The 55,549-nt window shown below is 71.4% G+C and carries 54 protein-coding genes and 2 riboswitches (2 of these 56 only partly in view); of the genes, 25 read left to right on the forward strand and 29 right to left on the reverse strand.

The genetic code is table 11. The annotated features are described in order from the left end of the window. On the reverse strand, positions 1-20 hold the start of the coding sequence (gene prcB / locus ABD978_RS08480) for a proteasome subunit beta (protein ID WP_345351107.1). Its footprint begins 814 nt before the window's first position; the window shows 20 of its 834 coding nt (coding positions 1-20); its start codon is at positions 18-20; the stop codon falls past the left edge of the window. 78 nt (positions 21-98) lie between these two features. Between prcB and ABD978_RS08485 the strand changes: the two genes are divergently transcribed. Continuing rightward, positions 99-611: a MaoC family dehydratase gene (locus ABD978_RS08485; RefSeq protein WP_345351110.1), complete on the forward strand. Its 513-nt coding sequence runs from the start codon at positions 99-101 to the stop codon at positions 609-611. A 5-nt stretch (positions 612-616) separates the two neighbouring features. Further along, entirely contained in the window at positions 617-1,762 is a 1,146-nt protein-coding gene (locus tag ABD978_RS08490) for a CaiB/BaiF CoA transferase family protein (protein WP_345351113.1), read from the forward strand. A 31-nt stretch (positions 1,763-1,793) separates the two neighbouring features. Here the strand turns inward: ABD978_RS08490 and ABD978_RS08495 are convergent, their stop codons facing one another. Further along, the gene (locus ABD978_RS08495; RefSeq protein ID WP_345351116.1) at positions 1,794-2,444 is read right to left on the reverse strand and encodes a hypothetical protein; all 651 of its coding nucleotides are present in this window, start codon (positions 2,442-2,444) and stop codon (positions 1,794-1,796) included. A 129-nt stretch (positions 2,445-2,573) separates the two neighbouring features. Between ABD978_RS08495 and ABD978_RS08500 the strand changes: the two genes are divergently transcribed. Beyond that, positions 2,574-4,445 (forward strand): cellulase family glycosylhydrolase, encoded by a 1,872-nt coding sequence (locus tag ABD978_RS08500; RefSeq protein ID WP_345351119.1) that lies wholly within the window; start codon positions 2,574-2,576, stop codon positions 4,443-4,445. Between the two features lie 74 nt (positions 4,446-4,519). On the opposite strand, the gene ABD978_RS08505 is transcribed toward ABD978_RS08500, so the two are convergent. Continuing rightward, positions 4,520-5,092, reverse strand: a complete 573-nt coding sequence (locus ABD978_RS08505) for a TetR/AcrR family transcriptional regulator (RefSeq protein WP_345351122.1) — start codon at positions 5,090-5,092, stop codon at positions 4,520-4,522. Positions 5,093-5,180: 88 nt separating this feature from the next. Here ABD978_RS08505 and ABD978_RS08510 point away from each other — a divergent pair, with 88 nt between their 5' ends. The 3 genes from ABD978_RS08510 to ABD978_RS08520 are packed head-to-tail and all read left to right on the forward strand — an operon-like array spanning position 5,181 to position 6,569. Beyond that, the gene (locus tag ABD978_RS08510) at positions 5,181-5,552 is read left to right on the forward strand and encodes a DUF4267 domain-containing protein (protein WP_345351125.1); all 372 of its coding nucleotides are present in this window, start codon (positions 5,181-5,183) and stop codon (positions 5,550-5,552) included. 34 nt (positions 5,553-5,586) lie between these two features. Then, positions 5,587-6,081, forward strand: coding sequence for a cupin domain-containing protein (locus ABD978_RS08515; protein WP_345351128.1), 495 nt, complete (start codon positions 5,587-5,589; stop codon positions 6,079-6,081). Positions 6,082-6,116: 35 nt separating this feature from the next. Continuing rightward, positions 6,117-6,569 (forward strand): DUF2871 domain-containing protein, encoded by a 453-nt coding sequence (locus tag ABD978_RS08520; RefSeq protein WP_345351131.1) that lies wholly within the window; start codon positions 6,117-6,119, stop codon positions 6,567-6,569. Positions 6,570-6,583: 14 nt separating this feature from the next. On the opposite strand, the gene ABD978_RS08525 is transcribed toward ABD978_RS08520, so the two are convergent. After that, positions 6,584-8,602, reverse strand: a complete 2,019-nt coding sequence (locus ABD978_RS08525) for an AfsR/SARP family transcriptional regulator (protein ID WP_345351134.1) — start codon at positions 8,600-8,602, stop codon at positions 6,584-6,586. A gap of 122 nt (positions 8,603-8,724) precedes the next feature. Here ABD978_RS08525 and ABD978_RS08530 point away from each other — a divergent pair, with 122 nt between their 5' ends. Next, positions 8,725-9,603: an alpha/beta fold hydrolase gene (locus ABD978_RS08530; protein ID WP_345351137.1), complete on the forward strand. Its 879-nt coding sequence runs from the start codon at positions 8,725-8,727 to the stop codon at positions 9,601-9,603. Positions 9,604-9,616: 13 nt separating this feature from the next. Here ABD978_RS08530 and ABD978_RS08535 read toward each other — a convergent pair whose 3' ends face one another. The 4 genes from ABD978_RS08535 to ABD978_RS08550 all read right to left on the reverse strand — a co-directional run bounded on the left by ABD978_RS08535 (position 9,617) and on the right by ABD978_RS08550 (position 14,319). Continuing rightward, positions 9,617-10,486, reverse strand: coding sequence for a geranyl diphosphate 2-C-methyltransferase (locus tag ABD978_RS08535; protein WP_345351140.1), 870 nt, complete (start codon positions 10,484-10,486; stop codon positions 9,617-9,619). A 113-nt stretch (positions 10,487-10,599) separates the two neighbouring features. Continuing rightward, positions 10,600-11,781: a family 2 encapsulin nanocompartment cargo protein terpene cyclase gene (locus ABD978_RS08540; RefSeq protein WP_345351143.1), complete on the reverse strand. Its 1,182-nt coding sequence runs from the start codon at positions 11,779-11,781 to the stop codon at positions 10,600-10,602. Positions 11,782-11,834: 53 nt separating this feature from the next. Continuing rightward, on the reverse strand, positions 11,835-13,262 hold the full coding sequence (locus ABD978_RS08545; protein WP_345351146.1) for a family 2B encapsulin nanocompartment shell protein: 1,428 nt from the start codon (positions 13,260-13,262) through the stop codon (positions 11,835-11,837). 199 nt (positions 13,263-13,461) lie between these two features. Next, positions 13,462-14,319, reverse strand: coding sequence for an AraC family transcriptional regulator (locus ABD978_RS08550; protein ID WP_345351148.1), 858 nt, complete (start codon positions 14,317-14,319; stop codon positions 13,462-13,464). Between the two features lie 71 nt (positions 14,320-14,390). On the opposite strand from ABD978_RS08550, the gene ABD978_RS08555 reads away from it, so the two are divergent. Both ABD978_RS08555 and ABD978_RS08560 read left to right on the forward strand, forming a co-directional pair. Continuing rightward, positions 14,391-14,801, forward strand: a complete 411-nt coding sequence (locus ABD978_RS08555) for a DUF2000 family protein (protein ID WP_345351150.1) — start codon at positions 14,391-14,393, stop codon at positions 14,799-14,801. A gap of 146 nt (positions 14,802-14,947) precedes the next feature. Next, positions 14,948-15,520 (forward strand): NUDIX domain-containing protein, encoded by a 573-nt coding sequence (locus ABD978_RS08560; protein ID WP_345351153.1) that lies wholly within the window; start codon positions 14,948-14,950, stop codon positions 15,518-15,520. Here the strand turns inward: ABD978_RS08560 and ABD978_RS08565 are convergent. Next, positions 15,462-16,853, reverse strand: coding sequence for an NsdA family TPR-like regulatory protein (locus ABD978_RS08565; RefSeq protein WP_345351156.1), 1,392 nt, complete (start codon positions 16,851-16,853; stop codon positions 15,462-15,464). The genes ABD978_RS08560 and ABD978_RS08565 overlap by 59 nt on opposite strands. Before the next feature lie 149 nt (positions 16,854-17,002). Here ABD978_RS08565 and ABD978_RS08570 point away from each other — a divergent pair, with 149 nt between their 5' ends. The 4 genes from ABD978_RS08570 to ABD978_RS08585 all read left to right on the forward strand — a co-directional run bounded on the left by ABD978_RS08570 (position 17,003) and on the right by ABD978_RS08585 (position 20,031). Beyond that, positions 17,003-17,233: a hypothetical protein gene (locus tag ABD978_RS08570; protein ID WP_345351159.1), complete on the forward strand. Its 231-nt coding sequence runs from the start codon at positions 17,003-17,005 to the stop codon at positions 17,231-17,233. 710 nt (positions 17,234-17,943) lie between these two features. Further along, positions 17,944-18,267, forward strand: coding sequence for a hypothetical protein (locus tag ABD978_RS08575; protein ID WP_345351162.1), 324 nt, complete (start codon positions 17,944-17,946; stop codon positions 18,265-18,267). Between the two features lie 82 nt (positions 18,268-18,349). Next, a complete protein-coding gene (locus ABD978_RS08580) occupies positions 18,350-19,258 on the forward strand; it encodes a radical SAM/SPASM domain-containing protein (protein WP_345353655.1) in 909 nt (302 codons plus the stop codon). Positions 19,259-19,293: 35 nt separating this feature from the next. Continuing rightward, the gene (locus ABD978_RS08585; protein WP_345351165.1) at positions 19,294-20,031 is read left to right on the forward strand and encodes an AAA family ATPase; all 738 of its coding nucleotides are present in this window, start codon (positions 19,294-19,296) and stop codon (positions 20,029-20,031) included. 129 nt (positions 20,032-20,160) lie between these two features. Here the strand turns inward: ABD978_RS08585 and gap are convergent, their stop codons facing one another. From gap to ABD978_RS08600, 3 genes are all read right to left on the reverse strand, one after another. Then, positions 20,161-21,159: a type I glyceraldehyde-3-phosphate dehydrogenase gene (gene gap, locus ABD978_RS08590; RefSeq protein ID WP_345351168.1), complete on the reverse strand. Its 999-nt coding sequence runs from the start codon at positions 21,157-21,159 to the stop codon at positions 20,161-20,163. A gap of 175 nt (positions 21,160-21,334) precedes the next feature. Further along, entirely contained in the window at positions 21,335-22,282 is a 948-nt protein-coding gene (locus ABD978_RS08595; protein WP_345351171.1) for a GlxA family transcriptional regulator, read from the reverse strand. Between the two features lie 151 nt (positions 22,283-22,433). Next, positions 22,434-23,177: an SDR family oxidoreductase gene (locus ABD978_RS08600; protein WP_345351174.1), complete on the reverse strand. Its 744-nt coding sequence runs from the start codon at positions 23,175-23,177 to the stop codon at positions 22,434-22,436. Positions 23,178-23,276: 99 nt separating this feature from the next. Between ABD978_RS08600 and ABD978_RS08605 the strand changes: the two genes are divergently transcribed. Continuing rightward, positions 23,277-24,152: a LysR family transcriptional regulator gene (locus tag ABD978_RS08605; protein WP_345351177.1), complete on the forward strand. Its 876-nt coding sequence runs from the start codon at positions 23,277-23,279 to the stop codon at positions 24,150-24,152. On the opposite strand, the gene ABD978_RS08610 is transcribed toward ABD978_RS08605, so the two are convergent. From ABD978_RS08610 to ABD978_RS08655, 10 genes are all read right to left on the reverse strand, one after another. Continuing rightward, positions 24,149-24,793 (reverse strand): D-sedoheptulose-7-phosphate isomerase, encoded by a 645-nt coding sequence (locus ABD978_RS08610; protein ID WP_345351180.1) that lies wholly within the window; start codon positions 24,791-24,793, stop codon positions 24,149-24,151. The two genes, ABD978_RS08605 and ABD978_RS08610, sit on opposite strands and share 4 nt — an antisense overlap. Continuing rightward, complete coding sequence (locus ABD978_RS08615; protein WP_345351183.1) at positions 24,790-25,593, reverse strand: cupin domain-containing protein; 804 nt, start codon at positions 25,591-25,593, stop codon at positions 24,790-24,792. The genes ABD978_RS08610 and ABD978_RS08615 overlap by 4 nt, the downstream gene beginning before the upstream one ends. Further along, on the reverse strand, positions 25,590-26,987 hold the full coding sequence (locus ABD978_RS08620; protein ID WP_345351186.1) for a trehalose-6-phosphate synthase: 1,398 nt from the start codon (positions 26,985-26,987) through the stop codon (positions 25,590-25,592). Before ABD978_RS08620 ends, ABD978_RS08615 begins: the two co-directional genes overlap by 4 nt. 41 nt (positions 26,988-27,028) lie before the next feature. Then, the gene (locus tag ABD978_RS08625; RefSeq protein WP_345351189.1) at positions 27,029-27,958 is read right to left on the reverse strand and encodes a transketolase family protein; all 930 of its coding nucleotides are present in this window, start codon (positions 27,956-27,958) and stop codon (positions 27,029-27,031) included. Further along, positions 27,955-28,848 (reverse strand): transketolase, encoded by an 894-nt coding sequence (locus ABD978_RS08630; protein WP_345351192.1) that lies wholly within the window; start codon positions 28,846-28,848, stop codon positions 27,955-27,957. Before ABD978_RS08630 ends, ABD978_RS08625 begins: the two co-directional genes overlap by 4 nt. After that, positions 28,838-32,662, reverse strand: coding sequence for a type I polyketide synthase (locus tag ABD978_RS08635; RefSeq protein ID WP_345351195.1), 3,825 nt, complete (start codon positions 32,660-32,662; stop codon positions 28,838-28,840). The genes ABD978_RS08630 and ABD978_RS08635 overlap by 11 nt, the downstream gene beginning before the upstream one ends. Next, positions 32,662-33,723: a ketoacyl-ACP synthase III family protein gene (locus tag ABD978_RS08640; protein ID WP_345351198.1), complete on the reverse strand. Its 1,062-nt coding sequence runs from the start codon at positions 33,721-33,723 to the stop codon at positions 32,662-32,664. The genes ABD978_RS08635 and ABD978_RS08640 overlap by 1 nt, the downstream gene beginning before the upstream one ends. 79 nt (positions 33,724-33,802) lie before the next feature. Beyond that, positions 33,803-34,855 carry a ketoacyl-ACP synthase III family protein gene (locus ABD978_RS08645; protein WP_345351202.1) on the reverse strand — a complete coding sequence of 351 codons (1,053 nt, stop codon included), beginning with the start codon at positions 34,853-34,855 and terminating at the stop codon, positions 33,803-33,805. 67 nt (positions 34,856-34,922) lie between these two features. Further along, positions 34,923-35,795, reverse strand: coding sequence for a phytanoyl-CoA dioxygenase family protein (locus ABD978_RS08650; protein WP_345351205.1), 873 nt, complete (start codon positions 35,793-35,795; stop codon positions 34,923-34,925). A 38-nt stretch (positions 35,796-35,833) separates the two neighbouring features. Further along, the gene (locus ABD978_RS08655) at positions 35,834-37,384 is read right to left on the reverse strand and encodes an FAD-dependent monooxygenase (RefSeq protein WP_345351208.1); all 1,551 of its coding nucleotides are present in this window, start codon (positions 37,382-37,384) and stop codon (positions 35,834-35,836) included. Between the two features lie 252 nt (positions 37,385-37,636). Between ABD978_RS08655 and ABD978_RS08660 the strand changes: the two genes are divergently transcribed. Both ABD978_RS08660 and ABD978_RS08665 read left to right on the forward strand, forming a co-directional pair. Further along, the gene (locus ABD978_RS08660) at positions 37,637-38,890 is read left to right on the forward strand and encodes a cytochrome P450 (RefSeq protein WP_345351211.1); all 1,254 of its coding nucleotides are present in this window, start codon (positions 37,637-37,639) and stop codon (positions 38,888-38,890) included. Between the two features lie 332 nt (positions 38,891-39,222). Next, the gene (locus tag ABD978_RS08665; RefSeq protein WP_345351214.1) at positions 39,223-39,975 is read left to right on the forward strand and encodes a DUF4118 domain-containing protein; all 753 of its coding nucleotides are present in this window, start codon (positions 39,223-39,225) and stop codon (positions 39,973-39,975) included. A gap of 57 nt (positions 39,976-40,032) precedes the next feature. On the opposite strand, the gene ABD978_RS08670 is transcribed toward ABD978_RS08665, so the two are convergent. Together ABD978_RS08670 and ABD978_RS08675 are read right to left on the reverse strand one after the other, a co-directional pair. Beyond that, the gene (locus tag ABD978_RS08670) at positions 40,033-40,767 is read right to left on the reverse strand and encodes a dienelactone hydrolase family protein (RefSeq protein ID WP_345351217.1); all 735 of its coding nucleotides are present in this window, start codon (positions 40,765-40,767) and stop codon (positions 40,033-40,035) included. A gap of 65 nt (positions 40,768-40,832) precedes the next feature. Further along, positions 40,833-41,711 (reverse strand): serine hydrolase domain-containing protein, encoded by an 879-nt coding sequence (locus tag ABD978_RS08675; RefSeq protein ID WP_345351220.1) that lies wholly within the window; start codon positions 41,709-41,711, stop codon positions 40,833-40,835. A 924-nt stretch (positions 41,712-42,635) separates the two neighbouring features. Here ABD978_RS08675 and ABD978_RS08680 point away from each other — a divergent pair. Continuing rightward, entirely contained in the window at positions 42,636-43,025 is a 390-nt protein-coding gene (locus ABD978_RS08680; RefSeq protein WP_345351223.1) for a hypothetical protein, read from the forward strand. 36 nt (positions 43,026-43,061) lie between these two features. Here the strand turns inward: ABD978_RS08680 and ABD978_RS08685 are convergent, their stop codons facing one another. Beyond that, complete coding sequence (locus ABD978_RS08685; protein ID WP_345351226.1) at positions 43,062-43,754, reverse strand: dienelactone hydrolase family protein; 693 nt, start codon at positions 43,752-43,754, stop codon at positions 43,062-43,064. A 393-nt stretch (positions 43,755-44,147) separates the two neighbouring features. Next, a riboswitch (cyclic di-AMP (ydaO/yuaA leader) is annotated at positions 44,148-44,290 on the forward strand. An 89-nt stretch (positions 44,291-44,379) separates the two neighbouring features. Then, positions 44,380-44,523: riboswitch (cyclic di-AMP (ydaO/yuaA leader) on the forward strand. A gap of 8 nt (positions 44,524-44,531) precedes the next feature. Between ABD978_RS08685 and ABD978_RS08690 the strand changes: the two genes are divergently transcribed. The 3 genes from ABD978_RS08690 to ABD978_RS08700 all read left to right on the forward strand — a co-directional run bounded on the left by ABD978_RS08690 (position 44,532) and on the right by ABD978_RS08700 (position 49,047). After that, entirely contained in the window at positions 44,532-45,260 is a 729-nt protein-coding gene (locus ABD978_RS08690; RefSeq protein WP_345351229.1) for a CHAP domain-containing protein, read from the forward strand. 118 nt (positions 45,261-45,378) lie between these two features. Next, positions 45,379-47,865 carry a penicillin acylase family protein gene (locus ABD978_RS08695; RefSeq protein ID WP_345351232.1) on the forward strand — a complete coding sequence of 829 codons (2,487 nt, stop codon included), beginning with the start codon at positions 45,379-45,381 and terminating at the stop codon, positions 47,863-47,865. 345 nt (positions 47,866-48,210) lie between these two features. Continuing rightward, on the forward strand, positions 48,211-49,047 hold the full coding sequence (locus ABD978_RS08700) for a peptidoglycan-binding domain-containing protein (protein WP_345351235.1): 837 nt from the start codon (positions 48,211-48,213) through the stop codon (positions 49,045-49,047). 41 nt (positions 49,048-49,088) lie between these two features. Here the strand turns inward: ABD978_RS08700 and ABD978_RS08705 are convergent, their stop codons facing one another. Next, a complete protein-coding gene (locus tag ABD978_RS08705; protein WP_345351238.1) occupies positions 49,089-49,829 on the reverse strand; it encodes a GbsR/MarR family transcriptional regulator in 741 nt (246 codons plus the stop codon). A 223-nt stretch (positions 49,830-50,052) separates the two neighbouring features. Between ABD978_RS08705 and ABD978_RS08710 the strand changes: the two genes are divergently transcribed. The 4 genes from ABD978_RS08710 (at position 50,053) to ABD978_RS08725 (ending at position 53,098) form a co-directional block, all read left to right on the forward strand. Next, positions 50,053-50,715 (forward strand): DUF4097 family beta strand repeat-containing protein, encoded by a 663-nt coding sequence (locus ABD978_RS08710; protein ID WP_345351241.1) that lies wholly within the window; start codon positions 50,053-50,055, stop codon positions 50,713-50,715. A gap of 26 nt (positions 50,716-50,741) precedes the next feature. Beyond that, positions 50,742-51,692 carry an ATP-binding cassette domain-containing protein gene (locus ABD978_RS08715; RefSeq protein WP_345351244.1) on the forward strand — a complete coding sequence of 317 codons (951 nt, stop codon included), beginning with the start codon at positions 50,742-50,744 and terminating at the stop codon, positions 51,690-51,692. Beyond that, on the forward strand, positions 51,689-52,462 hold the full coding sequence (locus ABD978_RS08720; RefSeq protein ID WP_345351247.1) for an ABC transporter permease: 774 nt from the start codon (positions 51,689-51,691) through the stop codon (positions 52,460-52,462). The genes ABD978_RS08715 and ABD978_RS08720 overlap by 4 nt, the downstream gene beginning before the upstream one ends. 186 nt (positions 52,463-52,648) lie before the next feature. Next, positions 52,649-53,098 (forward strand): TetR/AcrR family transcriptional regulator C-terminal domain-containing protein, encoded by a 450-nt coding sequence (locus ABD978_RS08725; RefSeq protein WP_345351250.1) that lies wholly within the window; start codon positions 52,649-52,651, stop codon positions 53,096-53,098. Between the two features lie 6 nt (positions 53,099-53,104). Here ABD978_RS08725 and ABD978_RS08730 read toward each other — a convergent pair whose 3' ends face one another. Both ABD978_RS08730 and ABD978_RS08735 read right to left on the reverse strand, forming a co-directional pair. After that, a complete protein-coding gene (locus ABD978_RS08730; protein WP_345351253.1) occupies positions 53,105-53,656 on the reverse strand; it encodes an alpha/beta hydrolase in 552 nt (183 codons plus the stop codon). 86 nt (positions 53,657-53,742) lie between these two features. Continuing rightward, on the reverse strand, positions 53,743-54,309 hold the full coding sequence (locus ABD978_RS08735) for a TetR/AcrR family transcriptional regulator (protein ID WP_345351256.1): 567 nt from the start codon (positions 54,307-54,309) through the stop codon (positions 53,743-53,745). Between the two features lie 114 nt (positions 54,310-54,423). On the opposite strand from ABD978_RS08735, the gene ABD978_RS08740 reads away from it, so the two are divergent. Further along, complete coding sequence (locus ABD978_RS08740; RefSeq protein WP_345351259.1) at positions 54,424-55,404, forward strand: NADP-dependent oxidoreductase; 981 nt, start codon at positions 54,424-54,426, stop codon at positions 55,402-55,404. A gap of 16 nt (positions 55,405-55,420) precedes the next feature. Here the strand turns inward: ABD978_RS08740 and ABD978_RS08745 are convergent, their stop codons facing one another. Further along, a protein-coding gene (locus ABD978_RS08745) for a SpoIIE family protein phosphatase (RefSeq protein ID WP_345351262.1) crosses the window boundary here: on the reverse strand, positions 55,421-55,549 show its final stretch. Its footprint extends 2,508 nt past the window's final position; 129 of the gene's 2,637 nt are visible here — the last part of the coding sequence; its start codon lies beyond the right edge, outside the window; its stop codon occupies positions 55,421-55,423.

The following is a 55,549-nucleotide window of genomic DNA, read 5'->3' on the forward strand; positions in this document are numbered from 1 at the left end:
CCCTGCGAGAAATCGACCATCTGCGCCCGCTTCCGATCAAGGACAGTGCCTCGCTTATCGTACGATCTTCGCCTTCGCCCGCCACCTAGACTTGGCGTATGACGTGGCGTGGCCGCTACTACGAGGACTTCACGCTCGGCGACGTGTACTACCACCCGCTCGGCCGGACGGTGACGACGACCGACAACATGTGGTTCACCCTGCTCACGCAGAACACCGCGATGGTGCACGTCGACCACCACTACGCCGCGCGGACCGAGTTCGGGCGGCCGCTCGTCGACTCGACGTTCACCCTCGCCCTCATCACCGGCCAGTCCGTCACCGACGTCTCGCAGAACGTCATGGCGAACCTCGGCTGGGACGACGTACGGCTCCCGGCTCCCGTCTTCGAGGGCGACACGCTCTACTCGCGGTCGAAGGTCATCGCGCTCCGCGAGTCCCGCTCCCGGCCGAACGTCGGCGTCGTCACCGTGGCCACCGAGGGTTTCAACCAGAACGGCGTCGTCGTCTGCTCGTTCAAGCGCACGCTGCTGGTCTACAAGCGCGACCACGCGCCGCACCCGCCGGTTCCGCGTCCTCCCGAGGACTCCCTCCCGCCGGTGCAGGAGTAACCGGGATGGAGGCGCTGCCGTTGCGCGGGGTCACCGTGGTCGCGCTCGAGCAGGCCGTCGCCGCGCCCTTCGCCACGCGGCAGCTCGCCGACCTCGGAGCGCGCGTCATCAAGATCGAACGCCCCGGCGCCGGGGACTTCGCCCGCGGATACGACGAGACCGTACGCGGGATGTCGAGCCACTTCGTCTGGCTGAACCGCGGCAAGGAGTCGGTGGTCCTCGACGTCAAGGACCCGGCGGGACGGGCGGCCCTGCACCGGATCGTCGACCGGGCGGACGTCCTCGTCCAGAACCTCGCCCCCGGCGCCGCCGAGCGCCTCGGCCTGATCCCCGGCGAGCTGCGCAGCCGCAACCCCCGACTGATCACCTGCGGCATCTCCGGCTACGGCGACGCCGGCCCGTACCGCGCGAAGAAGGCGTACGACCTGCTCGTCCAGTGCGAGGCCGGCGTCCTGTCCGTGACGGGAACGCCCGAGGAGCCGGCGAAGGTCGGGATCTCCGTCGCCGACATCGCCGCCGGGATGTACGCCTACAGCGGCATCCTCACCGCCCTGTACGAGCGGGAGCGCACCGGGCGGGGCACGGACCTGTCGGTCGCCATGCTCGAGGCGCTGGGCGAGTGGATGGGATACCCGTACTACTACGCGGCGTACGGCGGTACGCCGCCCGGCCGTACGGGCGCGGAGCACGCGACGATCGCGCCGTACGGACCGCACCGGACGGGGGACGGCCACCAGGTCTTCATCGGGCTGCAGAACGAACGCGAGTGGGCCGCGCTGTGCGAGCACGTCCTGCGCCGGCCCGAACTCGCGCGGGACGAGCGCTTCGCCCGCAACTCGCTCCGCGTCGAGCACCGCGCGGAGCTGACCGCCCTCATCGAGGACGCGTTCGCCGACGCGACCACCGACGAGGCGGTCCGCCGTCTCGACGAGGCCGGCATCGCCAACGCCCGGCTGCGGTCGATGGAGGAGTTCGCCGGGCATCCGCAGCTCGCCGCGCGGGACCGGTGGCGGCAGGTCGGGTCTCCCGTGGGACCCCTGAACGCACTCCTCCCGCCGGTGACCGTGGCCGGGCGCGAGCCGCGCATGGGGGCGGTCCCGGCCCTCGGCGAGCACACCGCCGCCGTCCTCGCCGAGTTCGGCGAGCCCTGACGAGCGCTCGCCGGGCGGCGAACGCGCTCGGTCAGAGGGCGTGAATGGTCGCGCCGATGGCGTTGAACGGTACCTTCGTCCCCCTCTTGGCGGTCAGCGTGATGAAGCAGACCTTCCCGCTGTCGCCGGTGACCTGGTACTGCACGCCCACCGTCGAGGCGGCGCCCACCTTCCGGTCGTACGTCGTCCTGAGCCCGGACTGGCCGCCGACGGTGACCTTCTTTGAGGCGATGTTCTGCCCGCCGACCTGCTGCAGCTGTGCCTTCACCTGCGCCGCGGAGGGGGCGGCCGCGGACTGGCAGAAGCCGTTGAGGTTGGCGGCGAATCCGGCGGTCTGCGCCGACTTCGGGTCGATCACGAGGACGGCGTTGTTCGCCTTCAGGGTCTTGATCATCTGCTGGGCGGCGGCCGGGGAGGTGCCGCTCTTCTCGAGAGCCGCGCGGGCCTTGGCCAGCGCGTTCAGGTTCAGCGGTTTCCAGCTCTTCGGCACACCGGCGGTGAAGCCGTTGTCCGGGCCGCCGATCTTCCGGAAGCCGGCCGGCAGTTTCGGCGCCGCGGCGGCCTTGGTCGTGGTCTTGGTGGGCGGTGCCGATGTGGACTTCTTGTCGTCGGACCCGCCCGAGCATCCTGCCAGCGCGATGCCGGTGCACAGCACGGCGATCGCGAAGTTACGAGTCCTCATTGTCTTTATCCCATTCATGCGACTGTGGGGCTGTCTGAGCGATTCGAGCGAGAGAAGGTACCAAGAACCATTGCCGGAGCGCGACATCTGATGGACAGTGAAAGGCCCGCCTGCCAGGGAGGCCGCGCCATGCCGAGGCTGTCCTTCGCGTCCGTTCGTACCGGGAGAGCCCTGGCCGTGGCGCTCGCCGTGGCCGCCGCCGTCGCCGTTCCCGGAGCCCCGCGGGCCAGGGCGGCCGGGAGCCCGGCCGTCGTGGTCGCGCCCGCGGGACAGAATTGGGTGTTCCGCGACGGCGACGGGCGCCAGGTGACACTGCGCGGCTTCAACGTCTCCGGCGGCGCCAAGCTGCAAGAGAACGGCCTGCTGCCGTTCCGCGGCACGGCCGACGCGGCCCGGTCGGCGCAGGCGATGCGGGACCTGACCGGTGCGAACGCCGTCCGGTTCCTGATCAGCTGGGAGGGCGTGCAGCCCGCCTCCGACCGGATCGACTACTCCTACCTCGACCGGGCGATCCAGCAGATCACGGCCTTCACCGACCGCGGGTTCCGTGTCCTGCTCGACTACCACCAGGACCTGTACTCCTCCCACCTGTTCAACAGCGGCAGCTGGTACACCGGCGACGGCGCGCCCGACTGGGTGATCAAGGCGGGGAACTACCCGAAGGAATCGTGCGGGATCTGCCTGCTGTGGGGGCAGAACATGCAGACCAACGCCGCCGTACGCCAGGCCGCCCACGACTTCTGGCACGACCGGACGCTGACCACGGCGAGCGGGCAGGTCGGCGTGCAGGACGCCTTCCTCGGCCAGGCCGCCGCGACCATGACGTACCTGCGGCAGAAACTGCCGGCGCAGGCGTTCCAGAGCATCGTCGGGTTCGACCCGTTCAACGAGCCCTTCGACGGCGGTCTGGACGGACAGACCGGCCTGGACTGGGAGAAGACCTATCTGCTGCCCTTCTACCAGCGGTTCCGTACGGCGATGGACGACGCGGGATGGACCGCCAAGACCGCCTTCGTCGAACCGCTGGTCTTCTGGAACACCGGGTTCTTCGAGGAGGGCGGCCTGTCGTCGGCCGGCCCTCTCGGCACCCGGCTGGCGTTCAACAGTCATTACTACGACGGTGCCCGGATCACCGTGGACCCGACCCCGGCAGGTGACGGGACGTACGACGCCGCGATGAACGAGATCCGGCAGCGGGCGACGGACCTGCGGACCGCGCCGCTCGTGTCGGAGTTCGGCAACAAGCTGTCCGGGACGGGCAGTGACCGCACGCCGTGGATGGTCCGCGCGATGTACCAGGCCATGGACTACGGCGTGGCCGGCAAGAACTGGTGGGACTCCGCCGCGAGCGGTGGCCCCGTCCTGTCGGGAACCCAGTGGCACTGGGACGTCTACAGCGGGAACCACCACGAGCTCATGAACGGCAACCCCGACAAGGTGCAGACCGCCGGCGACGGGTGGAACGGCGAGGACTTCTCCGTCGTCACCACCGACACGGCCGGGAACGTCGGTCTCCGGCTCGACGCACGTCTCCTGGACCGCCTGTACCCCTCCGCCGTGGCCGGTGACGCACTCGCCTTCGCGTACGAGGACCTGGCCCCGGACGGCACCGGGCGGCAGCAGGCCTGGCTGACCGTTCCCTCGTCGCTGCCGAACGTCGCCGCCCTGGTGAAGGACCGCCAGTACGGCGTGCTGGTCTGGCGCGGCGCGGCCGGTGGCGCCGCCACCGAGCTGCACCTGCCCCGGTCGTTCGCCCCGGCGAGCACCACCGTCGTGAGCGACCTCGGCACCCTCACCGGCGTCCCCTCCTCCGGGGCGGTCAAGGCGGGCGACGAGACCGGCTCGACCACCGCCCACCGGCTGGTCCTCACCGCGCCCGCCGGGCTGCACTTCGCCCTGGTCGTGAACACGGCGAGCGGTACGGCGGTGACGGCGGCCCAGCGCGCCGCCGCCGCCACCGAACTGGCGTCCTGGCGCACCCGCCTGTTCCCCGCCGGCTGACGACGGCAGGGGATGTCAGGTGGCCGACGGCCGCAACGCGCCGGCGGTCGGCGGGTAGGCGGGGTCCGCCCGGATCAGTGGGCGAAGCGGTCGATGAGGAGGGCCAGCCGCTTCTCGTGGTCCTCGCGGCGCATGCGGCCGCCATGCATGAGGGTCATGAGGCCGTGCAGGCCGCTCCAGAAGGTCTCGGTGAGTGTTCCGAGGTCGTCGTCGTGGGCGAAGGGCCGGACGGCCTCGCGGAGTTCGCCGAACGCCTCCTGGAGGGCGGCCGGTGCTTCGGGGGTGGCGAACGGCAGGTCGACGGCGTGCACGAACATGGCGTCGAACAGCGCGGGATGCCGGTCGGCGAAGGCGGCGAAGGCCGCTCCGACGGCGGCGAGTGCCTGTCGCGGGTCGGCGGCCGACGTACGGGCCGCGCGGAGTTCGGCGGCCAGGTCGGCGCAGCCTTCGATGGCGACGGCGGCCATGATGGCGTCCTTGCCCTTGAAGTGGCTGTAGAGGACCGGCTGGCTGTACTCGATCTCGGCGGCCAGCCGGCGCGTGGTCACCGCGTCCCAGCCTTCGGATTCGGCCAGCTCCCGAGCCGCCGTGACGATCAACCGTTCCCGCTCCGCCCGCTCGCGCTCCCGGCGCGCCTGTATCGACATGACCCTGATTCTAGCACCGCTAGCGCAACTGTCATCGCTCTGCTAGTGTCGACCTCGTTCCTAGCGCTGCTAGCCATCGGAGGCTGTCATGCTCACGCCCATCGCCTACGGGCTCGCCATCGTCCTCGTCGTCCTGGTGCTGTTCATCGGCCTGCGGTTCCTGCTGGCGCCCCAGGCCTCCGCCACCGGGTACGGCGTACCGGCCAAGGAGAACGGTGACTCCGCGTACCTGACCATCAAGGGACTGCGCGACTTCACCTACGGCGTCCTCGGCGCGGTCCTGCTCGCGTTCGCCAGCGCGCACGCCGTCGGCTGGTACATGCTGGTCGTCGCGATCTTGCCGCTCGGCGACACCCTCATCGTCCTGCGCCACGGCGGCTCCAAGGCGGTCGCGTTCGGCGTCCACTTCGCCACCGCCGTGGCCGTGCTCATCAGCGCCGCCCTGATGTTCGCCGTCTGAGATCCCCGAACTCACACCTCAGAGGAGTCGATCCATGTCTCTGATCACGCCGGACTTCAACGACGCCGTCATCGTCCGTTCCGCCGAGGCCGAGGTGATCGGCCGGGCCCCCACCACAGTCCGGCTGCTGGCCGACAGCAGCTCGACCGGCGGCGCGCTGTCGACCCAACGGGTCACCCTCGCGGACGGCGCGGACGGCGCCAAGCCGCACCGCCACGACAACTCCGCCGAGCTGTTCTACATGCTGGACGGCACCGCACAACTGCTGTCCGGCGAGCAGGTCGTGACCGCCGAACGGGGCGACCTGGTGATCGTGCCGCCCGGCGCGCCGCACGCCTTCGCCGCCGCCTCCGGCGAGAACGCCGACATCCTCATCGTCATCACGCCCGGCGTCGAACGGTTCGAGTACTTCCGCCACCTGGAGCGCATCGCCTACGGGAAGGTGCCGCCCGAGAGCCTCCTGGACGTGCAGGAGCTCTACGACACCTACTTCCTGTCCAGCCAGGCCTGGGACACTGCCAGGTTCTGAACGCAGCGACCACTTGAACGAGATTGAGAAGTGCAATGAGGAAGATCTACAACGCCGCCCACGTGTACATGATCATCGGCTTGGTGAGCGGCTTCTACTACCGTGAGATCACCAAGGCCGAGCACTTCACCGGGGACACGCAGCTCGGTCTCGTGCACACCCACGTGCTCGCGCTCGGCATGCTGTTCTTCCTCATCGTCCTGATGCTGGAGAAGCAGTTCGCCCTGAGCGCCGTCAGGCTGTTCGACTGGTCCTTCTGGGTGTACAACGCCGGTCTCGCGGTGACCGTGGCCATGATGACGCTCCACGGGACCCTCACCGTCCTGGGCCACGAGAGCGGTGACGCCATAGCCCTCGTCGCCGGCGCGGGGCACATCCTGCTGACCGTAGGCCTGATCCTGTTCTTCATCACCCTCGGCAAGCGCATCCCCGCCCGGCGCGAGGTCGCCGACCAGAAGGCGGCGACCGGCGCATCCGCCGCCGACTGAGCAGTGGCGCGCGATCAGGGCCGGCGGAGGGCGTCGGCGAGGTCGGCCAGGTGGCGGGCGACCGGGCCGACCGTGAGCACGCCGCTGCCCGCCCCGGCCAGTTCCGCCGCCGCCGGAGACAGCGCGGCGTACGCCCGCTCCATCGCCGGCCGGTCGCCCAGGGCGACGGCCGCCCGGGCGGTCAGGCACCACAGGGCCTCCAGCAGCAGGTCGCGTGGCGGGTCCGGGACCTCGCGCAGCGCGGCGGCGGCCGCCTCGCGACGGCCCTCGGCCAGGAGCAGCAAGGGCCGTGCCCACGGCTCGTACGGCCCCCAGTCGGCCGCCCCGCCGAGGCGGGCGGGCAGGCCGTGCCGTACGCGCAGGCACAGCAGCGCGAGCGGCAGCAGGCCCCGCTCCAGCCCCGGCATGCCCGAGTCGGGCAGGCAGGTCGCGGCGTCCCGGTACGCCGCCTCGGCCTCGGCCGCCGCCCCGGTCTCGGCCGCAGAACGCGTCTCGGCCGCCGCCCCGGTCTCGGCCGCCGAACAGGTCTCGGTCAGCCGCAGCGCGGCGTACCACCGGGTGAAGACGTCCACGAGCGGCCGCTCGTGGCGTTCGGCCAGGCGGCCGGCCGCCGCCGCGTGCTCGTCCGCGCCGGCGAAGTCCGCGAGGGCGCTCCGGGCCTGGACGCGGATGAGATGACCGAGGATCTCGAACGTCGGCAGGCCGTGCCGGGCGGACAACGCCACCAGTTCGGCGCCGATCGCGTCGCGGCGCGGCGCCAGACCGGCCCGCTCGAAGCTCTGCATGAACACGGCGTTCAGGGCGAACGCCAGCAGCGTCGGGTCGTCCAAGCCCCGGGCCAGCTGCTCCGCCTGCCGGGCGGCCTCGGGACCGCGCTCCGCGCGGGTGCCGCGCGACTCGAGGGCGACGGTGGCCAGCAGCCGGGCGCGTGCCGCGTCCTGACCGGTGCGCGGCAGGGCGGCCAGGGTCCGCTCGGCCGCCGCGACCACCCGGGCGGCCTGCCCGGGGTCGTCGACCCGCGTCCAGATCGCGGGGACGTCGTACGCGCCGATCACCCGCGCGGTCAGCTCCGCGTCGCCCAGCTCCTCGGCCGCCTCGATCGCCGCCACGCGGTGCCGGCGTGCCTCCGCCAGCCCGCTTCCCCCGGTCATCGCCAGGTCACGCAGCAGGCCGACCGTCGACTCCAGCCGGGCCCGCGCCCCGGACGGCACGGCGCGGTCGTACGCGGCGGCCGTCTCCGCCCAGACCCGCCCCGCCGTACCGCCCGGCGCCGGATCGAGGCGGGCGGCGTGGGCGAGGATGTCCGCCTCCAGGTCGCGCAGGGCCGGACCGGGGTCCAGCCCCAGGTCCTCGACGAGCAGCGTGCGCGCCCGGCGCAGCACCGCGAGCGCGTCACCCTGCCGGCCGGTGCGGTACAGCGCCAGGGCCAGCAGCCGCCAGGCGTGCTCCCGCCACGGGTGTTCGGCCACGTGCGCGTCCAGATCCGGTACCGCCTCGGCGGCCCGCCCCAGGTCCAGCCGCGCCTCCGCCCGGCGCTCCAGCGCGTGCAGGCGCAACTCCGCGAGGCGGGAACGCTCCGCGTGGGCCCACGGCTCGTCGGCGAACTCCGCGTAGGCGGGGCCGCGCCACCACCCCAGTGCCTCGTCCAGCCGGGGGAGCGCGTCCCCGGGCGGCAGCGTCGCGGCGGCGGTGACCGCCCGCTCGAACCGCCAGGCGTCCACCGCGTCCGGGTCGGCGCGCAGCGCGTAGCCCGGGCCCTCGGTGACGAGCAGCCGGGCCGGGGCGCGCGGCGGCCGGTCCGGCTCCACCGCACGGCGCAGGGCGGCCACGAATGTACGGACCGCGCCGACGGCGCCGGCGGGCGGGTCATCCGCCCACAGGTCGTCGGCCAGCCGGGTGACGGGGACGACGCGGCCGCGGGCCGTGATCAGCCGGGCCAGCACCGCTCGGTGCCGTGGCCCCTTCAGGTCGATCGCGTCCCCGGCGGAACCCCAGGCCGTGACCGGCCCCAGCACCCCGAACACGACGCGCAACCCCCGGCCTCCTTCCTCCTCGCCACGTTAGCGCGCTCATCCCTCCTCGCCACGTTAGCGCGCTCATCGGATGCTCATCCGTGCCCGGCAGGCTGGACGCATCCGACCCTGAGGAGAAGACCATGGCGTCTGCCATTCCCGGATTCGAGTACGAGCGCGTGCCCGTCGCCGACGGCGTGTCCCTGAACACGGCCGTCGGCGGGTCGGGACCCGCGATCGTGCTGCTGCACGGTTTCCCGCAGACCCACCTGATGTGGCGGCACGTCGCCGCCGACCTCGCCGCCGACCACACGGTCATCTGCCCCGACCTGCGCGGCTACGGCGCCAGCGACAAGCCCGCCGAGACCGACGGCGACACGTACTCCAAGCGGACGATGGCCGCCGACACCGTCGCCCTGGCCCGCGCGCTGGGGCACGAGCGGTTCGCGCTGGCCGGGCACGACCGCGGCGCGCTGGTCGCCTTCCGTGCCGGCCTGGACCATCCCGAGACGATCACCCACATGGCGTGCCTGGACGTGCTGCCGACCCTGGACATGTGGGACGTGATGCACGGCGTCACCGCCGCCGTCGGCTTCCACCTGTACCTGATGGCCCAGCCGCCCGGTCTGCCCGAGCAACTGATCGCGGGGAGCCCGGACGCGTTCTTCGGCCACTTCCTCGACCTCTGGGCCAATGACCCGGAGGCGATCCCCACCGAGGTCCGCGCCGCGTACCTGGCGGCCTGCCGGGACGCGGTGCCCTCCATCGTGGCCGACTACCGCGCCTCCGCCGGCATCGACGTCGAACACGACCAGGCCGACCGCGCCGCCGGCCGCCGCCTGACGATGCCGGTGGCCGTGCTGCAGCAGGACTGGGGCGCCGCCCTCGGCTACGACGCCGCCGCGGTGTGGCGCGCCTGGGCCTCCGACCTGCACCACGCGACGGTGACCTGCGGCCACTTCATGGCCGAGGAGGCCCCGGCGGACATCGCCAAGGCCCTCCGCGACCTCCTCATCCGATGACCGGGGAGTCGCCTCAGACGCGGTCGGCGGCGATCAGCAAGTACTGGAAACTGCCGCCGGTGTAGGCGTCGAGGAACGCGTTCTCGATGCCGGTGACCAGGCTGGACCGGGCGCGCAGCCGCCAGTACGGGACGGTCGCGGCGGTGAGGTCGACCACGCTGACCGGGACGAGGCGGTTCGCGGCCATCTCCTTGAAATAGGTGCTGCGCGGGTGGATGTCGCAGATGTAGTGCGCGTTGATCTGGCTGACGGCCCGGGACGGCAGCCCGTACGCGTCGTTGTAGCAGCCGGTGATGGTGACGTACCGGCCGCCGCGCCGGAGCAGCCGGGAGTGCTCGGCGAACAGCGAGCCGAGCTCGACGTACATCGTGGACTCGTTGTTCCAGATCGCCTGGAACGCGCCGGTGGGGAAGCCGGTGTCGAGCATGTTGCGCAGGTGGAAGCGCACCGAGCCGTCGACTCCGCGCCGCTTCGCCTGCTCGTTCGCGAAGTCGACCTGTGCCTGGGAGATCGAGATGCCGTCGACCCGGCACCCGAACCGTGCCGCGGCCACCAGGCTGGACCCGCCTCGCCCGCAGCCGGCGTCCAGCACCCGGTCCTCGGGCCCGACGGTGCCGAGGTGGTCGAGGAGGAAGTCGGCCTGGGCGGACTCCAGGCGGTGCAGTTCCTCGACGACCCGCTCCTCACGGACCTCCGGTGGGCTCTGCAGCACCGACCAGTCCACGTCGCCGATCCCGTAGTGGTGGTGGTAGATGCCGTCCACCTCGCCCAGCCGCAGGTTGACCGGGTTGCGTTCGGCGTTCCAGTACTCGGCGACCGCGCGCTGGTAGGGGCTGGCGACGACTGCGGAGTCGTCGAGGGCGGGGTCGTGGACGGACGTCATGCCGGCCTCCTCATTACTCATGGTCGGGGGGCGCCGGGCCGGCGCGCCGGTGGCTCGTCGGCCCGGAGTCGCCGCGTGATCCGGGGCAGCGGTTCCCGGATCACGCGGCGGGATCAGCGGTAGCGGCTACTCGTGCTGTGCCATTCGAAGCCGCCACCCATCCATGCCTGCGCGCCGCGCAGGAACCGTTGCAGCTCGACCGACGGGACGGCGGCGAGTCTCTCCTGCGCGGACTGGAAGTCCCGGACGAATCCGTTGTGCAGGCGGACGCAGGTCTCGATCGCCTCGCGCAGTGAGCAGTTCTCCTCGGCGGCGACCCGCAGGACGAGATTGTCCGCCTGGTCGTCCGCCGCCTCCCTGGCGACCGAGTGCAGGTCGTTGACGATGACGGACGCCGTACCCGCCTGCATCACGGCACGGTGCACCTCCGGCGCGTAGAACAGCTCGGCCGGAAGCCGGTAACCACCGACGACGTCGATCAACGTCATGGACGTGTAGAAACTGTCGTGCTGCCGGGCGGCGAGGTACCGCCAGGCGGGTGGGAGCTCGCCGCTGTAGCGCCACGCCGCGTACGCCGTCCAGCTCACGTACATCTGGAAGGTCGTGTTGCAGACCCGCATGACCTGGTCCGGAGTGGCGTGCCGGCGCAGGTGGGCGGTGGCCGAGGCGAACGCCACCAGCACCGGATCGGCCTGGACCGCCTCCTCCAGCGGACCGGTGAACTCGCCCGCGGGCGGCGGCGGGTCCATGGCCGACATCACCAGGGCCAGACGCGGGGGCAGCTCGATCGGAGTGGCCCCCAGCTCGCTCTCGTCGGAGTAGTAGTCGTCGGACGCCCACCAGGCGGCGTTCACCTGGGCGGCGAGCAGCAGCCGGTCGGGGTCGTCGGTGTCGGGGTGGGCGAGCATGGCGAGCCGGCCGAACCCGGTGCTGCGGAACGCCTCGAGCCGATCGGCGTAGATGCCCGTCTCCTCGGCCCAGGCGACGAGGGCCTCGTTCACCAGGTGACCGAGGGCCTCGTCGACGCGGACCGTCTCCGGGCAGTACAGCGGCGGGTACGAGCCGTCGCCCCACTGCCGTTCGGCGTATCCCGGTACGACGTTCGGGAGACCCTCGCCCGGGCAGGGGAGCGCGGACCGCTCCGGCGGATCGGCGGGCGGAGCGGCTCCCCCCGCGCTGCTCGGCGGGGCCACGAGGAGAGATGGCACCTCGCGGACCGCCGACCGAAGCGCGCCCGCCAGCTGGGCCGCGGACGTGCCCAGCCCGGTCGGGCGGATCGGCAGGTCGTGTGACACGTGCGCTCCTGGGAGATCTCGGACGTACGGGCCGGCGGCGGTGACCGTCCGGATCACGAGCCGGGCGCCGCGACCTCGACGTTCTCTAGCACGCCGAGCGCGTCCGGGACCAGCACCGCAGCCGAGAAGTAGGCGCTGACCAGGTACGACGTGATGGCCTTCTCGTCGATGCCCATGAAGCGGACGTTCAGCCCCGGCTCGTACTCGTCCGGGATCCCCGTCTGGCGCAGGCCGACCACGCCCTGGTCGTCCTCTCCGGTGCGCATGGCCAGGATGGAGGAGGTGTGCCCGTCGACGACCGGGATCTTGTTGCACGGGAAGATCGGAATGCCCCGCCAGCCCGGGATCCGGCCGCCCTCCCAGTCGACGGGGTCCGGGTAGAGCCCGCGTCGGCTGCACTCGCGCAGGAACGCCGCGATCGCCTTCGGATGGGCCAGGAAGAACCGGGTGCTGCGGCGGCGGGACAGCAGCTCGTCCAGGTCGTCGGGGGTGGGGGGACCCGACCGGGTCTGCATCCGCTGGGAGTAGTCGACGTTGTGCAGCAGCCCGAAGTCCCGGTTGTTGACCAGCTCGTGTTCCTGCCGCTCGCGCAGCGCCTCGACGGTCAGCCGGAGCTGCTGCTCCAACTGGTTCATCGGCTCGTTGAACAGGTCGGTGACCCGGGTGTGCACCTTCAGCACGGTCTGGGCGACACCCAGCTCGTACTCGCGCGGGGCGAGCTCGTAGTCGGCGTACGTCGTCGGAACGTCCTGCTCGCCCGCATGGCCGGAGAGCAGCGCGATCTCCGCCTCGCCCTTACGGTTCTGCGGCGCCCGCAGCGCCGCCTGGTACCGCTCGACGTGCGCGGCCAGGGCCTCGGACCGGTCGAGCATGGCCTGGAAGTCCTGGCGGGAGAGCACCAGCAGCGAGCACGTCGTCATGGCGACGACCGTGTGGTCCCACGTGAAGTCCGGGTCCGTCAGTGCTCCGGGGAAGAGGTAGCCGCCGTCACCGACCGGGGCATGCGACGCCGGCGCGTCGAACGGCCCCGTGGCCAGCCGGTCCACCTTTCCGTGCGCGACCACGAAGAGCCGGTCGCCGGGCTGGCCGCGCTCGACGAGCGTCTCACCGGCCGCCGCCTCCCGCAGCATGAACCGGCCGGCCAGCTCCGCCAGCACCTCCTCGTCCGCGAACCCGCCCAGCAGCGGGATCTCCCGCAGGCTGGGCGGGAGGATCTGGGCGCGGTTCTCGCTGCCCGTGACGGCGACCCGGCCGCCGCCCACCTTGTAGGTCAGCCGACGGTTGACCCGGTAGTGACCGCCGGACACCTCGACCCACGGCAGGACCCGCAGCAGCCAGCGCGAGCTGATCGCCTGCATCTGCGGCGGGGTCTTGGTCGTCGTCGTAAGGTTCCGTGCCGCCGCGGTGCTGAGGCTCCGCTGGTACTGCTCTTCCGCAGTCTCGTCGGTGGACACCGGCTCCTGCCACGAGGATGACGTCAAACCGAGACCTCCCTTTTTCCGCGCGCGACAGTGCGCTGGGACGGAGAATTGACCTCGCTCGGACCTTCACTTTAGGTGATCGATCCGATACGGATCGTATGGTCGGCCTTTCCGGCGGGACACCCCCCATGTGCGGCAGCCTTCCCTTACCGCCGCCGTACGCGAATGTCGCCGACCGTTATCGGCCAGGCACTTATGGTCACCCGTCCAGTGGCGGCCGCGGCCGGGGCTCGGTCAGGCGGGCGGCTCGGCGGTAGCGGGCGGGGGTGATGCCGTAGCAGCGGACGAACCAGCGGGTCAGGTGGCTCTGGTCGGCGAAGCCGGTGTGCGTCGCGACGTCGGCGAGCGGCCGGCCGAGCGCGATCAGCCGCCGCGCCTCCCGGAGCCGTAGCTGCCGCTGGTAGTCGCTGGGCGCCATCCCGTACACCGCCCGGAACGCCCGGTAGACCCCGAACCGCGTGTGCGCGGCCGCGGCGGCCAGCTCATCGGCGGTGAGATCCTCCAGGTAGGAGTCGTGAAGCCGCGCGCGGGCGCGTTCGGCGATGAGTGCCGCGCCGGTCGGTGCGGCGGCGGGCCGGCCGCCGGATGCGGCCGCGCGCCGTACGACCGAGGCGACCGTCGCGGTCAGCAGCTCGTCGCGCCGCAGGGCGCTCGCGCCGCCGAGCAGCGCGGAGTGCAGGGCCCGCAGGTTCCGGGCGAGGACCGCGTCGTCGACGACCGGCTCGCGGAACAGCGGCAGACCGGCGCGTCCGCCGGTGACGTCGGCGAGCACTCCGGTGACCAGCTCGGGGCCGATGTGCACCATCCGGTAGGTGAAGCCGAGTTCGTCGGCGGCCCGGCCGTCGTGCGGATCCTCCGGGTTGAAGGCCATGACCATCCCGGCCGCGCTGGTGTGCGCCCCGCCCCGGCAGGAGAACGCCTGGGCGCCCTCGTCGGTGACCCCGAAGGAGTAGCCCTCATGACTGTGCCGGTGGTAGACGTGCCGTACGAAGTGCGCGTGCATGGCCTCCAGCGGCTCGTCGGCCGAGTGCCAGTAGCGGGACCAGTCACGCGTCATACCCCGATTCTGGCCCGGCCGCCGCACGAGCGTTCAAGACGGGTCGCGAGCCCGCACGCCATCCTGGGGCCATGCGTTTCGACACCAAGATCGGCATCGTCGTACGGGACGACCTCGCGGCCTGGCAGCGGCTCAACGTCACCGCGTTCCTGGCGGGCGGGGTGGCCGCCGGTTTCCCCGAGCTGATCGGCGAGCCGTACGAGGACGGTTCCGGCAACGCCTACCTGCCGACCTTCCGGCAGCCGGTGCTCGTCTACGCCGCCGACGCGGAGGGTCTCGCCCGCGTCCACGACCGCGCGCTCGCCCGCGACCTCCGCGTCGGCGTGTACACGGAGGACATGTTCAAGACCGGCCACGACGAGGACAACCGCGCCGTCGTACGGGAACGCGCCGCCGACGACCTGCCCCTCGTCGGCCTGGCGCTGCACGGCCCGAAGAACGCCGTCGACAAGATCCTCAAGGGCCTGTCCCTCCACCCCTGACCTGCCTGCACCGTCGGCCGGGGCACGGCCTCCGGCCGGCGGTCCGAACATCGCGCCGCGGTCAGCCGTGTGTGCGAAGAGGCGTACTGATCGCTATGGGCCGCCGCAGGTGGCTGCTTGGGCAGACCGCCGGGTAGCGTCGCCCTGTGACCGAGCCTTCCTCCGAGCGGACCCGCTGGACGATCCACGGCGAGCGCCTGGTCGACGAGAACTCGCACATCCGTCTTTCGATCGCCAGCGTGGAGCTACCGGACGGGGTCAGGTTCGAGCAGTACGTATTCCGCATGCGGCGGTGCGCGATGACGATCGTGCTCGATGAGACCGGCGAGAGCATTCTCTTGATCTGGCGGCATCGCTTCATCGTCGACCAGTGGGATTGGGAGGCGCCCGGGGGTTACGTCGATCCGGGTGAGGACGGCGCGGCTGCGGCGGCCCGGGAAGCCGAGGAGGAAACCGGCTGGCGTCCCCGCAGCGTCAAGTTTCTGCTGTCGTACCAGCCGATGGTCGGCTCCGCTGATGCCCCACAAGACATCTACGTCGCGTACGGCGCCGACCACGTCGGCGAGCCGGAACTCGACGAGGCCGAGGAAGTCCGCTGGGTGCCCATCAGCGAGGCGCAGGAAATGATCGCTCGGGGCGAGATACTGGGCGCAGCGACGATCATCGGTGTAATGCACGCTGCCGCAGAGCGGGCAGCTGCAACCGGGCGTATTGCGTGAACTCGCGGCACTCCTCGGTGTCCCGCTGCTGAGCCAGATCGAGCAGAAGATTGCGGATGTAGGTGACGGCCCGCGCCGAGTGCAGCATGACGACACGGTCGACTGCTTCTCGGCCCTTCGCGCACGCTTCCTCGGTCTCTCCCTGGAGGGCATAGCCGGAGGCCAGGATGGCGACGTTGAACGCCTTGCCGCGGATGAACCGGTCGTCCATGTCGAGAGACTGAAGGGCGTACTTTTCCGTTGACCGGCCTTGTCCGAGCGCCCGGAAGCAGTGAGCGATCCGGGCCGCAAGGTATGCCTGATCGAAGTAACGCAGCCAGAGCGGGGGATCGGTGCCGGTCTTCTCGAACGTGACACTGGCCTGTTTCAGAGCGTTGGAGCAGGCGCCGGCGTCGCCGAGGATGGCGTGGGCGTTGGCCTGCATGACGAGGCTCTCAGTTTCGAGGATCGGCTGCCCGACTCGTCGGCTGGCGGCTTGAGCGGCCTGAGCCATGTCCATGGCCTGGTCTGGTCGGGACACCCACAGTGCCTGGTGACTCATCGCGGCGAGGATCTCCCCGCCCAGGGCATGGTCGCCGGCGAATCGAGCCATCGACAGAGCTTGGACAAGGTAGCGCTGCGCCAGACCATGCCATTCCAGGTCGTATGCCTGCCATCCGGCCAGGTGGGCGAGTTCAGCTGCTGCCGAGAACAGCGCTCGTCGTATCTCCTCGGTACAGCGGGAGCCGTTGAGCAGCGGAACGATGTTGCCGTGGAGATAGTCGACTACCGTCGGACGGATTCGTCCCCCGCCCATCCGGTTGTCGAGCACACGGAATGCTCGAGTCGCCTCCCGAATGTCCTCGATGTCAGCGGCGCCGATCGCCCGTGAGCCCGTGGCGGCAGGCAACGCCGTACGAGGGGCGAGGATCCACCGCAGCGCAGCGGAGTTGAAGGCGGCGATGTCGAAGTCGGCCCCCAGGAGCGCCCGTCGCCGTTCCAGGTCATCGTGTGACAGGGCCTCCAGGAGGCGCGCGCTGTCAGAAGGACGCTGCGGCAGTTGCAACGCCGCATCCACCGAAGTCTTCTGCTGCCGAGCCATCCCGACGTCGGCCACCGTCACCGGGCGTCCGAGAGCGGTGCTGAATGTCTCTGCGATGAGCGCTGGGGTCGGCTCGCGCGGTATCTCACCACGAAGCCACCGCGCCACCGAACTGTGGTTGTACCGGAGGTCGCCGTAGCCTTTGGCCTTGCCGACCTTGACCACCCGCGCAGCGAGGCCCTTGTGCGAGATGCCGGTCTCGTCGATTAACGCGCTGAGACGCTCGTTGGGCTGTCTCGGCCGTCGTGTCATGGGGACGCCCTTCCCGCCGGTTGTCCGCAGTTTTGCACCCGCCACGCTCGCGCTCTAGCGAACCGGCGGATTGCACGCCCTCCCGTTCACGCACCCGCCCCCATCCGCAAGCCTTCTGCTGCCGCGGCCGATCGGACTTGAGTATCCGCATGAGCACGGAACGGAAGCATTCCGAAGACGTCGCGGAGCAGCCGCGGGATGCCGCTGCGGACGCCGAACAAGTGGCGAAGACCAACCAGCACCTGCGCGCGCTGGCGGCAGCGCTGACGGATCACGGCTTCAACGTCCGCGTTCACGCCGACATCCTCGACGTCACGCATCCAGCCGCATCGGTCCGCAAGGTCCTCCAACTCGTCGAGCCTGAGGGAACGGGTCGGTGACCCGCCGCTCACATGCCCGGGTCCACCCGGCGTCGGCGCGCCAGGATCCTCCGGACCCGACGCCTCAGGATGTCGCCGCGCTGCAGGCCCACTGCCCGGGCTGGATCGTCATGTGGTGCCGGTGGCGGCGGGTCTACAGCGCATTCGCAATGTGCACCAACGCTCCGTGGATCGAGGACGCTGTCGATCCCGCGCGGCTGCTGAGCCAGTGCGGGCGAACTTCGCTCGGTGCGCATTACGGCCAGGCGGTGCCGCGTTGATTCTCGGCCAACTCGAACGTGAGCGCGTGCCGGTGGCCACCGAGATCCGACTCGATCGCGGTGCGCGCTCACTCCCTCCCACGCGGCCCATCTTCCCCCGGAGAAGGCCGCGCGGGAGAGGGCCGCGGCGGGATCCTCCGGCCCGCCGCGGCCCCTGCCAGATGTCCCGGCAGGTACGGACGCCAAACCTGTCGCTGCCGGGACTGCGGAGCGCCGGGCGGGGGCTTGAGGGAGTCACGCCCGGCGCTCCCCCTAGGCCGCCGAGAGGGGCGGCGGGCAGCGCTGCAACGTCCGTTGCGAGTTCGGCACCCCCTCGGCGACCCCGTCAGAACCGAAGGAGAAGAGAGATATGGACGGAATCAGCTGGGCCACGAGGTGGCGTAAGAACACGATCAGCAACGTATCGAGCGGCTGCGTCGAGGTCGCCGTCGACATCGTGGAGAACCGGTGATGGGTCTGGGTGACCGGCTCATCATCTCCATGGCCGAGATGGAGGAGAACGCCCAGCTCTTTGCGAAGGAGGGCGTCATCGCCGATGACCTTGGCAAGGTCACCGCGTATCTGAACGTGCTCACCGAGCACGGCGAGGCGCTCGCCTCACTGGCGGTCGCCGCGATTCGCCGGGCGGCGCCGGGGCATCCGGTGCGCGTCGGCGAGAACGCCCTGTCTGTTCAGCTGTACATCGGACACGCGAAGAACCTGCTAGAGGCTGCGCAGACGTTCGTCTCCGACGCCGAGCAGCTGCTGATGAAGATGAGCTCCGATCCGGCCTGACCTCTACGGCCGAGCGCGCCCCGGGCGCCCAGCACGAGCCTTGGGGTAGCAGTCAAACCCCCGAAGGAGACGACCAGTGCAGATGCACTTCATGTGGTTAGAGATCACCGGGAAATGCCAGCTCGAATGCGTGCAGTGCTATGCCGGTTCGGGCCCGACCGGCACGCACGGCACCATGACCGCGCCGGACTGGCACCGCGTCATCGATGAGGCGGCCGGCCTCGGGGTCGAGGAGATCCAGTTCATCGGTGGTGAGCCCACCTTGCACCCCGGCTTGCCCGACCTGATCGACCACGGCCTGGCGCGCGGCCTGCGAGTCGAGGTGTTCAGCAACCTCGTGCACATCAAGCCGCTCCTGTGGGACAAGCTCACCCAGCCCGGCGTCAGCCTGGCGACCTCCTGGTACTCCGACGACGCCGTCGAGCACGCCGCCATCACCCGGCGACCGGGTCACGTCCGCACCCGCGCGAACATCATTGAGGCCGTGCGCCGATCGATCCCGCTGCGCGTGGGGATCATCGGCGTCCACCACGGACAGCGCACCGACCAGGCTGCGGCGATGCTCGCCGACCTCGGCGTCACCGACATCGAGCACGACCGCCTGCGGCAGATCGGCCGCGGGGTCCGGGACCGTCCGCAGGGCGTTGACCAGCTATGCGGGGCCTGTACGAGCGGGAGCCTCGCGGTCGCGCCGGACGGTACTGTGTGGCCATGCGTGATGGCGCGCTGGCTACCGGTCGGGAACGTCCGCGACAGCACGCTGCGTGACATCGTGACCGGACCGAGCATGGTGTCGGTCACCGAATACCTCGACGCGCACTTCGCGCCGACCGAAGCGCCGTGCGTACCGAAGATGTGCAACCCACAGTGCGGCCCGAGCTGCAGCCCGGCGTGCCGGCCGAAGGGCGACTGCCGTCCGGCGGGCGGCTGTGTCCCGAGCTACGACAGCCCGCCCACGAGACCCCCGCGTCCGTGCAGGCCGAACCGGTAGACCGGAGACCGAACGACCGATAGGGGGCCCAGCCCGTGATCGTCCAACGCATCGAGCTGTCTCAGCCCATCGACCGTACGCGGTGGCCGCACACGATCCCTGCCGTCGCGGCGCTCGATCACGCGCTGGACTTCCGCCGGCCGCTCACGTTTCTCGTCGGGGAGAACGGCACAGGCAAGTCCACGATCATCGAAGCCATCGCCGATGCCTGCAAGATCCCCTCTCAGGGGGGCAAGGCCGGCACGAAGTACGCCAGCGTCGGGGAGCTCACTCCGCTCGGCAAGGTCCTCGACGTCGACCTCACCCCGGAGGGGTCCAGGCTGGTCCGCGGGCCGCGGCGGGTTCGTCGCGGCTATTTCTTCCGCGCGGAGACGCTATTCAACCTTGGGCAGTCCGTTTCCGGCATGTACGGCTTCTGGGAGGAGGATCTGACCGAGCAGAGCCACGGTGAAGGGTTCTTCACCGTGCTCGAGGCGATGTTCAACGACCCCGGCCTGTACCTGATGGACGAGCCCGAGGCGGCTCTGTCGTTCATGTCCTGCCTGCGCCTGGTGTCCCTGATGGATCACCTGGCGGCGATCGGCGGACAGATCATCTGCGCCACCCATTCCCCGGTCCTGGCCGCCACGCCCGGCGCCGACATTATCGAACTCAACGACCACGGCCTTCGCCACACCACATGGGATGAGCTGGAGCTCGTCGACCATTGGAAGCGGTTCATGTCCCGACCAGACCGGTACCTGCGGCACGTCACCGACGGCACCGGGCACTGACCGGACAAGACGAAGTGCCCCGTCTCGCCGACGCGCGGCGGCTCAAGGGGCTGTCCCTCCACCTCTGACCTGCCCGCACCGTCGGCTGGGGCACGGCCTCCGGCCGACGGTCCGAGCACCGCGCCGCGGTCAGTCGCGGGCGAGGAGTTCGAGGGTGTCGACGACGCGGTTGGAGAAGCCCCACTCGTTGTCGTACCAGGCCACCACCTTGACGTGCCGGCCGTCGACGCGGGTGAGGGCGGCGTCGAAGATGGACGACGCCGGCTGACCGGCGATGTCGCTGGAGACCAGCGGCTCGTCGGCGTACTCGAGGATGCCCTTCAGCGTGCCGCTGGCGGCGGCGTGGTAGGCGGCGAGCACCTCGTCGCGGGTGACCTCGCGGGAGACCGTGGTGTTCAGCTCCACGATCGAGCCCACGGGAACCGGCACGCGGATCGAGTCGCCCGAGAGCTTGCCGTCGAGGTTCGGCAGGACCCGGCCGATGGCCTTGGCGGCCCCGGTGGTGGTGGGCGCGATGTTCACACCGGCGGCGCGGGCGCGGCGCAGGTCGCGGTGCGGGCCGTCCTGCAGGTTCTGTTCCTGGGTGTAGGCGTGCACCGTGGTCATGAAGCCGTGCTCGATGCCGGCCAGGTCGTCCAGGACGGACGCCAGCGGAGCCAGCGCGTTCGTGGTGCAGGAGGCGCTCGAGATGATCACATGCTCGCCGGGGACGTAGACCTCGGTGTTCACGCCGTAGGCGAGCGTGACGTCGGCGCCGTCGGAGGGGGCGCTCACCAGCACGCGCCTGGCGCCGGCGCGGATGTGGCCGCGGGCGGCGTCCGCCTTGGTGAAGCGACCGGTGGACTCGAGCACGATGTCGACGCCGAGGTCGGCCCAGGGCAGGTCGGCGGGTTCGCGTTCGGAGAGCACCGTGATGCGGCGGCCGTCGACCACGAGGTCGGTCCCGTCGACCTCGACGGGGCGGCCGAGGCGGCCGAGCGTGCTGTCGTACTTGAGCAGGTGCGCGAGGGTCTCGGGGGCGGTGAGGTCGTTGACGGCCACCACTTCGAGGTCGCTTCCGCGCTCCAGTAGGGCGCGGAGTGTGCTGCGCCCGATGCGGCCGAATCCGTTGACGGCGATACGAGTCATGGAGGCTGTTCCTTTCGTCCCGTCCCCATGGTCGGCACCTGATGGCGAGGCTGACAGTGGCCTGAAAGACAACGTGCGCAAGGATCACGCCACGTGTTTCGCCACTGGCCGCAAGGATCTCGCCAGATCTTCGCCGGACCAGCGCGTCGTTGCGCGCCGTGGCCCTGCTCGGGGCTCAGGCCGAGAAGGTGTGGCGGTACTCGGTTGGTGAGGTGCCGAGGATGCGCTGGAAGTGCAGGCGCAGGTTCGCCCCGGTGCCGAGCCCGACGCGGTCGGCGATCTCCTCCACGCCCAAGTCGGTGCGTTCGAGCAGTTCCCGCGCCAGGTCCACCCGCGCCCGGAGCACCCACTGCATCGGCGTGTAGCCGGTGTCCTCCACGAACCGCCGCGAGAAGGTGCGCGCCGACACCCGTGCGTTGCGGGCGAGCGCCTCAAGGGTCAGCGGTTCGGCGAGGTGCGACAGGGCCCACTCGCGCGTGCTCGCGAACAGGTCGCCGAGAGGCTCGGGCAGACTCCGGGGAACGTACTGCGCCTGCCCGCCGCTGCGGTACGGCGCGGCCACCAGCCGTCTCGCCACGTGGTTGGAGCGCGCGACACCGTGGTCACGCCGCACCAGGTGCAGGCACAGGTCGATGCCGGACGCCGCGCCCGCGGACGTGAGCACGTCGCCCTCGTCCACGAACAGCACGTTCTCGTCCACCCGCACGAGCGGATGCCGCTCGGCGAGGACCCTCGTGTAGTGCCAGTGGGTCGTCGCCCGTTTGCCGTTGAGCAGGCCCGTCGCCGCCAGCGCGAACGCCCCGGTCGAGATGGCCGCGAGCCGGGTCCCGCGCTCGTGGGCGGCCAGGAGCGCGCCGACGACCGCCGCCGGCGGTTCCGTGGTCGCCGGCTCCCGGTAACCGGGAATGAAGACGGTGTCGGCGTGCTCCAGGGCCTCGAGGCCCTCGGCCACGTGGTACGAGAGGCCGTCGCCGCCGGTCACCAGGCCCGGCGCCGCGCCGCACACCCGCACCTCGTACGGCATGTTCGGCCGGTTGGAGAACACCTGGGCGGGGATGCCGACGTCGAGCGGCTTCGCCCCTTCGAGCACGAGCACGGCGACGTGGTGGTTCCTCCGGCTCATCGGACCCCTCCTTCGACCACTCGCCCCGTGGCGTGGACGGCGACTATCGCAAGCATCCTGCCACTGGTCGAGCGGACGCCGGAGTGCGACTGGTCGTCCAGACGGGCCGCCGCGGCCTGAATGACCCGGCGAACCTACGCGGTCAGAGCACCTAGAGTTGCGAAGCCCCTCCGTCGACAGGGAGCTCCGTTCCCGTCGAGAAGGTCGCACCGAACGCCAAGTACGCCACCGCGGCGGCCACTTCCTCGGGCGCCCCCAGCCGCTGCATCGGGTTGGTGCTCCGGTAGGTGTCCTTCATCGTCTCGACGACGTCGGTGGGCAGGGAGCGGTCCAAGATGCCCGAGTCGATCGGGCCGGGGCTCACGGCATTGACGCGCACCTTGCGCGGCAGCAGCTCGCGGGCCAGGGTGCGCGTCATCGACCGCAGGGCCGCCTTGCTCGCCGAGTAGACGCTGAGCGCGTCGAGGCCCAGGACGTTCACCACCGACGTGGTGAGGACCACGCCGCTTCCCTCGCGCAACAGCGGCGCCAACGCCTGCACCGTGAAGTACGGCCCCTTGGTGTTGATGCCGAACAGCGCGTCGTACATCTCCTCCGTCGTCGAGTCGAACGGCGCGGACGCGGTGACACCGGCGTTGACGAACAGCGCGTCCACCGTGCCGAACCGCTCCTGGACCGTGCCGGCCAGCGCCTTGATGTCCCCCAAGGACGCGGCGTCGCTGCGGACGGCGACGGCCTTGTCCCCCAACTGCTCCAGCGCGGCGTCCAGGGTGGATCGGGTGCGGCCGGTGATCAGTACGTGCGCCCCACCGTCCGCGAACAGCCGGGCCGTGGTCAGGCCGATACCGCTGCTTCCACCCGTGATCACGATCTTCTTGCCGTCATAAGTGGTCATGCTTTCAAGCCAAGTACCCACCCGCACACCCTGTCCAAGGCCTGTTCCGTATGCCGTCATGTCCCAGGCGTATGACGACGCGGGACGTACCCTGGGCGAATGGACGTCGATCTGCGGCTCGTGCGCTATTTCACGGTCGTGGCGGAGCACGGCAACTTCGGCCGGGCCGCCACCAGGCTGCACCTGGCGCAGCCGTCGCTGAGCCGCCAGATCCAGCGACTGGAGGCTCAGCTCGGCGTCCGGCTTTTCGACCGCTCGCCGCAGGGCAGCAGCCTCACCGACGCCGGTCAGGCATTCCTTCCCAAGGCCCGGATGCTGCTCCAGGGGGCCGAGCAAGCCGCTCGCACGGCCAGAGCCGCCGTCCAGCCCCGTACCGTCACCATCGGCTACGCCGAAGGACTGGTCATCACCGCCTGTGTGCAGGAACTGCGCCGCCGGCACCCTGACGGCCAGGTCCGCACCCGGCACCTCGACTGGCGGGACACCCGCGCCCTCGCCGAAGGGCGGGCCGACGCCCTCGTGGCGTACCGGCCCCTGTCCTTCCCCACGGACGGCTTCCGGGTGACCAAGCTCCATGAGGAGTCGCGGGTGCTCGTCACGTCGGCGAGTCATCATCTGGCGAACGAGAAAGCCGTCAGCCTGCGGGCTCTGTCCGACGAGGAACTGGTGGCCTGCGTCAGCACTCCGGTCGTCTGGAGCACACCCAAGCCGGTCGGCGACCGCCCGGCACCACCCCCGCCGTCGGTCGACGACAGCTACGAGGACAAGCTGGAACTCATCGCCACCGGCCACTGTGTCGCGATCTTCCCTGCCGGCGATCGACGCGCCGCTGTGCGTGAGGACATCGCCCTGGTGCCGGTCATCGACATCGATCCCTGCGAGGTCGTGCTCGTCACGCGCGCTGACGACCCCAACCCGCTGCTCGGATCACTGGAAGACGTCGCACGTACATTGCTCGGCCGGTCAGAGCACTAGTCCGCCGGGTGGCGGGCCGCGACGCGCTCCTTGAGCAGGCCGACGAGGATGTGGTTGATCGACAGCATCAGGTCCTCGAAGTGGAAGTTGTTGTCGTTCTTGCCGACCTGGCCGGGGAACCGGGACGTGCCGGGCACGACCAGGCACACCTCGGCGAGTTCTCTGCACCGGCCGCCGTCGCCCTTGGTCATGGCGAACGTCCCGGCCCCCGCCGCGACCGCCACCTCGAGGGCCTTGGTCACGTTCGCGGAGTTCCCGCTGCCGGAGTAGGCCATCACCAGGTCGTTCGCGGTGACGATGGGGGCCAGGGCCGCGGCGAACATGTCCTCGAAGCCGATGTCGTTGACGAGTCCGGTCAGCTCGGCGGCCGACCCGCACAGGTTGACGAAGGACAGGCGCCGGACGTCCGCCGGGAGCGGCCGGGTCTTGTCCTCCGTCACGAACGGATGGTGCTTGAAATCGCAGTAGAAGTGGTCGAGGGTGCCGGCGTTCCCGCCGTTGGCCATGGCATAGACGGTGCCGCCCCGGTCGTAGGTCGCGAACAGCATCTCGGCGGCGCGTTCCAGCACCGCGACGGGGAAGGCGTCGAGGATCCGGCGCTTCTCGGTGAGGTACAGCTCGATCGTCTCGGTGAGGCTCATGACCGGCCGCCCGCGTGCTCGGCGTCGATCCGGCCGTGGCCGCGCCCGGCGTCGTCCTGCCACCGGATGACGTCGTCCAGCTCGGGGGTGGAGATCTCGATGGAGGTGTAGTCGGTCCGCGCGATCACCCGGTGCAGCTCGCCCGGTGGGTTGGTCCAGCCGGACCGTGGACCGTGGACGGTCGTCGTCAGGGACCCGACGTCGATCACCGCGGTCAGGTCCGCGGGGGCCATCGCTCCGCTCAGCACCGTGGCCTCTCCCTCGATGACGTAGTTCGTCTCCAGCTTCTGCTGGTGGGACTGCAGCGACGACTGGTGCCCCTCGGTCATCCGGATGCGCTTCAGCGCGTACGGGAGGTCGGGGAGGTTCTGGGTGTACCAGACCTCACTGCCCCAGGGCTTGTCCACCGTGTAGTCCGAGACGTCCGGACAGGGGCGGGCCACCGCGTCCGGGAACGCCGGCCCGGTCGCCTCCGCCGTCTCGCCCAGTACGGACCCGGCCTCGATGAGGATCGCCGGTTCGCCCTCGACGCCCACGATCCGGTAGACGCAGCCCGGGAGGGCGTGCCAGCCGTCCAGGTATTCGTACGTCGCCGACTCGGTGCCGCGGGCGCGCGCGGTCTCCAGCCTGACCCGGCCCTGGATGACGACGAACGTCCGGTGGTCGCGGGCATGGGTCCGGAAGGGGGTGGCCTGTCCGGGCTCGATCGTGTGCTCCGCGAACAGGTAGGCACCGGCGGCCGCCTCGTCGGCCAGCCGGCTGGTTCGTCCGTATCGCGTGGTGACCTCGGTCGTCTTCACCGTTCAACTCCCATCATCCGCTTCAGCCAGTCGGTCGCGTCCTGGTCGCGCAGCAGCCGTCGTGCCGCCGCCCGCCCCGCCGGGTCCGTACCGCGCGTCATCGCGTCCCGCAGCGCCGAGGCGGTGGCCTCGACGTCGAACGGGTGCACCGGCGTCACGTGCTCGGCGAGTCGTTCGTAGGCGCCCGCGTTGACCGACAGCAGCAGCCGCCCGCGTTCGCCGAGGTAGAGGGCCTCCTTGGCCACCAGGTTCATGCCGTCGAACGTCGGGTTCACCAGCGTGAGGTCGGCCCCCGACAGGGCCGCCACCACGCAGTTCCGGGTGGTCGCCAGGTCCGGGTAGACCAGCGAGACGGCCGGCCGGCCGGGCGCGCCGAACCGCTCGTTGAGGTCGGCGACGAGACCCTCGCACTCGCGCTGGAGATCGCGGGTGCGTTCGGTGGGGCGGCCCGGCGGGGTGGCCACCGCGCAGAACCACCAGTCCCGGGCCAGTCCGGGTTCGCGCTCGAGCACGCTCCGGTACGCGGCGAAGCCGCGCGGCAGGTTCTTCCACAGGTCGATGCGGTCGGCGCGGACGATCAGCCGTCGGCCGCCGGCGTCCCGGTCGAGCCGCGCCCGCCAGTCGGCGGTGGCGGGCTCGTCGCGCAGCCGCTCCACCATCGCGACGTCCAGCGGGAACGGCGCGACGGTCACCCGCGTCCGGTGCCCGTCGAACGTCGCGCCGTCGTCGTCGACCGCGCAGCCGGGCAGGAACCGCGCGCAGCAGCCCAGGAAGGCCCGCGCCCACCGGGTGCAGTGGAAACCGATCACGTCCGCGCACAGCAGGCTCGTGAGGACGCGGTCGCGGATGTACGCGGGGAGGACACCGAAGTAGTCGGGCTCGCACCAGGGCAGGCCCTGGAAGAACGCGACCCGGCCCCGGCGTTCCGCGCGCCGCCCGAGCATCTCCGGTACGAGGAACAGGTGATGGTCGTTGACCAGCACGAACTCCTCCGCCGACCCCGTCAGCAGCGCCGCCACCCGGTCGGCGTACGCCCGGTTGACCGCTTCGTACGCCGACCACGCCTCCGCGAGCCGTCCGTCCGGCTGCCGCGCGGTGTCGAGCAGGTAGTGGAACAGCCACAGCAGCAGGCGCACGCCGATCGTCTCGTAGTGCTGTTCGACCGTCGCCGGGGGCAGGCGCAACCGATGCAGGGTCACGTCGCCGGGCAGCCGTGCCACCTCGACGGGCTCCGGACCGGGCGGCCCGTCGGCGGGCATCGTGCAGACCCAGTCGCCGCCGTGCTCGCCCAGCAGCGTGGCCAGCAGCGGGACCAGGCCGCCGGGGGAGCGGGGCAGCAGCCCCACGCCGTCCTGCCACCGCGGCGCGCTGTTGCTGCAGACGATCAGTCGCAATCCGGTCGCCATCCTCGGGTCGGCGGCTGTCTCGGGCGGTCTCACCGCGGGGCGTCCTGGAGGAGCGCGGCGACACGGTCCGCGATCCCCGGCGCGTCCAGGCGGTACCGGCGGTAGAGGTCCTCGGGCGGGCCGGCCTGCCCGTAGTCGGGTACGGCCAGGACGTCATAGCGGGGCCGGTCGGGGAGGCCCAGCACGATCCGGCCCAGCTCGTCGGCGAGCCCGCCCACGGCGTAGTGGTCCTCGACGACGAGCACCTGCCGGTGCCCGCCGGCGAGGCGCTCGACCGTCGCCCGGTCCACCGGCAGCGACGACACGTTCACCACGGTCGGCGCGATCCCGCGCGCGGCGAGCCGGTCGGCCGCCTCGACCGCGACCGGCACCGTGCCGCCCATCGCGAAGACGACCACGTCGGCGCCCGCGCGGACCACGTGCGGGATCCCGAACCGGAACCGGTACCCGTCGGCGTGCACCTCCGGCAGCGACTGCCGGCACAGCCGCAGGTAGCTCGGGCGCCGGTCGGTCGCCAGGTGGGCCGTCATCTGCCAGGTCTCGACGCCGTCGGCGGGCTGGAACACGCCGACGTTCGGCAGGGTGCGCATCAGCGCCAGGTCCCGCAGCCCCATCTGGGTCGGCCCGTCCCGCCCGATCGCCAGCCCGGCGTGGGTGCCGACCAGGACGACGCCCGCGTCGTTGAGCCCGACCGTCTGGAAGATCTCCAGGAACTTCCCGGTCAGGAAGTGGCCGAAGCTCGCGACGAACGGCCGGAACCCCTCCTGCGCCAGCCCCGCGGCCACGCCGATGGCGTTGGCCTCCGCGATGCCGCACTCGAAGAACCGGTCCGGGAACTCCTCCTTGAACGGCAGCGTCCGGGTGGCCTTGGCGAGGTCGCAGTTCACCACCACGACGTGGTCGTACTCGCGGGCGATCTCGACCAGCGCGGTCCCGAACCAGTCCCGAGTCGAGCTCATGAGCCCTGCTCCAGGAGGGTCTCCAGGTAGTCGACCGCGGCCGCGTACTCCGCCGCCGACGGAAGGTCGCTGTGGCTGCCGCCCAGCAGGACGCGGTCGGGGCCGAGCCGGCCCTTGCGGGTGTGCGCGATGATCACCGAGGGCCGGTCGCGGTCGCGACGGCGGAGCACGTCGCGCAGCGCGCCGTGGTCGTGGCCGTCCACCTCGTCGACGTGCCAGCCGAACGCGCGCAGCTTCTCCGGCAGCGAGTACAACGGCAGGATGTCGGCGACCGCGCCGTCACTCTGGCCGCCGTTGTGGTCGATGATCGCCACCAGGCCGGGCACCCGGTGCGCGCCGGCGTACAGGAACGCCTCCCACACCTGGCCCTCCTGGCACTCGCCGTCGCCGAGCAGGCAGTACACGGTGGAGTCCCGGCCGTGCAGCCGCCGGGCCAGCGCCCGGCCGACGGCCACCGACAGGCCCTGGCCGAGCGCGCCGGTGCTGACGTCCACCAGCCCGAGCCGCGTACGGTCCGGGTGCCCCTGCAACCGGCTGTCCAGGGCGCGCAGCGTGCCGACCTCCTCGGCGGGCAGGTCGCCGTCGACGATCAGCGCGGCGTACCACGCCGGCACCGCGTGGCCCTTCGACAGGACGAACACGTCGCCGGTCGACCGGTCCGCGCGCCGGTCCATCTGGTCGAACTTCAGCACGCCGATGATGTCCGTGCAGGACAGCGACGAGCCGGCGTGCCCGGACCCCGCCCGGTGGATCATCTCCAGCAGGACGAGCCGGCAACGGGTCGAGAGCCGCGCGATCCGCGCCGCGTCGGCCCCCGCTACATCGGCCCGTTCGGCCCGCGCCGCGTCGGTCCGTTCGGCCGGGCCGGCGACCGTTCGCTCACCCCGCATCGGCGCTCCCGTTCGGGGCGGACACCAGCCCGGCGATGTAGTCGGAGACCGCGACGATGGTCGGCTGCCGCCACAGCAGGGTGGTCGGCAGCGAGCAGCGGAATCGCTTCTCCAGCCGGCGGCGGACGACGACCGTCAGCACCGAGTCCAGGCCCTGTTCGACCAGCGGGCGGTGCGGCGACAGGTCGGCGGGGTCGAGCCGCATCTCCTTGGCGATCTGCGCGCCGACCTCCTGGATGAGGAAGGCGCGCAGCTCCTCCGGCCCCAGCTCGGCGAACGACTCGACCGGTCCCGTCCCGTCGGCGCCGTTCTCCCGTGCGGCCGGCGCGTCGATCACCGGGTACCGCAGCCCGTCCAGCCGGCCGACGACGGCACCGGCGGGGTCGGTCACCCGTACCTGCACCGTGTCGGCGCGATCCGGGTCGAGCCAGACCTCGATGTGCACCGTGTCCGGCGGCTTCCCGACCGCGACGAGCCGGTCGACGTGCGTCACCATCCGCAGCAGCGGGTCGCCGGGGAACGCGCTCGGCGCCACCGACATCGCCGCGTCCAGGACGGGCGCCCAGGTGTCGGACGGCCCGCACCGGACGCGGGCGCGCAGTACGCCGTCGCCGCGCAGGAGTTCCTCGACGGTCCAGTCGAACCCGGTGCCGGGTACGCCGACGGCGGCGAGCCGCTGCGTGACCGAGCCCGGATCGGCCGGGGCGAGCGGCCGATCCGGCAGGGTCGGCCCGTCTCCCGGTTCGGCGGTGGCCGTGGCGTCGGCCGTGGCTGTGGCGGTGCCTGTGGCGTCGGCCGTGGCCGTGACGGTGCCCGTGGCGTTGGCGGTGCCCGCGGCGGTGGCTGTGGCGATCAGTTGCCAGGGAGCATCCGGTTCGCCGGCCGTGCGGGCGGCCAGCCGCAGCTCCGCGCCCTGCCGTACGACCTGGACCTCGCGGCGGTCGGCGGTCAGCAGCGGCGCGGACATCGTCACCTCGCCGAGCGCCTGGCCGCCCGAGGCGGCGAAGAACGTCACCGCCAGTACCGCGGCCGGCACGATCTCCACGCCCTCGATGGCGTGGCTGCCGGGGTAGGGCCGGGTGTGGTCGTCCAGGGCGGTCCGCCAGAGCCGGACGTCGGTCCCCGCCAGTTCGACGCCGTCGCCGAGCAGCGTGTGCGCGTCCGGGTCGTGGCCCCGGCCGCCGGCGTCGGGAGCCGACGGCGCGCGCCAGTGCCTGCGGTGCTGCCACGGGTAGGTGGGGAGTGTGAGGGGCCCGCCGGCCGGCTGCAGTCGCCGCCAGTCGACGTCCAGGCCGGCGCAGTGCGCGGCGGCCACGCCCGTCAGGAGGGTGTCGCGGGCCGGGCGGTTCCGGCGCAGCGACGCGCCGACGAAGACGTCCTCGTGCCCGGTCACGCTCAGCGTCTCCAGTACAGAGTGGGTGACCACCGGGTGCGGGGAGATCTCCACGAACGCCCGGTAGCCGTCGGCGGCCGCCGCGCTCACCGCGTCGGCCAGGCGCACCGGCCGGCGCAGGTTGGTCGCCCAGTACGCGCCGTCGAAGCCCGGTGCCGCACGCGGATCGTCCAGCGCCGTCGAGTAGACCCGCAGGTCCGGGACTCGGGGCGTCAGGTCGGCCGCGGCGGCGGTCAGCTCGGCCAGCAGCGGGTCCATCTGCGGCCCGTGGAACGCCACGTCCGAGGCGACCCGGCGTCCCGGGATCCCCTCCTCCAGCCAGCCGGAGAGCACCTCGGCCACGGCGTCCGGCTCACCGGAGACGACCGTCGAACCGGGGGAGGACGCGATCGCGGCGACGACGTCGGCGCGGCCCGCCAGCCGCGCGGCCGCGTCGGCGAACGGAAGCTGCACCATGGCCATCGCGCCGCGACCGGCGACCCGCCGCAGCAGCCGGGACCGCCGGCAGATCAGCCGGGCGCCGTCCAGCCGGCTCAGCGCCCCGGCCGTCACGGCCGCGGCGATCTCGCCGACGGAGTGGCCGATCACCGCGTGCGGGCGCACGCCGTACCCGCGCCACAGCTCGACCAGGCCGAGCTGCATCGCGAAGATCATGGTCTGGACCCGGTCGACCTCGGTGAGCCCACCGTCCGTCAGCACCTCCCGTGGGGAGAAGCCGATCTCGGCGGCGAACACCGGCTCCAGCTCGTCGATCACCGCGGCGAACGCCGGTTCGGTCGCCAGCAGCTCCCGGCCCATGCCGGCCCACTGCGAGCCGTGGCCGGAGAACACGAACACGGGTCCGGGACCGGGGGCGGTGAGCACCCGCCCGGTGGTCACGGCGGCGTGCGGGGTGCCGGCGGCAAGGGCGCGCAGCCCGCCGGTCAGCGCGGCGGCGTCGTCCGCCGCGACCACCGCGCGTTCCGCCAGGTGCGCCCGGCGCAGCGCGAGCGTGTGCCCGACGCCGGCCGCCGGGTGGTCACCGGCGGCGTCGGCCAGCCTTCCGGCGGCCTGCCGCAGCGCCGTCCGCGACGCGGCGGACACCGGGAACAGCCGGCCCGCCGTCCCCCCATCGGCCGGCGAGGCCGGTGGCGCCTCTTCGAGGACCACGTGGGCGACGGTCCCGCCGTAGCCGAAGGCGGAGACCGCGGCCCGGCGCGGGTGCGCGGAGTCCGGCCACGGTGTCGGCGCGCCGACCACGCGCAGCCCGGCGCCGGCCCAGTCGACGGCCGGGGTGGGCGTGTCGAGCCGGCTCGGCGGGAGCTCGCCGCGCTCCAGGGCCAGGACGGCCTTGACCAGGCCGGCGATGCCGGCGGCGCCCTCGAGGTGGCCGATGTTCGACTTGGCCGAGCCGATCAGGCACGGCCGGTCCGCCGATCGGCCGGCCCCGTACACGGCGCCCAGCGCGGCGGCCTCCAGGGGGTCGCCGACCGCGGTGCCGGTGCCGTGCGCCTCGACGTAGCCGACCGTGCCCGGCTCGATGCCCGCCTGCCGCAGCGCCCGGCGCATGACGTGCTCCTGTGCCTGGCCGCACGGTGCCATGATGCCGACGGTGCGGCCGTCCTGGTTGACCGCGCTGCCGCGGACGACGGCGAGGATCCGGTCCCCGTCCGCCACGGCGTCGGAGAGCCGTTTGAGCACCACCACGGCCGCGCCCTCACCGCGCCCGTAGCCGTCGGCGGCGGCGTCGAAGGACTTGCTGCGCCCGTCCGGCGCGAGCGTGCCGGCGGCGTCCAGGGTGAGCGTCTCGCCGGGGGACAGGATGAGGTTGACCCCGCCGGCCAGCGCCACGTCCGTCTCCCCGGCGCGCAGCGCCTGCACGGCCAGGTGCACCGCGACCAGCGACGCCGAGCACGCGGTGTCCACCGCCAGGCTCGGGCCGCGCAGGTCCAGGGCGTACGACACGCGGTTGGCCACCGCGCACGTGGCCGCGCCGATCCCGGTCCACGCCTCGATGTCGGGCAGGTCCTCCAGCAGCCGGTGCCCGTAGTCGCCGGTGCAGACGCCGACGTACACGCCCGCGTCCGTGCCGGCCAGCGCGTCCGGCGACACGCCCGCGTGTTCGAGGGCCTCCCACGCGGTCTCCATCACGAGCCGCTGCTGCGGGTCCATCAGCTCCGCCTCACGCGGCGAGAGCCCGAAGAACTCCGCGTCGAAGTCCGCGGCCCCCTCCAGGAAGCTGCCGCGCGGGACGGTGCGGCGGACCGCCGCCGCGTACGACGGGCCGCGGTCGGCGTAGTCCTGCCAGCGGTCCGCGGGCGCCGGCCCGCTGGCGTCCCGTCCCTCGCGCAGCAGTTCCCAGTACGCGTCCGGCGAGCCGGCGCCGCCGGGCAGGCGGCAGCCGATCCCGATCACCGCGATCGCCTCGACCGGTCGGTCCATCAGGCATCGCCTCCCCGTGTCCGCGCCCAGACGGGCGACTCGAGTACCTCCACGACGGCGGCCGAGATGGTCACGCCGGGTCCGAAGCCGAACATCAGCAGGTGGTCGCCGGGGCCCAGGTCGCCGGTGCGGACCAGGTGCTCCAGCGCGAGGATCTGGTCGCTGGCCCCGCAGTGGCCGATGGTCCGGCCGAACTCCCACGCCGAGCGGGACGCGGGCACGCCCAGCCGCATCTCGCAGACCTGGTCGGCGATCTCCCGGGAGGTGTTCATGCACGACACCCGTGTCACGTCGTCCGGTTTGATGCCGGCCTCCGCCAGCGCCTGGTCGATCACCTCGGCCATCCGCTCGTCGAGCGTGACCAGCACGCGCGTGCCGTCGCCCTCGACCACGGCTCGCCTGCGGAACTCGTCGTTGTGCGCGGCGAAGTCGACCGTACGGCCCTCGAGGATGCCGGGCGGGAACAGCGGCTCGGCGCAGCGGTGCATCTCCTCGGCCTGCGACACCGACACCGAGCACACCGACGCCAGCCGGGCGAACCCCGGCTCGGTGTCGAGCACCACGGCGCTGCCCGCGTCTCCTGCGACCGCCCCGGGCAGCATCCGCCACCGGTCCACCAGCGGGGTGCCGTAGTTGTCGGCGGCGACCAGCAGCGCGGCCCGGCGGCCGGGCACCGCCCGCAGGTGGCAGGCGGCCAGTTCGAAGGCGGTGAGCATGCCGTTGCAGCCCTGCTTGAGCTGGGTGGACAGCACCCCGTCGCCGACGAGGTGGCGTTGCACGTACGCCTGCGGCGGCCAGCCCTCCGGGCCCTGGTGCCAGGTGGAGGTGTACAGCAGCAGGTCGAGGTCGGTTGGGGACCGCCCGCTGCGGGCCACCGCGCTGCGCGCCGCGCGCAGCGCCATCTCCGGCGCCGGGACGTCGTCGGCCACCGCGACCGAGGCGAGTCCGTGCAGCTCGACCTCCTCGGCGGTGTACCGGCCCGCCGCCACGGCGTCATCGACGCTCACCGTCGCGGGGACGTACGACCCGACCCCGCTGATGTACATGTCCGCCGTCTCCATGCCGCCTCCCCGTCATCCCCGTCGTCTCGGTGTGGTCTTCCGGCGCTCAGGCCGCCTCGCCGGTGCCGTCGTCCGGCGTTCAGGCCGTCTCGCCGGACCGGTACTCCGGCGGGATGTCGAGGATCCGCAGCACGGCGCAGGCCATGGTGGTTCCGGCGCCGAGCCCGACGAGCAGCACGTGGTCGCCGGCGGCCAGCGCCCCGGTCGCCAGCAGGTGGTCGAGGGCCACGAACTGGTCGCCGACCCCCAGGTGCCCGATCCGGGCCCCGTAGTCCCAGGTGGTGTCGGCCAGCGTGAGCCCGAGCCAGTTGACGCCCCGGTGCTCGAGGTCGTCCCAGCGCCCGTGGGGGAAGGCCACGCGCGCCACCTCGTCGAGCGTGACGTCCGCCTCCTGGAGGGTCCGGTCGACCAGCTCCAGCAGCGTCTTCTGGATCGCGAGCATGACGTCGGCGCCGTTCCCGCCGATCAGCCGCTTGCGGAACTCCCGGTTGCGCGCGGCGAAGTCCAGCGGCCGGCCCACGGTCGCGTCCGGCGGGAACATCGGCACGCCGCCGTCGTTGACCGCCTCGGCCTCCGGCAGCACGACCACGTTCACCGACCGCAGCTCGGCGAACCCGCCCTCCGTCGTGACCAGCAGCGCGCACCCGGCGTCGCCCATCACGGCGCCCTCGATCATCCGCCACCGGTCGACCAGCGGGGTGCCGTGGTTGTCGGCGCCGACCAGCAGCGCGGTGCCGCCGTCCGGCCGCAGGTACCCGGCGGTGAGCTGCAGCGCGCTGAACATCCCGCAGCACCCGTGCCGCATCTCCACGGCGAGGACGTCGCCGCCCACCAGGTGCTGCTGCAGGTAGTACTGCGGCTCCCAGCCCTCCGGCCCCTGGTGCCAGACGTCGGAGTACAGCATGAGGTCCAGGTCGCGCGGGGAGAGCCCGCCGGAGCGCTCGAACGCGTGCCGGGCGGCGCGCAGCGCCAGTTCGGGGGCCGGCACGTCACCGGCCACCGCGGCCCCGCCGAGCCGGAAGTACTCCACCTCGTCGGCCGGGTAGCGGCCCTCGGCGACGGCCGTCTCGATGGTGACGACCGGTGGCAGATGGACGCCGATGCTGCGCAGGTACATATCGGGTGTGCGCATCTGTCCCTCCTTCAGCGCGCGGGTCCGCCGCGGCACGGGGCGGAGTGGGAGCGGAGACCGCCGGGCCTCACCGGGGATCGGGCGCCGAGGCGGGGGCCGCCGCCCCGTCGCGGAGCAGCAGCATCGGATCGCTCAGCTCGTAGAGCCCGCACATCGGCGGGCACGCCTCGTAGCCGAGGAGCCGCTGGATGTCCTCGGGGTAGCCGCGGACCAGGTCCAGCGGCACGGACAGGTACTGGTTCTCCTCCTGACGGAGGTTGCCGAGGTCGTAGGCGTACGACAGGCCGGTGCGGGGCGCGTCGGAGGTGTTCACCCCGGCCCCGTGGTAGGTGCTGCCGAGCCACAGCAGCGCGGAGCCGGTCCGCATCTCGGCGGGCACCGCCTCGTCGTCGCGGGGCGCCCGCTCGTCGTCCCAGCGGTGGCTGCCGGGGATCACCCGCGTCGCGCCCGTGCGCGCGGTGAACTCGCTCGCGGCCACCATGACCTGCACCCGGCTCTCCGGGCCCGGGTGGGTGCGCAGGTGGGCGGTGTCGTCCCGGTGCAGCGCCTGGATCGGCACGCCGGGCGAGGTCTGGATCGCCCGGGAGATGCCGAGCTGGATCGTCGGGACGAACTCGACCCGCTGCTCGCCGAGCCACGCCTTGACCGGGCGCTGCAGGAAGTGCCGCGCGAGGCCGAGGAAGTGCGGCTGCCGCATGACGGTCGCCGAGTGCCGGGTCCGGCGGACCAGGCCGGGGAGGATGCGGGTCTTCTCGCCCACGAGCCGCCCGTCGCCGTCCGCCTGGCGTTCGAGGGCCGGTCCGAGGTCGGCCCACAGCCCGCGGAGCGTCTCGGCGTCCAGGAAGTCCTCGATGATGACTGCTCCGTCACGGTCGACCACCTCGATCGCCTTGTCGACCGAGGTCGACGCGGGCAGTGTGGTCAGCCTGGAATCACTCACTCCGGCCTCCGATGGGCGCAGGGGCTGGCTCGTCGGTCTCAGGGGTTCGGGGCGCCGCCTCGGCCGGCGGTGGCGGGCGGGCCGAACCATCGGGCGAGGGCGCCCGGCAGCGTCGCCGGGTCGGCGGGGGTGCTCCAGGCGACGAAGCCGTCCGGGCGGATCAGCAGGGCGTCCGCCGGAGGCTCGGCGCATTCGGCGGTCACCACGTCGACCCGGTCGGACCAGGGTTCGGCCAGGGTGCGCAGTTCCTGGTCGGAGCGCAGGTCGAGCAGCAGCGCCCGGCCGTTCCGCTGCAGCTCCGCGACCCGTACCGTCCCGTCGGCGCCCCGCAGGTGCAGATCGGGGCTGTACCGGCCGACCAGCGGACTCGCGGCGGCCGGGTCGCCCATGTCGTAGGAGATGTGCAGGTCGTCGACCAGGGCGGTGAGCTGCCGGTTCGCCTCGTCGCGCAGCAGCAGCTCCCGGAGTAGCCGGCGCAGCGCGTCGACGTGCGGGCCGGGCCGCATCAGCGCGATCGAGGCCCGTTGGATCTCCAGCGTCTGCGCGCCGATCGGATGCCGCTCGGAGGTGTAGGTGTCGAGCAGGTCCTCGTCGCACCAGCCGCGTGCGACGGCGGCGAGCTTCCAGCCGACGTTGACGGCGTCGCCCAGCCCGAGCCGCAGTCCTGGACCGCTCCAATGCGAGTGGACGTGCGCCGCGTCGCCCACCAGCAGCACCCGCCCGCTGCGGTAGGTCGCCGCCTGCCGCGCGTTGTCGGTGAACCGGGTGATCTTCGTGATCTCGGTGACCGTCACCTTGGTGCCGCTGATCCGGCGCAGCGAGCCCTGGAACTCCTCCAGCGTGATCGGCGCGTCCCGGTTCACCGGTGGTCCGTCGAACTCCAGCGTGATGAACCGGGGCGGCCCCTCCTCGTACACCAGGAGCCCGCGGTCCTTGCGGAACCAGCCGGGCAGGTGGAAGTCGGGGTCGTCGATGTCGGCGAAGGCGCGGTACCCGGTCGTGACCCCGTCCGTGCCCGGGAACGCGATGCCGGACAGCTTGCGGATCGTGCTGCGGCCGCCGTCGCAGCCGGCCAGCCACTCCGCCGCCAGCTCGTACGGTCCGTCCGGACCGTCGACCTCGAGACGTACGCCGTCGTCGTCCTGGGTGAACCCGGTGACCGTGTGACCGCGCCGTACCTCGACGCCCAGCTCCGTCGCGCGCCGCGCCAGGTCCTCCTCCAGCAACTGCTGCGGCACCAGCAGGTCCGGCGACTCGGGGCGGAGGAGGAACATGCTGGCGAAGTGCCGCGCGCCGGGGAACTCCTTGGGCAGCAGGCTGTCCGGCCGTCGCTCACCTGCGGCGACGCGGGCCTGCTGCTCGACCGTCGGCGGCGTCGTGGGGGTCTCGGTCACCCCGAGCATCAGGCCGCGGCGGTCCATGATGTCGACGGCCCGGCCGGTGATCCCCTCGGCCTTCGGGCGCCATTCGATCTCGGGCAGTCGTTCGAGCACGACCACCGGCACGTCGTGGAGGGCCACCTCGCAGGCGAGCATGAGCCCCACCGGTCCACCGCCGACGACCGCGACTTGAGCATGCCGAACCGCCATTAACACCTCTATGGGGATGACAGTGAGCGTGAGGAAGGAGACGCCGGCACCGATCACGGACCGGCGATATTTGTGACGGCCCGTTCGCCCGACGTGTTAGAAGGTGTGATCCGTTCGGTCAGCGCCGATGCTAATCGGACGGTCCGGAAATGACTAGTGGTGTGTTTTTTCGGACTTGTCATGCATAATCAGCGGCGCTGATGATCATGCTCCGGGGCGACGACTGCCCGGAGCCGGCCGGGAGGTGGTCGGATGACCGATGGCCGGACGGCACGTCCGCTGGAGACCGATCGGCCCACCCCCTTCGACCCGCCCGCCGAGCTGCGGCGACGCCCCCCGCTCAGCCGGCTGGCCTACCCGGACGGGCACCTCGGCTGGGTGGCCACCGGATACGCCGTGACCCGGGCCGTCCTCGCCGATCCGCGCTTCAGCACCAGGCGTGAGCTGCTCCATCAGCCGGTGGGCCGCGAACGCGCGCACGAGCGGCCGGCCCCCGCCGAGCCGGGCATCTTCCCGCACATGGACCCGCCCGAGCACACCCGGTACCGCCGCCTGCTCAGCCGCCACTTCGGTCCGCGGCGCGTCGCGGAGCTGACCCCGGCGATCCGGCGGTACACCGAACAGGCCCTCGACGCGATGGCGGCCGGCGGGTCGCCCGTCGATCTCGTCACGTCGTTCGCCGTGCCGGTCCCGGCCCTGGTCATCTGCGAACTCCTGGGCGTGCCGACGGAGGACCGGCACGCGATCCAGGCGGCGACCGCGGTGATGAACGACCTGGACTCCACCCCGGAGCGGGCCGTCGAGGCGGTGATGTCGATCACCGGGACGGTGCGCGGCCTCATCGCGCGGCTGCGCACGGGCGCGGGCGGCCCGGACGAGGAGGGGCTGCTGGCGCACGCCGTCGCGACCGGCGACCTGACCGACGAGGAGCTCACCAACCTCGGCATGGTGCTGCTGGCCACCGGGCACCTGCCGACGTCGAGCATGCTCGCCCTCGGGACGTTCGCGCTGCTCACGGACGAGGCCCAGCGCGCCCGCCTGAGCGAGGACGTAGACGTCGCCGAGCGCGCGGTCGAGGAGCTGCTGCGCTACCTGTCGATCCTGCAGTTCGACGTACGGCGCACCGCGCTCGCCGACGTCGAGATCGACGGCCAGGTCATCGCGGCCGGTGAGACGGTCGTGCTCGCGCTGCCGGTCGCGAACCGGGACCCCGAGCGCTTCCCCCATCCGGACGACCTCGACCTGGGGCGATCCGCCACCGGGCACCTCGCGTTCGGCCACGGAATCCACCAGTGTCTCGGACAGCACCTCGCGCGGGCCGAGCTGCGCATCGCGCTGACCGCGCTGTTCGACCGCTTCCCCGACCTGCGCCTCGCCGTCCCGGCGGCCGAGGTGCCGACCCGTGAGCGCTCGGCGGTGTACGGCGTGGACCGGCTGCCGGTCGCCTGGGGCACGCCTCCGGCCGGCCATTCGGCACTCGACGCCGATGAGGCCGCCATTAGGTGAACCATCAACCAATGATGTGAGTAATACGATACAGAGCAATTACCGAGCGTGTGAATAGCACCACTGTCGGCGCGGTTTTCCGGCGCGGATAACCGAATAATGAGCAATATGCGGGCCGGAGTGTTCTCCTCGGCGGCGAGGTTCCCGGGCGGAGCGACGGCGCGGAGGCCCTGCCTCGCCTGCGGGGCCGGTAGTCGGTGGCGGCCCGCGGGTACTCCTCGTTAGGGGACGATCGGCGCGCCGGTCCACGCCGTCGCAGCCTCGGGCGCGACCGGCTTCCGCCCAGCGCGCGGGTCGCCGCCCAAGGCGTCCGGACAGGCGGGAGGTGCGGCATGATCGGACACCGGTATCGCGACGTCATCGCCGTGGCGGCCGCGCTGGCCGGTCCGCTGCTGGTCGCGCTCGTCCTGCTGCCGTTCCGTACCGGCGTGTCGAGGACCAACCTGGCTCTGATCCTGGTGGTGGTCGTCGTGGCGGTCGCCGCCCTCGGCAGCCGGCCGGCCGGTGCGCTCTCCGCCCTGTCGGCCGCCGCGTGGTTCGACTTCTTCCTCACCCCGCCCTACCAGAGTCTCCTCATCCACCGGGCCGCCGACGTCCAGACCGCGGTGCTGCTGCTGGCGGTCGGCCTCGTGGTCTCCCAACTGGCCGCCCGCGCCCGGCGCCTCAAGGTGATCACCGTCACGGACGCCGGCTACCTCGCCCGGATCCATAACACCGCCCGGCTGGCGCAGGGGGCGACCTCCGCCGACGCGGTCGTCGACCACGTCCGGAGAGAGCTCGGCGACCTGCTGCACCTGCGTGCGTGCCGGTTCGAGTACGGCTCGCTGCTCGGCCATCCGCCGCGGCTGGAACAGGACGGCGGCCTGATCGTCGGCCGCCGGCGCTGGGAGGTGGAACGGCGCGGCTGGCCGGAGGAGGACGTCGAGCTGCGGGCCTTCGGCAACGGTCACTTCCAGGGCCGGTTCATGCTGAGTCCCGTGCCGGGGGAGCGACCGTCGCTTCAGGCCCGTCTGGTCGCCGTCACCCTCGCCGACCAGGCGGGCGTCGCCCTGGACACGGCGGGACCGGCGAGGCGGGAACAGTAGGGCGCCGCCCCGGGCGTCCAGGCGCTCCGTCACCCGGCCGTGTTCACTCGGCCGTGATCACCCAGTGCCGGTCAGCCGGTGCCGGTCACCGGCCGTGGTCACCCGGACGAAGTCGAGCACCTGGGGCCAGGAGATGTCGAACGCCTCGGCGTTGATCGGATCGTCTCGGCGACTGCGGGCGCTGAACCCGTGCGCGGCGTCCGGGTAGACGTGCACGATGCTCGCGCCGGATTCGCGCGACTGCAGGGCGGACTGCAGGCGCTGGAAGCTGCGGAGGGGAACCAGGGCGTCCGCGCCCGGATAGAGCATCATGACCGGCGCCTTGATCCGGGCGGTGTGCTCGACCGCGTCGACGGTGTGGTTCGGGGCCGGAGTGCCCGGGACGGTCGGGTGGTAGGCGACCACGTTGGCGAGCCGCTCGTCGCGGCCGCCGAGGATCAGGGCGAACCGGCCGCCCAGGCACCAGCCGATCACGCCGGCCCTGCCGCAACCGAGTTCGCCCAGCAGATGGTCGAGCAGCCGCCGCTGTTCCGTCAGCACGACCTCGTCGTCGAGCCGGTCCATCTGCGCCCGTAGCTCACCGATCGGAGTGTCGTCGCTGCTCACCCCGTGCCACGGGTCCCAGCTCAGCGCGGTCACGCCGGCCCGGGCGAGGTCGTCGGCGAACTCCCGGACCTGCTCGCCGATCCCTGTGAGCATGGGAAGCAGGAGCATGCCGGCGGCGGAACCACCCTCCGGGCGCGCCAGGTAGGCGTTCAGGCCGTCCACCGTGAGGTACGACGTCTCGATCATCAGTGACCCTCCTCGCGAGTTCCTCAGAGGCTTCCTACCACCGGCCCACAGGCGAATGCCGCCTGCTACTCGCACAGGGCGGCGTCGACGGCCGCGTTCAGGTGGCCGATCTGGGCCAGGTCCGTGGGCAGCTCGGTGACGGCGATGGTGACGGCGCGGCCGTCCTCGGTGGCGGCGTTGCTCGTGGAGTACCCGGGGATGTCGCCCCCGTGGCCCCAGGCGACGCCACCGCAGCTCAGCGGCGAGCTCATGAGGCCGAGCCCGTATCGGACGCCCTTCCCCATCTCCGGCGCGGCGACGGTCGTGCGCATCTCCTTGAGCTGCGCCGGCGCGAGCAGCCGACCGGCGAGGAGCGCGGTGAAGAAGCGGTCCACGTCGCTCGGGGTGGAGATCATCTGGCCGGCCGCCCAGCCCATGGACGGGTCCGACTCGGTCACGTCGGTGAGCGGCGCCTTCGGATCGTCCTTGGCGTACCCCTCCGGGTGGGGCCGGCGGATCGTCTGGTCGCCGACGCCCGGGAAGTAGGTGTGCCGTAGGCCGATGCGCGTGATGACGCGATCGGTGATCTGCTCGGCCATCGGGCGCCCGGTGATCTTCTCGACCAGCAGCCCGGCGACGACGTAGTTGGTGTTGCTGTACTCCCACTTCGTGCCCGGAGGGAAGTCCGCCTTCTTGGCGAGGGCCAGGTCGAGCAGTTCGCGGGGCTCGAAGTAGCGGTGCTGGTAGGGCAGGAAGCCGTTCGCGAAGAGGGACGTGTAGTTCGGCAGGCCGCTCGTGTGCTGCAGCAACTGCCGTACCGTGATGTGGCGGCCGTCGATGCCGTCGCCGCGGATCAGGCCCGGCAGGTAGGTCTCGATCGGCTCGTCCAACCGGATCCTGCCCTCGCCGACCAGTTGCAGGACGACGACGGCGGTGAAGGTCTTGGTGTTGCTGCCGATGCGCACGTACCCGTTGGCCGGCAGCTCATGGCGGTCACGTTACGTACGGGGCAGGTGACGGATCGATCCTGCTGGCGGTACTTCGAAGGTACCTCTAGCCCCTACCACCGCCCAGGGGGTCATGCGCCGGGGCGGGGCGGCCTCAGGAGTAACCGAACCGGCCGCGATGACACGTCCGGCACGGCCCGCCCCGGGGGAGCCCGGGGCGGGCCGTCACGAGGAATCAGACCGGTAGCACTGCCGTTCCGCCGCTCACCTCGCTAGCAGCAGCAGCCGCACCCGCCCCACCAGTACCAGTAGGAAGTGCGCTTGTAGTAGGAGTACGAGTAACTACTCGTCGTGCCGCTCGTCGTCCGCCAGTGCCGCAGGGGCGCGCGCCCGTACCGCAGGTGTGCGCGCCTGTGCCGCAGGAACGCGCGCCCGTGCCGGTGCCGAGTGACGCGGGAGTAACTTGCGGCGACGGAGTGCTGCGGGGTGATCGTCGCCGTCTGTGCGTTTGCCGGCCCGGCTGCGCCGAGCGTCGCGACCGTTGCTCCCGCGAAGGCCAGGCCAGAGACCGCTACTCCCATCCGGCGCGAAATACCCATGGAAGATACCTCCTTCGGTACGGCTCGCGCGCGACGATTCGGCAGCCACGCGCGTCATTTGAGAACATTTAGATGTATGTCCCGATATCAGGTGACATCACAGTGACTTCGAAAGTCAACGGTTCATTGTGGTGATGAGTGAAATTTGAAGGCCGCTTAGCATTCTCTTGCCGATGCCCGCCCGCCGGATCGTTGCGGCATGGGCGGTGAAAGGGCGGGTAATGTTCTGACCGTGTCGGGGGCAGGTGACGGGATCATGTCGTGCGCGGGGTATAGAAGCCGACGTCCCGGTTGTCCACCGAGCGCGCCCAGCGAAGGGCGCAAGAAGCCAGGTGTGCCACGAATGGTTCGTCGCCGTAATGAGAGGTCCATTGCCCGGCCGCCCCGCAACGGGCGCATCCTCGCACTCGCCGTCCTCCTTTGCGGCGTTTCCGGGGTGCTCGCGCCGGCGCAGGCGCGCGCGAGCCAGGCGGCGATCGGGCGGGTCGAGCGGATGGGCGCCCTGCCCCGAGGCGACGGCCATGGCAAATGGGTGCGCGTCGCCATGCACGTCGGGAACGGGAAGTTCAACAAGAACTACACGACCGTGCTCAGCCCCACCGTCAATCGCGGCCTGCAGCAGGTGTCGAACACCAACGTGAGCGGACGGACCAATACCCAAGTGGCCTTCTGCCGGAAGAGGCACAGAATCTGCAGGATCTCTCAGCGGATGGGCGCCCGCTGGGGCTGGTGACGCCCATCCGCGCCCGAGCCTCCGCCGCGACGCGGTTCAGGCCCCTCGCGGGCGTTGCCCGATCGGCGCGAGGTGGTCGAGGAACCACTCCCGTGCCAACTCCGCGACCGTCTCGAGGGCACCGGGCTCCTCGAACAGATGGGTGGCGCCCGGAACGATCTCGAGCCGGCTCTCGCAGCGCATAAGGGCCTGGGCCTGGCGGTTCAGCTCGATGACGACCTCGTCCCGGCCTCCGACGATCAGCAACGTGGGCGCGGTCACCTGCCGGAGGCGGGGTGCGGCGAGGTCGGGTCGGCCGCCACGGGAGACGACCGCGGCGACGTCCGCCCGGGGTTGGGCGGCGGCCCACAGCGCGGCGGCCGCTCCGGTGCTGGCGCCGAAGTAGCCGACGCGCCGCCCGCTCGCCTCGGGGCGGGCGCACAGCCAGGCGGTGGTGTCGATGAGGCGCCGGGCCAGCAGCCCGATGTCGAACACGTTGGCGCGGTCGGCCTCCTCTGCCGCGGTGAGCAGGTCGAACAGCAGCGTCCCGAGCCCCACCTGGTTCAACGCGGTGGCCACGAAGCGGTTGCGCGGGCTCCGGCGGCTGCTGCCACTGCCGTGGGCGAACATGACGAACCCGAGCGGTGGTTCGGGGACGACCAGGGTGCCGGCCAGCCGGACCGGTCCGGCCTGTATCTCGACCTCTTCCTCGCGCGGGCGGTCATCGTCGAATCGGTGAATGAAGGCCATGGCTCTTTCCCCCTCGCTTCCACGATTCACCGGGACACCGGTGCGGGCCAGAGGCGATGGTCCCTTCGAAAACGAGTAACAACAGTCACATCATTAACAATGGTCACAGCAATCACTTGCGTATACAGCTAGCAGTCTCGACCTCTGGCATTGCGTGCGGCAAGTGACCCACATCACGTAAACTCATCTTTGAGTGAGTGTTTTGTCCCTGCTATGTTCCAATAACTCTCGCGGCGCTCCCCACGCGTCGCCCGCATATCCGTCGGCCACGGCCGGCCTGCCGACCCAGGCGATAGGGCGTTCACAAGACGCCTGCCCGAGCGGGGCCCGACCCGGCCGGTTCATATCCAAATCGCGCTGCTACCGCCGAGCGCTCCGCGGAGTGCGTACGCGAGAGCGGCAACGCCGAGTCCGTGACCTCACGGAGCCGGGGACCCACCGCATCATCGGGGTGAATCGGCACATCCCCCGTGCCGTAGGGCGACTTCCACGCTCGAACCCGTCAGCTAACCCGGTAGGCGTCTGGAAGTAAGGAGTAGAACCTTGCCCGCGCCCATCCCCTGATCCCATCCACCGCCATCGCGATGGCGACCGCCCGGCAGTCTCTTGTATAAGCCGCCCGAATTCGGGCGATCCGCTGAATCCACACCACTGTGGAACCGGGGACCCAAATGTATTACTGGGGTGAATCGGCACTCCCCTCGTGCCGTAGGGCAGCTTCCACGCCCGAACCCGTCAGCTAACCCGGTAAGCGGCATGGAAGCAAGGAGTACCCCCGTGTCCGCTGCCCCTCGACTCGAACGATCCGGAGCACGCATCACCGCCGCCCTGTCGGGCATCGCGTCGGCCGGTCTGGCCGCGTTCATCTTCGCCGCCGGCCCGGCCGAGGCGTCTTCGCTCCCCGCGCAGGCCGGTCGCGCGCCGGCGGGCGCGCCGTCCACCCAGGGAAATCAGGTGACACAGGTTTCCGGCAGAGGGCTGGACGCCGATCCCCGGGGCTCGGACAAGGGCCGGCGGCAGGTGCCGACCGCGGCCGAGGCGCTGAAGGTCGCCCTGTCCCAGGTCGGCACCACCGAGGACGCCGCCGGCGGCAGCAAGTTCAACCAGTGGTTCATGGCCTCGTCGTACGCCAAGCTCGGAGTCGCGCGCGACGGCGGGTCGATCAGCGACTACGCCGACGCGTCCTGGTGCGACATGTTCGTCACCTGGGTCGGCGCCCAGGCAGGGGTCAAGGGCCTCGGTGGCGACGCCTTCACCCCCGCGCACGCCCAGTGGTTCCACGACCAGGGGCGCTGGGGCAGTGCGCCGAAGCCGGGCGCGGTCGTGTTCTTCTCCTGGAACGGCGGCAAGGACATCGACAGCATCGACCACGTCGGCCTGGTCATCAAGGACAACGGCGATGGAACGATCCAGACCGTCGAGGGCAACACCGACGACGCCGTGAAGGTCCGGACCCGCAGCAAGGACTCCGTCGTCGGCTACGGCTACCCCGAGTACGGCCAGTAGCCGCGAACCCGTCCACCCGCCGCCCGGGCGCCGAATCCGCTGGTTCGGGGCGTGGGCGGCTGGCATGCGCGGATGGTTTACTGACGCGATCATCCCGGTTCTGGCGTGAGGAAGGTCAATGGCCCGTTTTGCGCCGCTTGCCCGACTGCCGCGTCCGGCCCGCTGGGCGGTCCGCATCCTGGCCGTGCTCCTGGCTCTCGCGCTCGTGCTCACCCTGTACGGGTGGTGGACGGTCCGGCGGTCGTACCCGCAGGTCGGCGGGCGCGTCACCGTCCCCGGCCTGGGCGCGGACGTCACCGTGCTCCGGGACCGGTGGGGCGTCCCGCAGATCTACGCCGACGACGCCGAGGACCTGATGCGGGCACAGGGCTACGTGCACGCGCAGGACCGGTTCTGGGAGATGGACTTCCGGCGGCACATCACGGCCGGACGGCTGTCGGAACTGTTCGGCAAGACCACCCTCGACACCGACAAGGTCGTCCGTACGCTCGGCTGGCGGCGGGTCGCCGAGCAGGAGCTGCCGCTGCTGCGGCCCGACACCCGGCGTTACCTCGACGCGTACGCCCAGGGCGTGAACGCCTGGCTGGCCCGGCACCGGAACACCGCCACGCAGAGCCTGGAGTACTCCGTGCTGGGCCTGCAGCGCAGCGGCTACCACCCCGAGCCGTGGACCGCCGTCGACTCGCTGTCCTGGCTGAAGGCGATGGCCTGGGACCTGCGCAGCAACATGGACGAGGAGCTGGGCCGCGCGATCGCCGCGACCAAGGTGTCCCCGGCCCGCGTCGACCAGCTGTACCCCGACTATCCGTACGACCGGAACCCGGTGATCGTCCCCGGCGGCGGGGACTCCGGCGGGCGTCCGGGGCCGGCGCCGCGGGCCCGCGCGCTGTCGCCGGCGCTGACCCGCGTCGCCGCCGCCATCCACGCCATGCCGACCATGCTCGGCAACGGCGCCCCGGGCCTGGGCTCCAACTCCTGGGTCGTGTCGGGCGCGCGGACGAACACCGGCAGGCCGCTGCTCGCCAACGACCCGCACCTCGCGCCGCAGATGCCGTCGCTCTGGTACCAGGCCGGACTGCACTGCCGCACCGCGTCGGCCGCCTGCCCCTTCGACGTCACCGGGTTCACGTTCTCCGGCGTCCCGGGTGTGATCATCGGGCACAACGCCCGGATCGCCTGGGGGTTCACGAACCTCGGCCCGGACGTCACCGACCTGTTCCTGGAACGGGTCACCGGCTCGACGTACGAGTACAAGGGCCGTCAGGAGCCCCTCGCCGTCCGGACCGAACAGATCAAGGTGGCCGGCGGCAAGCCCGTCACCCTCACCGTACGGGCGACACGGCACGGGCCGCTGCTGTCCGACGTGATGGACACGGTCCGCACGGCCGGGAACGGCACGGCGGTCGCGCTGCGGTGGACCGCGCTCGACCCGGGCCGGACCGCCGACGCCATCGTGTCGCTGGACACCGCCGGTGACTGGCAGCGGTTCCGCGACGCGGCCCGGCTCTTCGAGGTCCCCGCGCAGAACCTCCTGTACGCCGACGTCGACGGGCACATCGGCTACCAGGCGCCCGGCCGCATCCCGATCCGGTCGAGCGGCGACGGGCGCTGGCCCGCGCAGGGCTGGACCGGCAAGGAGGAGTGGACGGGCTACATCCCGTTCGACGACCTGCCCCGTACGTACGACCCGCCGCAGGGCTACATCGTCACGGCCAACAACGCGGCCGTCGGGCCCGGCTACCCGAGGATGCTGACCCACGACTGGGCGTACGGCTACCGCGCGGCCCGCATCGCCGAGCTGGTCCAGCGGGCGCCGAAGATGGACGCGGCGACGATGGGGCGGATCCAGCTGGACGACCGCAACGGCTTCGCGCCGACGCTGGTGCCGCACCTGCTGCGCGTCGGCTCCGGGCCCGCCGTGGCGCTGCTGCGCGGCTGGGACTTCACTCAGCCCGCCGGCTCGGCACCGGCGGCCTTCTACAACGCCGTCTACCGCCACCTCCTGCTGCGGACGTTCAACGACGAACTGCCCGACGGCGCCCGCCCCGACGGCGGCGACCGCTGGTTCGAGGTGCTGCGGAACCTTCTGAACCGACCGGACGACCCCTGGTGGGACGACGTGCGCACGCCGGCCAGGGAGACCCGCGACGACATGCTCCGCCTCGCGGTGAAGGACGCCGACCACGAGCTGCGCGACCGCCTCGGCGACGACCCGAAGAAGTGGCGCTGGGGCGACCTGCACACGCTCACGATCACCAACCAGACGTTCGGCACCTCCGGCATCGGGCCGATCGAGTGGCTGTTCAACCGGGGACCGCTGAAGCTGTCCGGCGGCGACTCGCTCGTCGACGCGACCGGCTGGAATCCGCAGGAGGGGTACCAGGTCGACTGGGTGCCGTCGATGCGCATGATCGCCGACCTCGCCGACCTGGACCGCTCCCGCTGGATCAACCTCACCGGCGCGTCCGGCCACGCCTTCGCGGACCACTACTGGGACCAGGCGCGGCTGTGGGCGCGCGGCGACACGATCCCGATGCGGTCCGCTCCGGACACCGTACGCCGCGAGGCCGCGCACACCCTGACGCTGCGACCCCAGCGCAGGTAGCGGTCGGCGAGAGTCGTCACCGTCACTTGCCTGCGTGGTGGCAGAAAAACCGTTCTGGCCTGATTGGGCCGTTTTGGGCGCGCCTATTCGACGTGAGTGGCGTGGTCGTTACGTGAAGTGAAACCGGTTTTAGTCCGATTTCGCCGTTCGGCTGCGAGGCAACCGGTGCCGGCGGGACGCTGGGGGCGAGAAACACCGTTTGCAGGGGATAGTCGCTTGCGCCGCGATTAATGCCCTTTGCGTACTGATGTCGCATGGCCCGGCTGAGGACGGGTAACGCGGACGGGACGGTGATCGTCCGGGGGCTTCCACCGATCCGAGTTCCGGCCATCGAGGAGGTAATTCATGCCCGACGCATTCACTTCGCCGCCCCCCGGCGAGCCGATTCCGGCACCCGGCCCGAGCGACGCCGCCGCCCCGCGTCTCCCGGACCCGCCCGACGACGGCCGGATCTATGTCGATCCGGCGGCGCCCATCACGGTGCACAGCGCCGCCGCGGCGCCGACGGGCGAGCAGTTGGTCGCGTACGCGATGACCCTGCGCGGCACGGCACGAGGCCGCGTCCGTGAGAACGTCAACGACTTCACGCAGTGGTACTACGGCGACAACACCGCCGCGTCCTGGTGCCTGATCTTCGTGTGCTGGTGCTTCAACCATTTCGGCGCGTTGCACCTGCTGGGCGGAAAGATCGCTTACGTGCCGAGCCTGAAGGGCCGCGTGGGGTCGAAATGGCATACCGACCGGAAGCTGATCGCCAGGGGCGACCCGGTCACCTTCGATTTCAACCGCAGTGGCGAGCCGGAGCACGTCGGGTTCTTCGTCAAGTGGCTGGACTCGGGGCACACGACGTTCGAGTCGATCGAGGGCAACACCGGAAACGACCAGGTCGCCACCCGCACGAGGTACTGGAGCGACGTGTACGGCTTCGTGAAGCCGGGCCTGGCCGCCTCCGACCCGAGCCGGTACCCCGGCGTGATCTACCGGTACGTCGCGGGCGCGATGATGCACGACGCGCACGTCAAGTGGATCCAGCAGCGGCTCGGCGCGCACAAGCACCCGGTGACCGTCGACTCCTACTACGGTCCGGCGACGGCCGCCGCGGTCACCGCCTTCCAGAAGGGCGCGCACCTGTCCGCCGACGGCGAGGTGGGTCCCAAGACCTGGGCCGCCCTGGCCGACTGACCCGCGCCGAGCAGCACACCCGCGTGCGACCCACGGCGCAGTCAGCGGGGCGAGGTGTCGCTCGAGGTCGGTTCGGGTTTGGTGTAGAGCACCTCGCGGGCCTGGTTCGCGGCGCGGGTGATGCTCTCGGTGATGAAGTCGAGGAAGCGGGCGATGTTCTCGAGGCGGGCGGCGGCCGGGGTGCCGGGGCCGAGGACGCCGACGCCCTGTCGTGCGGTCTCGGCGACCTGGGCGGTGCCACGAGCGCTGGCGATCATCGATTGGTACCAGACGTCGTCGTCGACGACGTAGCGCTCCCGGCGGCGCTCGTCGCGTGCCCGGCGGACCATGCCCTGGCTCTCCAGGAACGTGATCGCCTTGGAGATGGACGCCGGGCTGACCTGAAGGCGCTGGACGAGCTCGGACGCGGTGAGGCTGCCCGCGTCGTCGGTGCAGAGGCAGGCCATCACCCGGGCCATCATCTTGGGCGTGCCTGAGGCCATGAAGACGGTGGTGAGCGTTTCTTCGTACTCGCGCACCGCCTCGGCGTCGCGTCCGTGTGGCTGCGGGCGCGCCTCCGACTCTCGGGAGGAGGCCGCCCTGCGCCGGTGGGCGCGGCGTTCGGTGGCGCGGTGGGCCAACTCGGCGCGGTAGCCGGTGGGGCCGCCGTTCCGCATCACCTCACGCGTGATCGTCGAGGTCGGACGGTCGAGGCGTCTGGCTATCTCCGCATAGGCGAGCCCGTCCGCCAGCCCCGATGCGATCTGCTGGCGGTCCTGCTGAGTGAGCCGGCCTCCCGGCATCGCGACCTCCTTGGCGCTCCCTGATGCCCCCACCATAGCGTTCACGGGCAACCCATCGCAACGAGTGTCCTCCTCGATGTTGCGTTAGATTCAGATCTGTTGCAACGATTTCATGGCTGCGAGCTGGGGTAATGCTGTCAACTCGCAACGAGCTTGTTGAAGGAACCTAGAAAGCAACGTAGCGTTTGCGGCGTCGGAAACAACGAGCCGCAAGGAGAGAACGATGCAGAAGTTCGACACCCCCGCCCCGATCGCCGCCGTCCTGAACATCCCCGCCGGACGCGTCCAGTTCATCGCCGCCGACCGGGCCGACACCACGGTCGAGGTCCTGCCCGCGAACGCCTCCAAGGGCCGCGACGTGAAGGCGGCGGAGCAGACCACGGTCGCCTACGCCGACGGCGTCCTGCGGATCGAGGGCCCGGCCAAGAACGACTACTTCGGCCCGTCCGGATCCATCGACGTCACCGTCCAGCTGCCCGCCGGCTCCGGGATCGAGGCCAAGACCGCCGGCTGCGAGCTGCGCGGCGTCGGCCGCCTCGGTGACGTCGTCTTCGACGGCGCCTACCGCCAGATCAAGATCGACGAGGCGGCGAGCCTCCGGCTCGCCGCGGTCGACGGCGACGTCGAGGTCGGCCGGCTGGGCGGTCCCGCCGAGATCAGCACCGCACGGGGCGACATCCGGATCGCCGAGGCCACGGGCGGCAAGGTCGCGCTGACCACCCAGTCCGGTGACATCTCGGTCGGCGCCGCCGCCGGAGTCTCCGCGTCCCTGGACGCCGGCACCTCCCACGGCCGGATCACCAACGCCCTCAAGAACGACGGCACTGCCGACCTGACCATCACCGCGACCACCTCCAACGGCGACATCACCGCCCGCAGCCTCTGACCCGCAACCTCTAAAGGAGCAGAACCGTGACGAATCTGGCCATCGCGGCGACCGGGCTGCGTAAGTCCTACCGCGACAAGAACGGTGAGAAGGTCGTGCTCGACGGCGTCGACCTGACCGTCCCCGAGGGAACGATCTTCTCTCTGCTCGGCCCGAACGGCGCCGGCAAGACCACCACCGTGCAGATCCTGTCCACCCTGATCCGCGCGGACGGCGGCACCGTTCAGATCGCCGGGTACGACCTGGACCGTAAGGCCGACGACGTGCGCGGTGCGATCGGGGTGACCGGGCAGTACTCCGCGGTCGACAAGCTGCTGACAGGCGAGGAGAACCTGCTCCTCATGGCCGACCTGAAGCACCTGTCCCGCAGGGACGGCAAGCAGAAGGCCAAGGAGTTGCTGGAGCGCTTCGATCTCATCGAGGCCGCGCGCAAGCCCGCTGGCACCTACTCCGGCGGGATGCAGCGCCGGCTGGATCTGGCGATGACCCTGGTCGGCGACCCGCGCCTGATCTTCCTGGACGAGCCCACCACCGGCCTGGACCCCCGCAGCCGCCGCTCCATGTGGGGCATCGTCCGCGAACTGGTGGCGAGCGGCGTCACGATCTTCCTCACCACCCAGTACCTGGAGGAGGCCGACGAGCTCGCCGACCGCATCGCCCTGCTCGACCACGGACGTCTCATCGCCGAAGGCACCGCCGAAGAACTCAAACGGCTCATCCCCGGCGGCCACATCGAGCTCACGTTCGCCGAGACGCACCTGCTCGAGGCGGCCCGTCACCTCATCGAGGCCGGAGTCGCCGCCCCCGAGGCGCTCACCCTGCAGGTCCCCAGCGACGGCAGCGTCCGCGCCGTCCGCGAACTGCTCACCCTCTTGGACGAACGCTCCATCGACGTCGCCGAAATGTCGGTGCACACCCCCGACCTCGACGACGTCTTCCTCACCCTCACCAGCCAGCAGAAAGAGACCGTCCGATGAGCACCCTCGCCCTCGCCGCCCGCGACTCGTCCACCATGGTCCGTCGCCAGCTCAAACGCCTGATCCGCTACCCCTCCATGACCATCCAGCTGATCATCACCCCCGTCATCCTGCTGCTGCTGTTCGTCTACGTCTTCGGCGGCACCCTCGGCAAGGGGCTCGGCGGTGGCCGCGACGTCTACGTCAACTACGTCCTCCCCGGCATCCTGCTCATGGCCGCCGCCACCGCCGCCACCGGAACCGCCGTCATGGTCGCCACCGACATGACCGAAGGCATCATCGCCCGCTTCCGCACCATGCGGATCTCCCGCGCCTCCGTACTGACCGGCCACGTGGTCGGCAGCGTCATCCAGCAACTCCTCGGCATGGCCGTCCTGATCGGCATCGCCCTCGCGATCGGCTTCCGCCCCAACGCCACCCCCATCGAGTGGGTCGCCGCCGCCGGCCTGCTCACCCTGTTCGTCCTGGCCATCACGTGGCTGTCGGTCGCACTCGGCCTGAAGTCCTCGACTCCCGAGGCCGCCAGCAACGCCCCGATGCCCCTGATCGTGCTGCCCTTTCTCGGCAGCGGCTTCGTCCCCACCGACTCCATGCCCACCGTCCTGCGCTGGTTCGCCGAATACCAGCCCTTCACCCCGATCATGGAGACGATCCGCGGCCTCCTGCTGGGCACCCCGATCGGCAACAGCGCCGCCATCGCCACCGCCTGGTGCGTCGGCATCGCGGCCGTCTCCTACCTCTGGGCCAGGAACACCTTCAACAAGGCCTGACCATGAACCGGCCGAACAGGGCCGTCAGACCACCAGGTCTGACGGCCCTGAACCTTTTGCCGTGGCGCCGACGGATGCGGTGGGGCGGCGGGTATTCCGGCGACGCCCCTCGGGGCCCGTCACCGCTAGGCCTGCTCGCCGCCCGCGAAGAATTCGAGCAGGCCGTGCGGGGCGTTGTCGCCGAACATGAGCTCGTGGAGGTGGGCGGCGTCGGCGGCCTCTGCGGCGCTGCGGGGGCGGGCGCTCGCCATCGCCGTCTTCGACGCCCTCGACCGGCACCAGTGGGCGGCCTCCCACGTCACCGCGCCGCCCACGCTGGCCAACGCGCTGCGCCTGCTGGACAGAATCGGCACGCTCGTCGCGCGAACCGGGCTGCCCGCCGAGCGGCACTTCGCGGTCTCCACCGCGATCTGCTACTACATCACCGGCGTCAGCGCCCAGATCATCGCCCCCGGCACCGTCGTCGGGGCGACCACCAGCCGCGACGCCTTCCTCGCCCGGACCGCCGAGCAGTGGGAGAGGCTCGACCCCGCCGACTACCCCTTCTTGACGCGTGCCACCGCGGACCTGCGCGACCACGACGACCGCGACCAGTTCATCATCGGCCTCGACCTGCTCCTGGACGGCCTGAACTGAGCGCCCCTAGCCGATGAGCCGGTCGAGCAGTTCGAAGGTGTCGTACGGCTGGTCGTGGTCGCCGAAGTGCCCGTCGTCGCGGACGATCTGCGTACCGCCGAGCCGGTCGAACATCGCCCGGCCCTGCCGGTCGTCGCAGCCATAGGGGTCGACGCGGGAGTTGATGAAGTACGGGTCGCGGACGTGGGCCTTGATCGCGGCCCAGTCGTAGGTCTCCTGGAGGACGGGCTCCTCGCTGGTGTTGGGCTTCGTGGAGTATCCGGCGACGAGGACCGCCTGCGCCACCGTCACGTCGATGTGCTCCAGGAGCGCGAGGAGCAGTGCGGCGCCTCCCGAGTGCCCGATGAGCACCGTGTGCTCGTCGAACCGGTGGTTCGCCAGCACCTTCGGCAGGAAGGCGGCGATCGGCTCCACGTTGAGGCCCGGGTAGTGCGGTATCTCGACGGCGTACCCGCGTTCGGTCAGCCGCCGGCCGAGCCAGGGATACCAGCAGACCTCGGGGCGGGCTCCCGTCCCATGGAAGATGACGGCGTTTCGCCGGGTGTTCTCGTGCGGCATCGCTCACTCCGGTCTCACGGCGCCCGGCGGACGCGTCTCGTGTGGACGACGAATGACTCCCCGGCGACTTCTACCGTCGCCCGCCGTCATCCCGAGATCCGGGCCACTCCTTCATGGGCGTTGGCCTCGGTGATGAGGGCGGAGGCGAGCTTAGCCGTCCGGATGGCGATCTCGCGGGCCGGCATCGACCGGCCGGTGCCCAGCCACCAGGTGATGGCCTGGAGGTGCATCCCCGCCAGGAGCGTCGGGATCAGGTCGCCGGGAGCCTGCGGCAGGTGCTCGGCGGCCATGTCGGCGAGGGCGGACTGCATCCGGGCGGCGAACCAACTGCTGCCGTTCCTGCCCAGCAGTGCGCCGTAGAGGCGATGGTAACGATCGAAGTGCTCGAAGAATCCGGTCCACCGCTCGAGAACCGGCGTGTCCGGGCCGTCGGCCACGGTGCCGAGCAACTCGGCCAGGGCCTCCTCGAAGATCTGCTCCACGAGCTGGTACTTGTCGCGGTAGTTGCGGTAGAAGGCCGCCCTGCTCACCATCGCCCGTTCGGTGATCTGCCCGACCGTTATCCGGTCGAACCCGCGCTCCTCGATGAGTTCGACCAGCGCCTGCCGGAGCAGGGTGCGCGTGCGCCGGACCCGGACGTTCTCCTGAGACATTTTCGGCTCCTTGTCCAGCATGAGACAGAACAACGAGGCTGAGACTGGTCACTCGGCACCGTCCCAGACAGCATGTGTGTTCCGAGACAAAGTGTCTCACTGAAAGGGATGGTCATGAAAGCCCTGGTCGTTCGCGCGTACGGCGCTCCCGACTCCTTCGCCGTCGAAGACCTGCCGACCCCCGAACCCGGTCCCGGACAACTCCAGGTCCGGGTGACGGCCGCCTCGCTCAACCCGGCCGACCTGCTGATGACCGCGGGAACGATCCGGGAGATGGTCCCGCTCGACTTCCCGTTCGTGCCGGGCACCGACGTCGCCGGCACCGTGACCGGTCTCGGGCCGGGCACGGAGGGGTACGAGGTGGGCGACGAGGTGTTCGGGTTCGGCGCGCCCCCGTCATTCGCCTCGGGTGTGGGGATCCCCGCCGTCACCTCCGGGGCGCTCGCCGAGTACGCGGTGCTCCAGGCCGGCCCGTACCTGGCGAAGCGGCCGCCGAAGCTGAGCCCGACCGTGGCGGCCGCGCTGCCGAGCACGGGCATGACCGGGCTCGCGGTGCTCGAGCTCGGGCGGTTCCAGCCGGACGAGACGGTCCTGGTGATCGGCGCGCCGGGCGGTATCGGCAGCGTCGTCGTTCCGCTGCTGGCCCGGCGGTCCACGGTGATCGCCACCGGAACCACGGGCGATCGCGAGTACGTGCGGGGCATGGGCGCCGCGGATGTGGTCGATCACCAGCGGACGGATCTGATCGAGGAGGTCCTGCGCCGTCATCCCCAGGGTGTGGATGCGGTGGTGAACCTGGCGCTGAAGGGGGAGGACGTGATCGCGGCGACCAGGGCGCTGCGCCCCGGCGGGCGTCTGCTCAGCACCACGCCGGGCACGCCGAGCCACCCGGCGGTGACCACGGTGATGGGCACCACCAACCTCAAGGCCGACACGTTGCCCACGCTCGCCGAACACGCCCTCGACGGCACGCTGCCCGACCCGGTGACCCGCGCGTACCCGCTGAGCGGCGCGGTGCGCGCCTACCGGGACCTGGCGGGTTCCCACACCCGCGGCAAGCTGGTCGTCGTCGTGGACGCGGAGGCGGCCCGATGATGCGCGCGGTGGCGGGTCAGGGCGGTGGAACGGTGCGGAGGGCGAGCAGGGCGACGTCGTCGGCGCCGTGAGCGCCGAGTCCGATGAGCAGGTCGTCGCAGAAGACATCGAGGGGGGCACGCGCCAGTGCGGCGGTGTGCTGCCG

The sequence above is a fragment of the Actinoallomurus liliacearum genome, assembly GCF_039542035.1.
In the GTDB taxonomy this organism is placed as follows: Bacteria; Actinomycetota; Actinomycetes; order Streptosporangiales; family Streptosporangiaceae; genus Actinoallomurus; species Actinoallomurus liliacearum.

Bases quoted from the DNA above. Each gene is read 5' to 3' on its own strand.
- ABD978_RS08575 (WP_345351162.1), top strand. From the start codon at position 17,944: ATGGGTCTGGGTGACCGGCTCATCATCTCCATGGCCGAGATGGAGGAG.
- ABD978_RS08550 (WP_345351148.1), bottom strand. From the start codon at position 14,319: ATGACGCGTGACTGGTCCCGCTACTGGCACTCGGCCGACGAGCCGCTG.
- ABD978_RS08625 (WP_345351189.1), bottom strand. From the start codon at position 27,958: ATGAGCTCGACTCGGGACTGGTTCGGGACCGCGCTGGTCGAGATCGCC.
- ABD978_RS08725 (WP_345351250.1), top strand. From the start codon at position 52,649: ATGAGCTCGTGGAGGTGGGCGGCGTCGGCGGCCTCTGCGGCGCTGCGG.
- ABD978_RS08630 (WP_345351192.1), bottom strand. From the start codon at position 28,848: ATGCGGGGTGAGCGAACGGTCGCCGGCCCGGCCGAACGGACCGACGCG.
- ABD978_RS08720 (WP_345351247.1), top strand. From the start codon at position 51,689: ATGAGCACCCTCGCCCTCGCCGCCCGCGACTCGTCCACCATGGTCCGT.
- ABD978_RS08735 (WP_345351256.1), bottom strand. From the start codon at position 54,309: ATGTCTCAGGAGAACGTCCGGGTCCGGCGCACGCGCACCCTGCTCCGG.
- ABD978_RS08680 (WP_345351223.1), top strand. From the start codon at position 42,636: ATGGTTCGTCGCCGTAATGAGAGGTCCATTGCCCGGCCGCCCCGCAAC.
- ABD978_RS08510 (WP_345351125.1), top strand. From the start codon at position 5,181: ATGCTCACGCCCATCGCCTACGGGCTCGCCATCGTCCTCGTCGTCCTG.
- gap (WP_345351168.1), bottom strand. From the start codon at position 21,159: ATGACTCGTATCGCCGTCAACGGATTCGGCCGCATCGGGCGCAGCACA.
- ABD978_RS08705 (WP_345351238.1), bottom strand. From the start codon at position 49,829: ATGCCGGGAGGCCGGCTCACTCAGCAGGACCGCCAGCAGATCGCATCG.
- ABD978_RS08710 (WP_345351241.1), top strand. From the start codon at position 50,053: ATGCAGAAGTTCGACACCCCCGCCCCGATCGCCGCCGTCCTGAACATC.
- ABD978_RS08695 (WP_345351232.1), top strand. From the start codon at position 45,379: ATGGCCCGTTTTGCGCCGCTTGCCCGACTGCCGCGTCCGGCCCGCTGG.
- ABD978_RS08700 (WP_345351235.1), top strand. From the start codon at position 48,211: ATGCCCGACGCATTCACTTCGCCGCCCCCCGGCGAGCCGATTCCGGCA.
- ABD978_RS08495 (WP_345351116.1), bottom strand. From the start codon at position 2,444: ATGAGGACTCGTAACTTCGCGATCGCCGTGCTGTGCACCGGCATCGCG.
- ABD978_RS08600 (WP_345351174.1), bottom strand. From the start codon at position 23,177: ATGACCACTTATGACGGCAAGAAGATCGTGATCACGGGTGGAAGCAGC.
- ABD978_RS08645 (WP_345351202.1), bottom strand. From the start codon at position 34,855: ATGCGCACACCCGATATGTACCTGCGCAGCATCGGCGTCCATCTGCCA.
- ABD978_RS08595 (WP_345351171.1), bottom strand. From the start codon at position 22,282: ATGAGCCGGAGGAACCACCACGTCGCCGTGCTCGTGCTCGAAGGGGCG.
- ABD978_RS08485 (WP_345351110.1), top strand. From the start codon at position 99: ATGACGTGGCGTGGCCGCTACTACGAGGACTTCACGCTCGGCGACGTG.
- ABD978_RS08580 (WP_345353655.1), top strand. From the start codon at position 18,350: ATGCACTTCATGTGGTTAGAGATCACCGGGAAATGCCAGCTCGAATGC.
- ABD978_RS08665 (WP_345351214.1), top strand. From the start codon at position 39,223: ATGATCGGACACCGGTATCGCGACGTCATCGCCGTGGCGGCCGCGCTG.
- ABD978_RS08490 (WP_345351113.1), top strand. From the start codon at position 617: ATGGAGGCGCTGCCGTTGCGCGGGGTCACCGTGGTCGCGCTCGAGCAG.
- ABD978_RS08730 (WP_345351253.1), bottom strand. From the start codon at position 53,656: ATGCCGCACGAGAACACCCGGCGAAACGCCGTCATCTTCCATGGGACG.
- ABD978_RS08530 (WP_345351137.1), top strand. From the start codon at position 8,725: ATGGCGTCTGCCATTCCCGGATTCGAGTACGAGCGCGTGCCCGTCGCC.
- ABD978_RS08565 (WP_345351156.1), bottom strand. From the start codon at position 16,853: ATGACACGACGGCCGAGACAGCCCAACGAGCGTCTCAGCGCGTTAATC.
- ABD978_RS08515 (WP_345351128.1), top strand. From the start codon at position 5,587: ATGTCTCTGATCACGCCGGACTTCAACGACGCCGTCATCGTCCGTTCC.
- ABD978_RS08570 (WP_345351159.1), top strand. From the start codon at position 17,003: ATGAGCACGGAACGGAAGCATTCCGAAGACGTCGCGGAGCAGCCGCGG.
- ABD978_RS08505 (WP_345351122.1), bottom strand. From the start codon at position 5,092: ATGTCGATACAGGCGCGCCGGGAGCGCGAGCGGGCGGAGCGGGAACGG.
- ABD978_RS08635 (WP_345351195.1), bottom strand. From the start codon at position 32,662: ATGGACCGACCGGTCGAGGCGATCGCGGTGATCGGGATCGGCTGCCGC.
- ABD978_RS08610 (WP_345351180.1), bottom strand. From the start codon at position 24,793: ATGAGCCTCACCGAGACGATCGAGCTGTACCTCACCGAGAAGCGCCGG.
- ABD978_RS08535 (WP_345351140.1), bottom strand. From the start codon at position 10,486: ATGACGTCCGTCCACGACCCCGCCCTCGACGACTCCGCAGTCGTCGCC.
- ABD978_RS08670 (WP_345351217.1), bottom strand. From the start codon at position 40,767: ATGATCGAGACGTCGTACCTCACGGTGGACGGCCTGAACGCCTACCTG.
- ABD978_RS08655 (WP_345351208.1), bottom strand. From the start codon at position 37,384: ATGGCGGTTCGGCATGCTCAAGTCGCGGTCGTCGGCGGTGGACCGGTG.
- ABD978_RS08520 (WP_345351131.1), top strand. From the start codon at position 6,117: ATGAGGAAGATCTACAACGCCGCCCACGTGTACATGATCATCGGCTTG.
- ABD978_RS08640 (WP_345351198.1), bottom strand. From the start codon at position 33,723: ATGGAGACGGCGGACATGTACATCAGCGGGGTCGGGTCGTACGTCCCC.
- ABD978_RS08605 (WP_345351177.1), top strand. From the start codon at position 23,277: ATGGACGTCGATCTGCGGCTCGTGCGCTATTTCACGGTCGTGGCGGAG.
- ABD978_RS08685 (WP_345351226.1), bottom strand. From the start codon at position 43,754: ATGGCCTTCATTCACCGATTCGACGATGACCGCCCGCGCGAGGAAGAG.
- ABD978_RS08660 (WP_345351211.1), top strand. From the start codon at position 37,637: ATGACCGATGGCCGGACGGCACGTCCGCTGGAGACCGATCGGCCCACC.
- ABD978_RS08555 (WP_345351150.1), top strand. From the start codon at position 14,391: ATGCGTTTCGACACCAAGATCGGCATCGTCGTACGGGACGACCTCGCG.
- ABD978_RS08500 (WP_345351119.1), top strand. From the start codon at position 2,574: ATGCCGAGGCTGTCCTTCGCGTCCGTTCGTACCGGGAGAGCCCTGGCC.
- ABD978_RS08740 (WP_345351259.1), top strand. From the start codon at position 54,424: ATGAAAGCCCTGGTCGTTCGCGCGTACGGCGCTCCCGACTCCTTCGCC.